Origin of the sequence: Plantactinospora sp. WMMB782, from assembly GCF_049179135.1 — a bacterium.
GTDB lineage: Bacteria > Actinomycetota > Actinomycetes > Mycobacteriales > Micromonosporaceae > Plantactinospora.
Genome location: NZ_JBMHMC010000007.1, coordinates 8127412 through 8184703, shown reverse-complemented (window position 1 = coordinate 8184703; position 57292 = coordinate 8127412). Strand labels below are relative to the sequence as shown.

Genomic DNA, 57292 nt, shown 5'->3' with positions numbered 1-57292 from the left:
GCGTCGCACATAAGCGTCTTCGTCGGTGGCCCGCCCAGCCCGACCGTCGCGATCCTGTTCTGTGCCGTACATCTGGTCCTTGCCGGGGTGATCCTGCTGCTACCGGTCCGGCGTTGGCTGGGGCGCCTTCACGACCGGCCGTCGAGGTCGACGAGCAGCTGACGGACGGTGTTCATCGCCTGCCGGATCACCTGGTCCATGTCGAGGTAGGCGTACCGGGCCAACCGGCCGAGCGTGTACCGGGGCGGACCGGGCAGCATCCGCAGCTCCTGTTCGTAGCGGTGCTGCAACTTCCGGTTCGCCCCGGCCACGTCGTCGATCGGGTAGTGCCGGGCCTGCGCCCCCGCGTACTCGTAGCTGACCACGGTGCCGGGCATCGACTGGCCGCTCATCCACTTCGTCTCGATCATCCGGGTGTGCGGTTCCGCCGCGGCCGGGGTGTTCAGCACCCCGCACGGCAACACACTGTCGACATCCGGAAGATATCGACTGCGCAGTGACACCCCGCGCCACGGCAGCCGCCCGAGGGTCTCCTCGAAGAACTCGTCCAGGGCACAGGTCAGCACGATGCCGGCGCTGCCCTGGCACAGGGCGTCCCAGTCCGCGACGGTGACCCGCTGGCCGAGCGTGACCGGCACCCGTCGCAGCAGCGCGTCGATCAACCGTCGGTAGCCGCCGTCGGGCCAGCCCTGGTACGGGTCCCGGAAGAGCGGACGGTACCCGTCGGCACGTAGCTCGATCCGCTTCGGCGCCCATGCCGCGGTGAGGTTCCGGGGATCCGTGCCCCACTGCTTGCGGGTGTAACCCTCGATGAACTCGTGGTAGAGGGTCACCCCCATCAGGTCGACGCACCAGGTCTCGAAGTTGTCCGGTCGGGGTCGCTCCGGTCGCATCGCCAGTTCCCGCTCGATCGCCGGCCACTCGGCCAGGTCGGCCAGCTCCGCCAGCTGCGGAGGCCAGCTCATGGTCCGGCCGAAGACCCTGGTCCGGACGACGTGCCGGTACGGCAGCATCCGGACCAGCCGGGTGACCAGCTGCCACACCTCGCTGTCGGGGGTGTGGAAGATGTGCGCGCCGGTCGGTTCGTAGAGAATGCCGTTGATGTCCGCGGTCCTGAGCTGACCACCGCAGGTGGACTCGGCATCGATTATCTCGACCGTGTGACCGGCCTCGGCCAACAGATGAGCGGCGGTCGCTCCCGCCAGCCCGGACCCGACAACTCGAATGATCCCCGTCATCGTCGGAGCATACGGCCGGATATTCGGTCGCAGTTCCGAGCTACCCTGGCCAGAATCCGGCTGTGACCGCGCACCTTCCGGACGTTTCCGTGTCGCCTGCCACCGCTGACCCCGGCCGGCCCGCCCGCCGACAGCGGTGGCCGTCCCGGCCGGCGTCGCGGACACCGGCACCGACGTGACCGACGCCCTCGTCGCCGGCCTGCTCGCCGGATACGGCGTCGCCATTCCGGTCGGCGCCATCGCCATTCTGGTGATCGGACTTACCGCCCGCACCTCCATCCGGGTCGGTGCCGCCGCCGCACTCGGGGTGGCCACCGCCGACGGGCTCTACGCGGCGATCGCGGTGCTCGGTGGTGCCGCGCTGGCCGGCCTGGTCGAGCCGGTCGCCGAGCCGCTGCGCTGGCTCGCCGTCGGGGTACTGCTGCTGCTGGCGGTCACCGGCGCCTGGGGTGCGATCCGGCACCGCGCCGACCCCGGCCGGGCCGCCCGTACCGACCGGAGCCTGGGTACGCCGCCGCGGGCGTACGCCGGACTGCTGGCGTTGACCCTGCTGAATCCGATGACGGTGCTCTACTTCGCCGCCCTGGTGCTCGGCCGCCGGGCTGGCGCCGAGTGGTCGGCCGGCGCGGAGGCGGTCTTCGTGTTCGCCGCCTTCGCCGCCTCGGCGAGCTGGCAGTTGCTTGTCGCCTCCGGCGGTTCACTGATCGGGCGGGCGCTGGCCGGACCCCGGGGCCGGCTCGGCACCGCCCTGGTTTCCAGCACCCTCATCGCGGTACTCGCGGTGAACGTGCTGCTGAGCTGACCCGGGCACCCGCCATCCCGTGCCAGCCCGTCCCAGCCCGTCCCAGCCCGTGCCAGCCCGTCCCAGCCCGTGCCAGCCCGTGCCAGCCCGGCCATGGTCTGGGCCTGGGCGCCGGTCGGCCGGACCCGGTGGTCGGGTATCGGCGGCGGACGTCGTACCGTTCGGGGGTGAACAGCCGACCCGCTGCCGGCGGCGGCCGGTGGGTGGACGTGCCACCGGCCCGGCTCGCCCGCTGGCTGGACGGTTTCGCGCAGCGGCACGGCGGGCCGCCGGAGGTCGCCGCCGGGCCGGACGGGCTGCGGCTGACCGCCCCCGACGGCACGCTCGCGGTGCTGCATCCGCCGCCCGGCGTGCCCGGCCCGGCCGACGACCTGCCCGCCTTCCTGTCGGCGGTCGCGGTGCCCCGGCGGCTGGGCCTGCTGCTGGCCCGCAAGGGTGCGGTGGCGGTCGGCGTCGCCGACGGCGACCGGCTGGTCGTCTCCAAGGTGGACAGCCGGTACGTGCAGGGCCGCACCGCAGCCGGTGGCTGGTCACAGCAGCGCTTCGCCCGGCGGCGGGACAACCAGGCGAAGGCCGCCGCCGCCGACGGGGCGGAGCTGGCGGTCCGGCTGCTGCTGCCCGAGGCCGGCCGGCTCGCCGCCGTGGTGACCGGCGGCGACCGGCGGGCGGTGGAGAGCATCCTGGCCGACCGGCGGCTCGCCGCGCTGGCGGTGCTGCGGGCCGAACGCCTGCTCGACGTTCCGGAGCCCCGGCACACCGTACTCGTCGACGCCATCCCCGCCGCCCGGGCGGTCCGCGTCCTGCTCCGCGACCCGTAGCCGGCACCCGACCCGACGGCGACAGGCGACCGGGTGGCCTGCGCCCGCCGGTCGCCTAGCCGACAGTTCCCGGCCGCCGTGCCGGGTCGGTCCGGGTCAGCGGGCGGTGCCGAAGGTGTCGCAGGAGCTCGGGTCGCCGCTGGAGTAGCCGGCGCCGAACCACTTCTGCCGGTCGGCCGAGCTGCCGTGGGTGAACTGCGACTCGTCGATCCGGCCACCGGACCTGCGCTGGATCGCGTCGTCGCCGATCGCCGCCGCGGTGTCCAGCCCCTCCTGGATGTCCTGCTCGGTCAGGCTGGTGAAGATCTTCACCCCGCGCTCGTCGGCGGTACCGGTGGCGTTGCGGGCCCAGGCACCGGCGTAGCAGTCCGCCTGGAGTTCCAGCAGCACCGAGAGGCGGTTGGCCTCACCGGGGTCGGCCTGCCGCTGGTCGCGTACCCGCTGTTCGGTGCCGAGCAGGTCCTGCACGTGGTGGCCGTACTCGTGCGCCAGCACGTACGGCTGGGCGAACTCGCCGGGGGCGCCGAGCTGCTCGGCGAGTACCCGGTAGAAGCTCAGGTCGATGTAGACCTTGTCGTCGAGCGGGCAGTAGAACGGTCCGACGCCGGAGTCCGCCTGACCGCAGCCGCTGCTCACCGCCTGCTCGAAGAAGACGGTGTCGGATTCCTGGTACGGCTTGTCGAAGTGTCGGGGCATCGCCTGCTGCCAGTACGCCTGGATGGAGTTTATGTAGAGCGTGTTGCGGCAGTCGAGCTGCTGGAGCGCGTCCTGGGCGTCGCAGCGCTGCTCCAGTGCGGTGTTGTCGCCCTGCTCCTCGCCGCCGGAGCCGGTCAGCTGGCTGACGCCGAAGCCGCCGCCGACCAGGGTGACGAGCACGGCGATGATCAGGCCGACGATCCCGCCCCGGCCGCCGCCGATCGGGATGGGAATACCGGCCCGCCCGCCACCGGACCCGCGCCGGTCCTCCACCTGACTGGTGTCGATCCGTGCGTCCTCGTTGAGTTCCATTCCGTTCCCCGATCGCCCTGATCGCCGATGCCTGGTCCGTCATCGGGTGGCGCGCCCGGTTGTGGCGCGGGACACCTGGCCCGATGTCGCGGTTGGTCGATACCCCGTGATCTTGATCGGTAATCCGGCACCGGCCCGGCCCGGTCGCCCGGTACACTCGACGCGTGCTGCTCTGCGAAGGCTGAACGCCCCGAGCCGACGGATCCGAGGTCCGCCGGCTCGTTCGTGTGCCCTGAGTCAGCCTTCGATCCCGAGAGCGAGTTCTCCGACATGATCACTGCGAGCGGCCTGGAACTGCGTGCCGGCGCCCGGATCCTGCTGTCCGACACCACGCTGCGGGTGCAGCCCGGCGACCGGATCGGTCTGGTCGGCCGCAACGGCGCCGGCAAGACCACCACCCTGAAGGTGCTGGCCGGCGAGGGACAGCCCTACGCCGGCCAGGTCGACCGGCGCAGCCAGGTCGGCTACCTGCCACAGGACCCGCGCACCGGCGACCTGGGGGTCACCGCCCGGGACCGGGTGCTCTCGGCCCGGGGCCTCGACGTGCTGATGGCCCGGATGAAGGAGATCGAGGAGCAGCTCGCCGACGGGACCGACGACGGGCGCCTGGTCCGCCGGTACGGTGCGCTGGAGGACCAGTTCGCCTCGCTCGGCGGGTACGCCGCCGAGGCGGAGGCGGCCCGGATCTGTGCCAACCTCGGCCTGCCGGACCGGATCCTCGCGCAGACCATCGGCACCCTCTCCGGCGGCCAGCGCCGCCGGGTCGAACTGGCCCGGATCCTCTTCCGGGACGCGGCCGAGAACGGCGGCGGGATCCTGCTGCTCGACGAGCCGACCAACCACCTGGACGCCGACTCGATCACCTGGCTGCGTGGCTTCCTCGCCGCGCACAAGGGCGGACTGATCGTGATCAGCCACGACGCCTCGCTGCTGGAGGCGGTGGTGAACAAGGTCTGGTTCCTGGACGCCACCCGCTCGGTGGTGGACGTCTACAACGTCGGCTGGCAGAAATACCTGGAGCAGCGGGAGACCGACGAGCGGCGCCGCCGCCGGGAGCGGGCCAACGCCGAGAAGAAGGCCGGCGCGCTGATGGCCCAGGCAGACAAGATGCGGGCCAAGGCGACCAAGACGGTTGCCGCGCAGAACATGGCCCGGCGGGCCGAGAGGCTGCTCTCCGGGCTGGAGGAGGCCCGGGTCGCCGACAAGGTGGCGAAGGTCCGCTTCCCCAGTCCGGCGCCGTGCGGCAAGACGCCGCTGACCGCCGCCGGCCTGTCGAAGTCGTACGGCTCGTTGGAGATCTTCACCGACGTGAACGTCGCCGTCGACCGGGGTTCCCGGGTGGCGATCCTCGGGCTGAACGGTGCCGGCAAGACCACCCTGCTGCGGATCCTCGGCGGCCTGCTGGAGCCGGACACCGGCGAGGTGCGGCCGGGGCACGGACTGCGGCTGGGCTACTACGCGCAGGAGCACGAGACCCTCGACGTGGAGCGCAGCGTACTGGACCACATGCGCAGCGCCGCCAGTGAGCAGTCCGACACCGACCTGCGCAAGATTCTCGGGGCGTTCCTCTTCTCCGGCGACGACGTGGCCAAGCCGGCCGGGGTGCTCTCCGGTGGTGAGAAGACCCGGCTGGCGCTGGCCACCCTGGTCTGCTCGGGCGCGAACGTCCTGCTGCTGGACGAGCCGACGAACAACCTCGACCCAATCAGCCGGGAACAGGTGCTCGACGCCATCGCCCGCTATCCCGGTGCGATCGTGCTGGTCACCCACGATCCGGGTGCGGTGCTGGCGCTCAAGCCGGACCGGGCGATCCTGCTGCCCGACGGCGACGAGGACGCCTGGAGCGACGACCTCCTCGAACTGGTCGAGCTGGCCTGACCGGGCGGGGCGAGCCGGCTCGGCGAGCAGGTCGGGCCGACCCGGCTGGTTGGTCGAGCCGGCTCGGTGAGCCGGTCGGGCCGGTCCCCGGTGCCGGCGGCGGCACGATTCCGCGTACTGACCGACGACGATCTGCCGCGAGACCGACGAGGATCCGCCGGGATCGGCGCATCCCGACCCTCGTCGAGGTGCCGATCGGGACGGCAGGTACGACAATGTCTCGTGGATGGCCACCGGTGCTCGCGGGCGGTACTGCGCGGACCGGAACACCATTCTGCGGAATCCGGCGACGCGGAATCCTGGCCGGGAACGAAACCCCCTACCGGGTGAGCCGAAACTTGACGTCGTCGGAACGAAACCCGCCGGATGATGAAGCAAAACTCGGGCGGGGTGGAAGGAAACTCGACCGGAAGCCGGGAAAACCGCGTAGCCCCGAGCTGTCGGGCGGACGGCTGCGGCTCGAAATACCCGCTGAGCTGCGGTGCGAGCCGGGAGGGCGGGAGTGCATCGCTTCGATGGCGCAATCACTCAATCGGGAAACTGACACTGCTGTGCGTGTCGGTTGGCGAAGAGTTGATATCTAGCGCATGATCGTTCGAGGCGGTCTAATAGGTGGGACCGTATCGAACCGCACAGTCTGGGACGTGAGGAATCAACATGGCAGCCACCGGCACAGCCACCAGCACTGAGAAGGGTCGCCGGATCGTCGGAGCCGAGCGCCAGACGCTCGCCAAGGACCTGGTCAAGCGGTATACCTCCGGCGAAAGCATCCGCGCCCTGGCGGCCTCGACCGGCCGTTCCTACGGGTTCATCCACCGGGTGCTCACCGAGTCTGGTGTACAGCTTCGTCAGCGTGGCGGTGCGCGTCGTCGGAAGAAGGCGTGACCCGCACAGCAGCCTGGTCCGGACCCAAACGCCTGCGGACCTCTGTATGACCGTCGGCGTACGGCTCAACTGCGACGGGCCGGTAGCGACAGTGACGTTGTGCCGGCCCGACGTACTCAACGCACAGACACCGCAGATGTGGCGGGCGATGCACGACTTCGCCCGGGACCTCCCGGGCGATGTCCGCGTCGTGGTGGTACGGGGCGAGGGTCGAGCCTTTTCGGCAGGGCTCGACCTCTCGGTGGCGACCGGTCGGCCCGGCCCGGGGAAGTCCCCGGAGGACCCGGGGGAGTCCACGGGGAACTCGCTCGCCGAGCTGGCCGCCCTGCCGCCCGAGGAGTGTGCCGAGCGCATCGCCGGTTTCCAGGCCGGTTTCACCTGGCTCCACCGCCCCGACCTGATCTCGATCGCGGCGGTGCAGGGGCACGCCATCGGCGCCGGCTTCCAGCTCGCGCTCGCCTGTGACCTGCGGGTGCTGAGCACCGACGCCACCTTCGCGATGGCCGAGGTCACCCTCGGCCTGGTCCCCGACCTGGCCGGCACCAAGCGGCTGGTGGAGCTGGTCGGCTACGCCCGGGCCCTGGAGATCTGCGTGACCGGCCGGCGGATCGACGCGGCCGAGGCCGAGCGGCTCGGCCTGGCCACCGTGGTGGTGCCGCCGGAGCAGCTCGACGGCGCCGTCGGAGACCTGACGGCGGCGATCCTGAGCGGCAACCGGGACGCGGTGGTGGAGATCAAGGCGCTGCTGGCCGGCGCGGCCGGACGCTCCCCGGCGGAGCAGCAGCGGGCCGAGCGCGAGGCGCAGACCCGCCGAATGCGTGATCTTGTCGGAGCCGGCGAATAGGCTGGACGCCGACGGCGTTCGCGCGCAGCCGGAGGGGAGCGCGCTACGGCCGACGGCGAGGCTGCTCAGGACCACGACGGTGCGAAGGATCATTCGGGAAGAATCGGGCTGCCATTCCGGTTGTCGTAGTCGTCGAGGACGACTGGGAGGTCGCGTGTGGTGAACCCGATGGGTGGCGGTGCCAGCATGGGCGGTTGGAACATGCTGCGTTCGTTGCGCAACCGGGACGAGGTGACCGCGCACCGGGTGACCCGGCGCAGCGTCCGCCGGGTGGTCGAGTTCGCCCGGCCCTACCGGCGCGACATCGCGGTGTTCCTGGTCACGGTCGTGCTCGCCGCGATCATCGGGGTGGCCACCCCGGTCCTCGCCGGAGACGTGATCAACGCCATCTCCCGGGGCGGCTCGGACGCGGCCGGTCTGGTGATCCGGCTGGCCCTGGTGATCGCCGGCCTGGCGGTGGCCGACGCACTGCTCTCGCTGGCTCAACGCTGGTACTCGGCCCGGATCGGCGAGGGGATCATCCTCAACCTGCGGACCCGGGTCTACGACCACGTCCAGCGGATGCCGCTGCAGTTCTTCACCCGGACCCAGACCGGGGCGCTGGTCAGCCGGATCAACAACGACGTGACCGGCGCGCAGCGGGCCTTCACCAGCACCCTCTCCGGGGTGGTCAGCAACATCATCCAGCTGGTGCTCACCGCCGCCGTCATGTTCACGCTCTCCTGGCAGATCACCGCACTCTCCCTGGTACTGCTGCCGATCTTCATCATCCCGGCCCGCCGGGTCGGCCGCCGGCTGGCCGAGATCACCAGGGAGTCCTACGACCTCGACGCCAAGATGAACGCCACCATGACCGAGCGGTTCGGAGTGGCCGGCGCACTGCTGGTCAAGCTCTTCGGCCGGCCCGAGGTGGAGGCGCGGCGCTTCGGCGACCGGGCCGAGCGGGTCCGCGACATCGGCATCCAGTCCGCGATGTACTCCCGCACCTTCTTCGTGGCGATGCTGCTGGTCGCCTCGCTGGCCCAGGCGCTCACCTACGGCCTCGGCGGCTGGCTCGCGGTGCAGGGCAACGTCAGCGCCGGCACGGTGGTCACGCTCGCCCTGCTGCTCACCCGCCTCTACGGCCCGCTCACCGCGCTCTCCAACGTCCGGGTGGACGTGATGAGCGCGCTGGTCTCCTTCGACCGGGTCTTCGAGGTGCTCGACCTGACCCCGTCGATCGCCGAGAAGCCGGACGCGGCGCCGATCCCGCGCGGCGCCGGCCGGCTGGAGTTCGACGACGTGCGGTTCCGCTACCCGAGCGCCGCCGAGGTGTCGCTGGCCTCGCTGGAGGAGGTCGCCACCCTGGAGCGTACGGTCAACGAGCCGGTGCTGCGCGGCGTCTCGTTCACCGTCGAACCAGGTCAGATGGTGGCGCTGGTCGGCCCCTCCGGAGCCGGCAAGTCCACCACCTCGATGCTTGTCTCCCGGATCTACGACGTCACCGACGGGGCGGTCCGGGTCGGCGGCGTCGACGTCCGGGACGCCACCCTCGACTCGCTGCGCGACGCTATCGGCGTGGTCACCCAGGACTCGCACCTGTTCCACGAGACGATCGCCGAGAACCTGCGCTACGCCAAGCCGGACGCGACCGACGACGAACTCTGGGAAGCTCTGCGCGGCGCCCAGGTGGCGGAGCTGGTCCGCTCGCTGCCGGACGGGCTGGAGACCATGGTCGGCGAGCGCGGCTACCGGTTCTCCGGCGGCGAGAAGCAGCGCATCGCCATCGCCCGGCTGCTGCTCAAGGCCCCGTCGATCGTGATCCTCGACGAGGCGACCGCACACCTCGACTCCGAGTCGGAGGCGGCGGTGCAGCGGGCGCTCTCGGTGGCGCTGACCGGGCGTACGGCGCTGGTTATCGCGCACCGGCTCTCGACCGTACGCGAGGCCGACCAGATCCTGGTGCTGGACGGCGGCCGGATCGTGGAGCGGGGCCGGCACGACGAGCTGGTCGCCGTCGGCGGTCTCTACGCCGAGCTGTACCGGACGCAGTTCGCCGTCGTCGACTCCCCGAAGCCGTACGTCGACGCGGTCGGCCCCGAGCCGGTGATCACGATGCCGCGTCCCGACTACGACCCGGTCTGACCGACTCCTCCAGGGTCGCCGCCCGCAGCGCCGCGAACTCGGCGGCCAGCCCGGCAGCGGTGAAGTGCGCGTTCAGCCCGCTCGGATTCGGCAGCACCCACAACCGGGCCCCGCCGAGCGTCTCCGGTTGCCGGCCGATCCGCGCAGTACGCCGTTCGAACGCCGTCCGGTACGCGGTCACCCCGAGTACCGCCACCCAGCGCGGCCGGTAGCGGCGCACCTTGCCGACCAGCAGCCGGCCGCCCGCCACGAGTTCGTCCCGGCTCAACTCGTCGGCCCGCGCACTGGCCCGGGCCGCCAGGTTTGTGATGCCGAGCCGGTGACCGAGCAGTTCGGCCTGGTCGGCCGGATCGACCAGGTGCGGTGTGAAGCCGCCGTGGTGCAGGGCCGGCCAGAACCGGTTACCGGGCCGGGCGAAGTGCCAGCCGGTGGCGGCCGAGTAGAGGCCGGGGTTGATCCCGCAGAAGAGTACGTCCAGGTCCGGGGCGATCAGGTCGGGGAGCTGCCGGTCGGTCGCCGCCGCCACCTCGGCCGGGGTGGGACGGGGTGGCCTTGCGATGACGATCACCTCCGAGGACATCGGCTGGCAACTCTATCCGGCCGGCAGCGGCCCGGAACGGACCGGCCCGGAACGGCGCTCCGGCCGCGGCGGGCGAGGGCAGGGGTGCGTGCTGAGAGCAGGGCGGGTCAGAGACCGCGCAGCGCGCCGCCGTCGACCGGGATGCTGACCCCGGTCAGATAGCTGGCGGCGGGGGAGAGCACGAACGCGGCCACCCGGCCGAACTCGTCCGGGTCACCGATCCGGCGCAGCGGAATCGCCGCCTCGGCGTCGGCGCGGGCGCGTTCCGGATCTCCGCTGGCGGCGAAGAGTTCCCGGTTGCGGTCGGTGAGGATCCGGCCCGGCAACAGGCTGACCACCCGTACGCCGCGCGGGCCGTACTCGTCGGACATGTCCTTGGCCACCCCGGCCAGTCCCGGCCGCAACCCGTTGGAGATGCCGAGTCCCGGGATCGGTGACCGGGCCGAGTTGGAGAGCACCAGGGCCAGCGCGCCGCCGGTGGGCAGGGCCGCCGCGATCGTCCGGGCCGTCCGGACCGTGCCGAGGAAGATGGTCTCGAAGGAGTCCCGCCACTGCGCGTCGGTGGCCTGGGCGGCGCTTCCGTGCGGCGGCCCGCCGACCGAGACGAGCCCACCGTCGAGCCGGCCGAACCGCTCCAGGGCGGTCCCCACCAGCCGGGCCGGGGTGTCCGGACTGGCCAGGTCGGCGGGAAGTCCCAGCACCCGGTCGGCCGGGCCGAGCTGTTCCGCCGCCGTGGCCACCTGCTCCGGATCCCGGGCCGAGACCACCACCCGGGCGCCGTCGGCCACCAGGGCGCGTGCGGTGGCGAGGCCGAGTCCCTTCGATGCGCCGGTCAACACGTACACCCGGTCGGCGAGTCCGAGATCCATGGAACGGATCCTATGACCCGGACGGCGACCAGTCGATCTTCGGGTCGCGGCGGCCGGGTACCCGCCACACCCGTACCCGGCCGGCGACCTGCACCACCAGCACGTTTCCGGCCCGGCGCAGCGCCGGCAGCCGGCGGCGCCGGGGCGGGGTGCGGCCGTCGTACCGCCAGCCGGCCTCCCGGACCGCGAGTTCCTCGGCGGCCGGCGCCGGCAGCGCCCGCTCGGCGGCCAACTGCCGGGCCAGGTCCCAGCCGTCCCGGACCGAGCCCGAGGTCGGCCGCTGCGCCGCCCAGGCCGCGAAGACGGCCCGCCAGTTCCGGCCGTGCCCGGCGGCGAGCAGCGGCCACTGCCGGGCCACCTCAGCCGAGCGCTTGTGCAGCAGCGCCGACCGGGCCACCCCGACCCGCCGGGCGTCGAAGCCCGGCGGCAGCGGTGCCCCGGCGACCAGTGCGGCGACCAGTGCGGCCTGCCGGTCGGCAAGCGTTCCGGCCGACTGCCGCGGCAGGCCCGGCGGACGACTGCTCCGGTCGGTCACCTCAGGTCACCGCCGGACAGCCGGCGGCGGCGGCGATCGCGTCGAGTTCCGCGCGCAGCGCCGCGGCCGGCGGGTAGTGCCCGTCCCGTTCCAACAGCAGTGCCGGCGGCCGGTGCCGGGCGCAGAGTTCGGCGACCAGCTCCAGCACCTCCGGCGGGACCGGATCGGTGTGCGTGTCGTGGTAGATCCCGTCGCTCGCCGCCCCGCCCGCGACGTGTACGTAGCCGATCCGGTCCAGCGGCAGCCGGTCGAGCAGGTCGAGCGGGTCGGCGCCCCGGTTGCGGGCGTTGGCGTAGACGTTGGCGATGTCGAGCAGCAGCAGCGCGCCGCTGCGGTCCAGGATCTCGGTGAGGAAATCCGCCTCGTCCAGCTCGTCGTCCGGCCAGTCGAAGATGGCGGCGATCGGCTCCAGGGCCAGCGGGACGGGCAGTTCGGCCCGTACCCGGGCCACGTTGGCGACCACCGCGTCGACCGCCTCCCGGGTACGCGGCAACGGCAGCAGGTGCCCCGCCTCGACCCCGCCGGCCCGGACGAAGGCGATGTGTTCACTGGCCAGCGGCGCGTCGAGCAGCTCGGCGGCGCGGGCGAACTGGCGTACCCGGGCCGGCTCGACCGGGTCGGCGCCACCGAGGGAGAGCCGTACTCCGTGCGGCACCACCGTCACACCACGGCTGCGCAGCTCGGCCAGCCCCGGTGGCGGCCCGGCGGCGGGGATCGACTCGGCGATCACCTCGACGAAGCGCAGTCCGGGAAGTTCCGCGACGAAGCCCGCGATCTCGGGCCGCCAGCCGATCCCGACGCCGTAGTCGCCGTCCGGTGCCGGAACGCCGTCCCAGCCGTCCGGCGGCGGGCCGCTGCTTCCCGACGCCGGGCCGCCAATCCCGGAAGCCGGGATGCCAATCCCCGACGTCGGGATGCCACCGCGGTCTTCTGGCGTCGGGATGCCACCGCGGTCTTCTGGCGGCGGGCCGCCGACCGCGCTCCTCCGGGCCGGGCGGCTTTCTCCGGTCGTCATCGGCGGTCTCCTCCGCTCGTGGTCATCCGCCGCAGCCACAGCCGCCGCAGCCGCCCCCGCAGCCACCCCCACCGTCACCGCCGCCGGAGCTGTCGCCGGATCCGCCGCCGGTGCCGGCGGTCGTCCAGCCGCTGCTGCCCGCCGTCGACGCGGTCATCGCGCGCTGTACCTCGGCCTCGACCGCGAACCCCGGGTCGAACGCGACGAGTGCGGCCGTGCCGAAGAGCGCGACGCCGAGCGCGGCACCGGCCGGGCCGTAGGTGGCGTAGGCCGGCGAGTGCCGGGGCGCGAGGTACTGGTGCTGCCGCCGCAGGTCGCGCAACAGGGCCTTCGCCGCCCGGGTCTGGCGGGGGACCGCGCAGAGCAGCACCACGCCGGTCGGAGCCAGCAGCACCAGGCTCAGCACGAGATAGCCGACCGGCCGGTCGGCGGCCAGCCCGGAGACCAGCCGGGCCAGACCGACCGCCACCAGCCCGAGCAGCAGCACCGGCCCGACCCGGCCGGCCGGTCGGGCCGAGTCGGGCAGCGCGAGCCCGCTGCGCACCAGGTCGGCCCGGAGGTCGGCGAGGGCGGTACGGACCTGCGGGTCGTTGCCGAGCGCCCGTCCGGGTATCCCCTGGCCGGCCGCCCGGTGCACGGCGGCGTCCAGCCGGGTGGCCCGGAACGGCAACGGCCCGGTCTGGGCCAGCCGGTGCCGCTCCGCCGTGCCGACCGCACCGGCGGCACGCAGCCCGCCGAGCGTGGCGTGCAGGGCGAGCTGGTCGCCGCCGGCGAGCCAGGCGAGTTCGACGGGGTGGTGCCGCTCGGCGCCGGCCGGTCGGCGGCCGGCGAACCCGACCACCCGGTGCGCCAGGGTGCCGAGCAGGATCAGTCCGGCGATCGTGAGATAGAGGGTCAGGAAGACCGGCCCGGGGACACCCCAGGTCTCGGCCCGTACCGCTAGCAGCTCGTCCATCGGGGTGACTCCAGGCGTACGGAGGTCGGACTGCCACCATTGTGGATCCGCTACGCCAGTCGCTCCGGTCGCGGTTGCGTAAACCTTCCGACAGGGCGGCCCGGCCCGCATCGGGCGAACGGGCTCACCGGCCCGGCCGGCGGACCGCCTCCTCCACCAGGTCCAGCACCGGGCCCAGGTCGCCGGCCGGCCGGGCCATCGCCAGTTGCAGTACCAGCCCGTCGTAGGCCAGTTCCAGGAAGCGGGCCAGCGTCTCGATCGGTACGTCGTCGCGGAGCACTCCGGCGTCCCGCTGCCGGGCCAGCCGCTCCCGGGTGGCCTCGGCGAGACTCGCCGAGCGTTCGGCCCAGCGCTTCGCGAACTCGGGATCGGTGCGCAGCCGCCGGGACACCTCCAGTTGACTGCCCAGCCAGCCGGTGGTGTCCGGCGAGGTGGCGCCGGCCAGCAGGTCGCGCATGACCTGCACCAGGCCGTTGCGGGCCACCGTGCTGACCATGGCGGCCGCGTCGTCCTCGGCGACGGCGAGGAAGAGGGAGTCCTTGTCCCGGAAGTGGTGGAAGATCGCTCCTCGGGAGAGCCCGGTCGCCTCTTCGAGCCGGCGTACCGTGGCGCCCTCGTAGCCGTGCCGGGCGAAGCAGGCCCGCGCCGCACCGAGGATCTCCTGGCGGCGGGCGTCGAGCTGGTTCTGGCTTACCCTGGGCACCATCCGATGGTGCCAGGCGACGACCCGGCATGCAATCCGTACGTACGTCTTGGGTTGCCCCCCGACCCACGCCGCCCCGGCGGTCTCAGCCGGACCGGCAGTCTCAGCCGGACCGGCGGCCGACCATCAGCGCCTGGGCGCCCCGGCCCAGCGGCCCGGCGGCGTCGGAGAGCACCGTCTCGGCCAGCCCCGACCCCTGCCCGTCCAGGGTGGTGGCGGCCGAGACGTGCAGCCAGTCGTCGCTCGGCTGCCGGTGCAGGTGCACGGTCAGCTCGGTGTTGATGAACCACCACCGTTCCATCTCCAGCAGCCGGCTCAGCCCGTTGCCGGAGTCGGCGAGCAGGGCGACCCGTTGCAGCGGGCTCGGCTCCTCGCCGGCCACCAGCGGGATCCGCTGCCGCGCCCAGGCCGACGCCGGGCCGGGGCGCTCGAAGTGTCCCGCCACGAACCGCCAGTCGATCGCCCGCAGGTAGCCGATCTGCCAGCGGGGCTCGGTGAACCGGGACGGCTCGGCCGGTCGGGGCGGCGGCGGCACGGCGGCGCCGGTCACCTCGACGGGCAGCTCGACCGGGGTGCGCCGGATCCGCCACACCCGGGCCCGCAACGCCACCCGCCCGGCGGCGTGCAGTTCGGCCTCGACCAGTTCGACCGAGCGTCCCGACCGGGCCACGGCGGCCCGTACGGTGACCTCGTCGACCGGCACCGCGCCGAGGAACTCGACGGTGATCCGGCTGACCTGGGCCGGCCCGTCCAGCGAACTCGGTGTCCGTTCCACGGCCCGGGTCAGCAGCGCGCACGGCGGTCCGCCGTGTTGCAGCCCGCTGCTCCACGGTCCCTCGGTCGCCGGGGTGCAGAGGTACCGGTCGGGGTCGTCGGTAGGCAGGTAGAAGGCGTCGGGCACGGGCCGATTCTCCTCCCCGGCGGCAGGTTCGCAAGATCGGACCGGGTGTCCCGGTCGACTACCATCGCGCCCGTGACGCAGACCACCCCCGCCGCCCTGGCGGCCACGCCGGACGCCGCCCTGGCGGCCCTGCCGGACGTGGGCCTGCGGGTCGCCGCGGTCCAGGCCGAGTCCGAACCCGGGAACGTGGCCGGCAACGCGGTCTCCGCCGCCCGGCTGGTCGCGCGGGCCGCCGACTGCGGTGCCCGGGTCGTCGTGCTTCCCGAGCTGTTCCTGCCGGCGTACCACCCGCCGACGCTGGCCGGCGACCCGGCCGGCACCGACGTGCTGGCCGGGCACGACGGCGAGGTGGCCGATCCCCGGCTCGATCCGCTGCGCGAGGTGGCCCGGGACCGCCGGGTGGTGGTCGTGGTCGGCGCGGCGGTCCGGCACCCGGACGGCCGGCGGACCTGCTCGGCGCTGGTGGTGGACGGCGCGGGCCGGGCCGACGCCGGCTATGCCAAGCAGCACCTCTGGGGCCCGGACGAGAACGCCCTGTTCACCCCCGGCAGTCGCGGCGCCACCCTGCTTGTCGACGGCTGGCGGCTCGGCCTCGGGGTCTGCTACGACGGCTGCTTTCCCGAGCACGGCAGGGCGGCGGCGGACGACGGTGCACACGGCTACCTCTGCCCGAGCGGCTACCTGGTCGGCTCCGAACACCGCCGTGACCTCTACTACCGGGCCCGCGCGCTGGACAACACCATGTACGTGGTCTTCGCCAACGCGGTCGGCGGCCCGGCGCCGTGGCGGTTCAACGGCGGTGCGGCGATCCACGACCCGGAGGGCCGGACGCTGGACCGGGGCCCGGACACCGGCGTCGCCGTCGTCGTCGCCCGGTTCGACCCGGCCGAATTGCACCGGGTACGCGACGCGCACCGGATGCTCGCCGAGCGGCTGCCCGGCCAGGGTGGGAAACGGCACCTGTTGACCGGCTGACCGCCTGTCGTCAGCTCGGACAACCCGGGCTGTTTACATGCTGGGACTGTTGTCCGACCGGGTCCGTCCCGTACTGTGCGCAAGTGCCGCTGTTGCTCCTCGATCTGGACAACACTCTGCTGGACCGGGCGGGTCCGTTCCGGACCTGGGCGCAGGGGTTCCTGGCCGAGATCGGAGCGCCCGAGAGCGACATCGACTGGCTTCTTTCGGTCGACGCCGACGGCCTGACGAACCGCTGGGACGTGGCCGACGCGATCCGGGACCGCTACCGCCTCCGGATCCCCTCGATCGACCTGGTCGAGGCGCTGCACGAGGGAGTGGTGGAGTACACCCGGCTCGATCCGCTCGTCGCCTGCGCCCTGCGGATCGCCGACGAGGCCGGCTGGGTGCCGGTGGCGGTCACCAACGGCACCGAGCGGCTCCAGGACATGAAGATCCGGCGTACCGGCCTGGACCGTTACCTCGCCGACTGGGTGATCTCCGAGGAGGTCGGGGTCAGCAAACCGAACCCCAGGATCTTCACCCTGGCCGCCGAACGGGCCCGGATGCGGCTGCGCGGTGCCTGGATGGTGGGGGACAGCCCGGAGGCGGACATCGGCGGCGCCACCGCTGTCGGGTTGCCCAGCGTCTGGCTGCACCGGGGCCGCCGCTGGATGGAGCGCCGGTACGCCCCGACCAAGACCGTGGACGGGCTGATCGCCGCCGTCGCCACGGTACTCGCGGCCTGAGTCCGGCCCGCCCCGACGGACCCGTGCCGCCGCGGAGCACCGGCGGATCGCCGTCGTCGCCGGCTCGCGGTGCTCGGAGCGGTAATTCGGTTGACCGGCGGGTTGGGGCGGGCGAGCATTGCGCGTCGGAGGGCCCTGCCTGGCCCTCGCTTGTCGTATCGCATTCCGGGCATCAGTCCGGCCGAGCGGAAGGAGGAGTGACTGTGGCTGTCGTTGTGCTGCGCTCCCGCCTGTCTTCTTCCGACTCGACCGAAGGATTCCTCCAGTGCCACGCGATCACGACGATTATTCCGGTTCGGCCCGCCCTCGTGGCGGTCGCACCACCCGCCGGTTCGACGACGACGAGCCGCGCTTCCTGAAACGGCACCGGCACGCCACCGCGGCCGCGTTCGACACCAACGCCGACACCGACGTTCCCGACGTCGGGGACCGCTGGTCGAGCTGGGACCAGGCGGTGCACGGGCCGGAGCCGTACCCTGACTGGCTGGTCACCGAGCTGGCCGCCACCGACACCGAACTGGGTGTGCTGAAGACCGGCAAGGAGGCGGACGTGCACCTGGTCCGCCGGGCCGTGCCGGCGACCGACCGCAGTTGCCTGCTCGCCGCCAAGCGCTACCGCGAGCCCGAACACCGGCTCTTCCACCGGGACGCCGGCTATCTGGAAGGGCGGCGGGTACGCCGGTCCCGGGAGAACCGGGCGATGGCCGGCCGTACCGCGTTCGGCCGGCAGATGATCGCCGGCCAGTGGGCGGCCGCCGAGTTCGCCGCGCTGAGCCGGCTCTGGGAGCTGGGGCGGGACCTGGGCAGCGTCGCCGTGCCGTACCCGGTGCAGTTGAACGGGACGGAGCTGATGCTCGAGTTCGTCGGCGATCCGGTGCAGGGGGAGGCGGCGCCCCGGCTGGCCCAGCTCCGGCCCGACCCGGTGCCGCTGCGCCGGCTCTGGGACCAGCTCGTCGACGCGCTCGTCGTACTGGCCCGGGCCGGGTTGGCGCACGGTGACCTGTCGCCGTACAACCTGCTCGTGCACGGGGAGCGGCTGGTGCTGATCGACCTGCCGCAGGTGGTGGACGTGGTGGCCAACCCGAGCGGACGCGAGTTCCTGGCCCGGGACGTACGGGTGGTGGCCGCGTGGTTCGCCGCGCGCGGACTTCCGGGCGAGCTGGTCGACCCGGACGTGCTGACCGGTCAACTGCTCCGGGAGGCAGGAGTCGGCTGACGGTTCACTGGAGGTACTTCTCGACCTCGTTCACGCTGCGGGCACCGGTGGTGTCCGGGTCGTTGCCGGCCTGCCGGGCGGCCCGGCGCCGCCGGAGCAGGTCCCAGCACTGGTCGAGCGACTCCTCCAGCTCCCGCAGCCGGGTCCGGTCCTCGTCGGTCGAGTTCTCCACCTGCTGGGCGTGGTTGCGGAGCCGGTGCTCCTCGTCGACCAGCTCGGTGATCCGGCTCAGAATCGTCCTGTCGTCCATGCCCAGGATCCTGGCACAGCGTCGAACCTGCCGCCCGCCATCCGGGCCGACCAGGACCGACGGCCGACCGCGCGTTCGGTGCGTCGGGCTCCCGGCTTCCGCACCGCGTGCCGCACCGCGCGTCGTCGGGCGGTTACGGTTGCTGCCATTTGGTCATTCGGCTCCGGGCGGGGTGTCCGTTTGATATGAACTACCAAACTCGGTGCCGGGATGTCCCTAGATCGGACACTCTCGATGCCGGGGAAGTAGTCCTGTCCTCAGAGGACCAGACCCGGAACGGAAAGAGCCCGCACATGGACCAAGCTACGTTGCCGACATCGCTCCGCGAGGCTGTCACGGTCACCACGGCCGGGGCCACCGGAGTGGCCCGGCTGGTGATCCAGGGTCTGCTCGAGCTGATCGACGATCCCGCCGCGGCGGCCGACGCGACGGACTTCCTGACCGCCCGGCTGCCCGGCTACGCACCGATGTGGCACATCGCCAACGCGGTACGCTCCGCCGAGCCGGCCGAGGAGCTGCGCCGGATCCGGGCCGAGCTGGACCACGCGGTGGAGAACACCGTGAAGGCGGCGGTGACCTGGGTCGGCGAGCAGGGCGTCCCGGTCACCTACGCGCCCAGCAGTTCGATCGTCAAGCAGATCCTGGCCCAGCTTCCGGATTCGCTGCGCAGCGGCGAGCCGGCGGTGGCGCTGGCCGGAGCCGACGCGATCGGTCCGGACACCGTGCTCAACATCCGGGGTACCCGGGAACTGGCCGAACAGCTGCCCACCCTGATCGTCACCAGCGCGCTGAAGTTGGTCCCCGGGCCCGTCTTCGCCCGCCTCGGTGCGCCGGTCTTCGAGCACATCCCGCTGGACAACTTCGTCGGCGTGGTGCTCGACGGCGAGCTGCTCAGCCCGGGAGAGGTCGGCCGGCGAGCCGCGGAACTGCGTGAGTGACCCGCGATGGCCACCCCCGGCGCCCAGGAGATTCCCGCCTTCCTGTCGACGCTTCCCCGGAAGCGGTCCCTCTACGCGGTCGACACGTACTTCCGGGAGAGCTTCGAGGACCTGCTCTCCGTCGGTGCCGGCCGGGTCGAGGAGTTCTGCCACGACCACGCGCTGCTGCTGCTGAAACCGGACGCCGTGGTCAGCCGCCGGCTCGCTCCGGTGCTGCGCTGGGTGCTGGCGTACGGCTTCAGCATCGTCTGGGCGGCGACGGTGACGATCGACCGGCACGGCGTACGGGCGCTGTGGCAGTACGGGCTGAACGCCGCCAGCCGGGACCGGCGGGACGCCGCCGACCTCTACGTCACGGCCTGCGAGTGCCTGCTCCTGCTGCTCGCGCTGCCCGGCCGCCCCGAGCCGGCGTCGCTGTTGCTCAGCACCGCCAAGGGGCCGGCCGACCCGGTCCGCTGCCGTCCCGGGCAGCTCCGCTACGACGTCGGCAGCTTCAACTACCAGCTCAACCTGGTGCACGCCGCCGACGAGCCGGCCGACCTGCTCCGGGAGTTGGCGGTGCTCTGCAACCACGAGACCCGGACCGGCCTCTACCGGCGCACCCTCGGCGGGTCGACCGGCCCGGCCCCGGACGGCCGGTCGGAGGCGTTCGCCCTGGTCGACCGGCTGGAGGCGGCCACCCCGGAGGTGGACCTCGAACTCGACCGGACGCTCGGCGAGCTGGCCGAGGCGGCCGAGGAGCGCTGCCGGCGTGCTCCGGGTACGTCGGCCGGCGAGCTGCTGTCGCTGATCGGCCGGATCCGGGCCCGCTGTTCCCGGGACTGGCGGACGGTGGTGCGGCTGGCCGACGCCAGCGGGGTACCGGTCAGCCGGTGGCAGCGGATCGTCCTCGCCACCCACCTGCTCGACCCGTACGTGCCCGGGGCGACCAGCCTGCTGCCGGACACCTCCACGGCGCCCTGACCACGGCCCGGCTGACCACGGCCCGGCTGACCACGGCTGCCCGACCACGGCTCGGGCTGCCGGGCGGTCACAGCATCCGGGTCACCCGTTCCTCCCGGGTGCGCCGCTCGACGCGGTCCGGGTCGAGGTTGGCGCAGAGCACCACCGAGGCGCCGGCGGCCAGCGGCGCCAGCAGCCACTTCACCGGGTGCTCGTGCTCGGCGGCGTCCACGAGTACCCGGTCGCCGGGGCGCAGGCCGTACAGATCCGTCGCCATCAACCGGGCCAGCCGGCCCCACTCGGCATAGCTGGTGCCGTCGACACTGGCCGCGTCGTCGGGGTGCAGCGGCACGTACGGCCGCAGGTCGGCGTCGTGGCCGCGTACCTCGGTGAGGTAGTCGCGGTAGCCGGCCGGCGGCGCGGCCAGCGGTGCGGCGTCCGGGGCGAGGCCCAGCACGAACCGGTGCTCCGCCTCGGGCACGTGGTCGAGCCAGTCGCCGATCCGGGGCAGTGCGGCGTACGTGACGTCGAACGGCTCCTCGACTCCCGGGCCGAGCGCGGGCAGCCCGGCGGTGGCGAGGCCGTGGAAGCTCACCGACACCCCGGCCGACCAGGTGCCGAGCAGTACGGCGGCGGTCTGCCAGTGTGGCGGCAGCAGCACCGCGGCCCGCGCGCCGATGCCGAGTCCGCAGCCGTGCAGCAGCAGGTTCGCCGTCCGGGCCACCCAGCCGGCCAGCGCCTCGGCGGAGAGTTCGGTGCGTTCCCCGGTGGCGTCGTCGTAGTAGGTGAGTAGCGGCCGGACCGGCTCCGCCGCCAGCGTGGAGGCGAAGAGCGCCGGCACGCCGCCGGCCCGGGTCGAACTCTGCCGCATTTCCGGCCCCCCTCGTCTCGTACCCGTTCGGGTGCCTGCCCGGCCAGCGGGCCGGAAGGTCCCAGTTGCCAGTGATACCACACTGTCATCCTGATGCCTGGTGGTATCACGCTCGTCGGGCATATACCGCCCGACCCCGGCAACCGGGTCCGGTCCCGGCAAGCGGGCACAGCCCGGCGACCGGGCAGCGGATCGCCACGCGGCGGGCCGGCCACCCCCGACTGGGGACGACCGGCCCGGCGGTGTGCTGTTCGGCCGACGATCAGGCGGTCAGCCGATCAGGCGGTCAGCATCTTGCGCAGCACGTAGCGCAGGATGCCGCCGTGCCGGTAGTAATCCGCCTCGCCCGGGGTGTCGATCCGGACCACCGCGTCGAACTCGACCCCGGTGTCCGTGCTGACCCGGACGGTGCGCGGGATCTGGCCGTCGTTCAGCGCGGTCACCCCGCTGATCGAGAACGTCTCGGTGCCGGTCAGCCCCAACGACTCCGCGTCGGTGTCGGCCGGGTACTGCAACGGCAGCACACCCATCCCGATCAGGTTCGACCGGTGGATCCGCTCGTACGACTGGGCGATCACCGCCCGTACCCCGAGCAGCATCGTGCCCTTCGCCGCCCAGTCCCGGGACGAGCCGGAGCCGTACTCGGTGCCGGCCAGGATCACCAGCGGGACACCCGCCTCCTGGTACGCCACCGAGGCGTCGTAGATCGAGGTCTGCTCGCCGGTCAGGTGGTTGACCGTGAAGCCGCCCTCCACCCCCGGCACGAGCTGGTTGCGCAGCCGGATGTTGGCGAAGGTGCCCCGGATCATCACCTCGTGGTTGCCGCGCCGCGACCCGTACGAGTTGAACTCGTGCCGGGCCACCCCGTGCTCGGCCAGGTACTTCCCGGCGGGGGAGTCGGCCTTGATCGAGCCGGCCGGCGAGATGTGGTCGGTGGTGACCGAGTTGCCGAGCTTGGCCAGCACCCGGGCGCCGGCGATGTCCCGCACCGGCGTCGGCTCCGGCTCCATCCCCTCGAAGTACGGCGGCTTGCGCACGTACGTCGACTCGCCGTCCCAGGCGAAGGTGTCGCCCTCCGGGGTCGGCAGCGAACGCCACTGCTCGTCCCCGGCGAAGACGTCGGCGTAGTCCTTGGTGAACATCTCGCTGCGCAGCGCGCTCGCGATCACGTCGTCGATCTCGGCCGAGCTGGGCCAGATGTCCCGCAGGTAGACCGGCTGACCGTCGGCGCCGGTGTCGATCGGCTCGTTGGCCAGGTCGATGTCCATCGTGCCGGCCAGCGCGTACGCCACCACCAGCGGCGGGGACGCCAGGTAGTTCATCTTGACGTCCGGGTTGATCCGGCCCTCGAAGTTCCGGTTGCCGCTCAGCACCGAGACCACCGACAGGTCGTGCGAGTTGACCGCCGCCGAGACCTCCTCGGGCAGCGGGCCGGAGTTGCCGATGCAGGTGGTGCATCCGTAGCCGACCAGGTGGAAGCCGAGCTTCTCCAGGTAGGGGGTGAGGCCGGCCCGCTCGTAGTAGTCCATCACCACCTTGGAGCCAGGGGCCAGGGTGGTCTTCACCCACGGCTTGCGGGACAGCCCCCGGTCGACGGCGTTGCGGGCCAGCAGGGCGGCGCCGATCATCACCTGCGGGTTGGAGGTGTTCGTGCAGGAGGTGATCGCGGCGATCACCACGGCGCCGTGGTCCAGCTCGTACTCCGCGCCGTCGTCGCCGGTGACGCGTACCGGACTGCTGGCCCGGCCCTTCGCCCCGGTGGCGGCCGAGACCAGGTCGCGCGGCGCGTCGGCCGGGTCGTTGACGTCGTTGGCCGGCGGGTCGCTGGCCGGGAAGGACTCCTCGCTCGCCTCGTCGGCCGGGCCGCGCGTGCCGTTGCCGCCGTCACCGACGTAGTCGACAAGGGCGGACCGGAACAGCGTCTTGGCGTTGCCCAGCGGCACCCGGTCCTGCGGGCGCTTCGGGCCGGCCAGCGACGGCTCGATGGTGGAGAGGTCGAGTTCGAGCCGCTCGCTGTAGTCGGGCTCGGCGGCCGGGTCGTGCCACAGCCCCTGCTCCCTGGCGTACGCCTCGACAAGTGCGACCTGCTGCTCCGAGCGCCCGGTCAGCTTCAGGTAGCGGACCGTCTCCTCGTCGATCGGGAAGATCGCCACCGTGGAGCCGTACTCCGGGGACATGTTGCCGATGGTGGCCCGGTTGGCCAGCGGCACCGCGCTCACGCCCGGGCCGTAGAACTCGACGAACTTGCCGACCACGCCGTGCTTGCGGAGCATCTCGGTGATGGTCAGCACCAGGTCGGTGGCGGTGGTGCCGGCCGGCGCCTCGCCGTGCAGCTTGAAGCCGACGACCCGGGGGATGAGCATGCTCACCGGCTGGCCGAGCATCGCGGCCTCGGCCTCGATGCCGCCGACGCCCCAGCCGAGCACGCCGAGGCCGTTGACCATCGTGGTGTGCGAGTCGGTACCGACGACGGTGTCCGGGTACGCCTGGCCGCCGCGCTCCATGATCGTCCGGGCCAGGTACTCGATGTTGACCTGGTGCACGATGCCGGTGCCGGGCGGCACGACCTTGAACTCGTTGAAGGCGCTCTGGCCCCAGCGGAGGAACTGGTAGCGCTCCCTGTTGCGGCCGTACTCCAGCTCGACGTTGCGGACGAAGGCGTCCTGCCGGCCGAAGAGGTCGGCGATCACCGAGTGGTCGATCACCAGCTCGGCCGGAGCCAGCGGGTTGACCTTCGTCGGGTCGCCGCCCAGCTCGCGGACCGCCTCCCGCATGGTGGCCAGGTCGACCACGCAGGGCACCCCGGTGAAGTCCTGCATCAGCACCCGGGCCGGAGTGAACTGGATCTCCACGCTCGGCTCGGCGTCCGGGTCCCAGTCGCCGAGCTGCCGGATGTGCTCGGCGGTGATGTTCGCGCCGTCCTCGGTGCGGAGCAGGTTCTCCAGCAGGATCTTCAGGCTGTACGGCAGGCGCTCGTGCCCGGGTACCGTATTGATCTTGAAAATCTCGTAGCTCGCGTCTGCGACGCGTAGCTGGCTCTTCGCACCGAAGGTGTCGAGGCTCGCCACGTCGTACTCCTTCACGCTGTCTTCGTCCCGGCCCGTACCGCAGTCTTTCCTACCCATTACCTGGGCGCCCGGCTCAGGTAACCCTTACCGGCGTCTGTTCGAGTCAACAAAACCGTACGTCCGTCTTGTTATAAACGCAAGCCCGTCCGGATGCCGGAGCGCCGGTCAGCCGGTCGGAACCCGACGGCGCGCGATTACCGCGAGCCGGCGGATCTGCCCGGGTCGTCGGTCGGGCCGCCGTCGGTCGGGCCGCCGTCGCTGGAAGTCACGCCGTCGACCGCGGCCGCGTGCCGTTCCCGCAGCCGGTCCCGGATCTGTTCCGGGGTGTACGCCCGGCGTCGCCGCTCGGCCCGGGCCAGCACCACCCCGGTGGCGGCCACCCCGACGACGCTCGCCACGCCGATTACCTTCCACCAACGCATCCGCCTAGGGTAGTCGCCAGGCCGGGAACGGCCCGGCGGACCGAGGTGGGGGCGATGGCCGAGGAGCGCACCGAACTCAGCCTCGACGAGGCGGTCGAGCTGACCCGTACCGGTGACGTCTGGGTCTTCCGGGGGCGCAGCGTGCCGGATCGGGCGATCCAGTTCACCACGAACAGCCCGGTGAACCATGTCGGAATGTCCGTGGTCGTCGAGGACCTGCCGCCGTTAATGTGGCACGCCGAACTCGGCCGGTCGCTGCCCGACATGTGGTCCGGCGGTCACCACCGGGGTGTGCAGCTGCACGACCTGCGGGACGCGGTCCGGGTCTGGGGAACCCGGTACGGTCAGCGCGGCTGGCTGCGGCAACTCGAACCGACGGCCGACGACGAGATGGAGAACGCGGTGCTGCGTACCATCGCCCGCCTGGACGGAACGCCGTTCCCGTCCACCGCCCAGCTCGCCTGGCGGTGGCTGCGCGGCCGGGCACCCGCCGTACGCCGCCGGCCGAGCGACAGCACACTGGAGACGGCGTACTGCGCCGAGGTCGTCGCGGCGACGTACCAGGCAATGGGGCTGCTCCCGGCCGGTCGCCGGCCCAACTGGTACGACCCGGGCCGGTTCTGGAGCGGTGACGACCTGGAACTCTCCGCCGGACGGCGGCTCGGCGACGAGATCTCGGTGCGGATCCCGGCTCGGTGAGCACCTCCGACCCGACCCGACCGCGTTGGCTGGCGGCGGCACCCTGGATCGTCGTACTGGCCGGGGTGCTGGTGATGACGATGCTGTTCGCCTTCGCCACCGGCTATCTCACCGGTGACCGGCGCACCTCCGGGGCACCCGATCCGGACTGGCCGTTCGCGCCCGGCTCGACCCCGTCCGCGCTCGCCTCCGGGACCGACCCGGCGAACCCGGCCGCGTCGCCGACCCCCGGCTCCCGTACCCCGCCACCCAGCTCGGGGCCCGGCGGCGACAAGCCGGAGGCGTCCCGTGCCGCGCCGCCCCGCAGCGCGCCGCCGCGGGCCCGGCCGACCACCGCCACGCCGAAGCCGGCCGAGCCCGCGCTGACCGGCCGCTACCGGGTGCACGCCGACTTCCGGGACTCGTTCATCGCCGAGGTGCTGATCCGGAACCCCGCCGGCTCCGCCCGGTCCTGGACCGTGGAACTGCGCTTCCCGCGCGAGGTCGACGACCTGCGGGCGGTATGGGTCGACAATGCACCCCGGCCCTCGGTGGACCGCGACGACGGGAGGTGGATCTTCCGCAGCGGCGCGCCGCTGGCCGGCGGGCGCTCCGACCCGTTGCGCTTCCAGTTCGAACGGTGGGGCGACGGCGAGCGGCCGATCAGCTGCACCGTCAACGGTCGGGCCTGCGAGATCTGGTAGCCGGCCCGACCAGGCCCGGATCAGGTGGCCGCCCGGAGCAGCCCGACGGTTTCCGGGTGGCCGCCCCGGAGCGCCCAGTCCAGGGCGCTGGCCCCGGTGCCGGCGTCCTCCCGGCGCTCCGGGTCGGCGCCGTACGCCAGCAGGGCGCGTACCACCTCGGTGTGCCCCCAGGCCGCCGCGCCGGTCAGCGGGGTGCCCTCGTCGCCGTGCCCGCTCTCGGTGTCCGGTGCCGCCCCGGCGGCGAGCAGCAGCCGGACGACCGGAGCCAGTCCCTGCACGGCCGCCCGGTACAGCGGGGTGCTGCCGTCCGGGGTGGCCGCGTCCGGATCGGCACCGGCGGCCAGCAGCCCGACCACCGCCGGCAGGTCGTCCCGGAGGATCGCGTCGGCGAGCCGCCTGCCGAGCTTCTTGCGCCGCCGCCTGCCGATCGCCTTCTGCCGGCGTGACCCGAGCTTCCTGCGCCGCCGCGCTTCGGGCGTCGGGTGCCGCCGCGCTTCGGGTGCCGTGCGCCGTCCCGTTCCGGGTCGCTTCGGCCGTCGTTTCCGCACCCGGCCAGGGTAGGAGTCCTGGCCGTTGCCCGCCGCCGGGTTTTCGTGCGGAAGCGCCGTCAGCGGGCGAGGAAGGAGCTGGTGGCGGCGCGGATCGCCGTGACGAAGGCGGCGGTCGCCGGATGGTCGGCGGCGCCGCGCCGGTAGGCGATCCGGGTCCGGCGCCGGGTCGGCAGCGGGACCAGCCGGACCGCGGCCGGCGGCTGGGCGGCGGCGAGCTGGGGGATCAGCGAGACGCCCTGCCCGGCGGCGACCAGCGCCAGTACGGTGGCGAAGTCGTCGGCGTGGTGCCGGGGGCGCGGGGTGAAGCCGGCGGCCCGGCAGACGTGCAGGGTCGCCGTGTGGCAGAGCGTGCCGGGGCTGGCCAGGATCCAGGCGGCGTCCCGGCTGTCCCGCAGCGGGTCGGCGACCTCGCCGAGGTCGCCGGGCAGGGCGAGGAAGACCGTCTCGTCGAGCAGCGGCACCGTGTCCAGCCCCGGGTCGGGGTCGACGGGTACCACGTCGTAGTCGTGCAGCAGGCCCACGTCGAGACTGCGGTCGCGCAGCCCGGCCGGTACCGCGACCGGGTCGAGTTCGGTGACCCGCAGTTCGAGCCCGGGATGCTGGTGGCCGAGCGCGACCAGGGTGGCCGGGAGCAGGGTACGGACGGCGGTCGGGTAGGCGCCGATCCGCAGCGGGCCGGTCGGTCCGGTGGCGATGGCGGCGAGTGCGGCGGTGGTCTGCTCCAGCGCGCCCAGCACCGTCTCGGCGTGCCGGACCAGTACCCGGCCGGCGCCGGTGAGGGTGACCCGCCGCCCGGTGCGTTCCAGCAGCGCCACCCCGGCCTCCCGTTCGAGTACGGCCAGTTGCTGCGAGACCGCCGACGGGGTGTACGTGTGCGCCTGCGCCACCGCCGCGATCGTGCCGAGCCGGGCGAGGTCACGGAGCAGCCGGAGCCGGCGTACGTCGAGCATCAGTAGAGCTTACGCATCTGTGTAGGAAGCTGAACTGGACCTTACGGGTCTGCCTGCCGGACGCTGTGCGCATGATGCTGACCGGTGTGTACGTACCGCTGATCACCCCGTTCGACGACACCGGCGCGGTGGCGCTCGACGCGCTGGAGGAACTGACGCACCAGGTGTTGCGGGCCGGCGTCGCCGGTGTGGTGGCGCTGGGCACCACGGCAGAGCCGGCGTCGCTGGACGCCCGGGAGCGGCGGGCGGTGCTCGACGTCGTCGCGGGGGTGTGCCGGGAGCGGGACGCCGCGCTCGTCGTCGGCGCCGACACGGTGCAGGCGGTGGCGGCGCTGCCGAGCCACCCCGGGGTGGTGGCGGCGCTGAGCCTGGTCCCGCCGTTCCTGCGCCCCGGCGAAGCCGGCGTACTCGCGCACTTCGCGGCACTCACCGCCGCCAGTCCGGTGCCGGTGCTGGTCTACCACGTGCCGTACCGGACCGGTCAGCAGCTCTCGACCGGTGCCATCCGGCGGCTGGCGGAGCTGCCCGGGATTGCCGGGATCAAGTACACGGTCGGCGGGATCGACGGCGGCACCGTCGAGTTGCTGGCCGATCCGCCGCCAGGCTTCGCGGTGCTCGGCGGGGACGACACGCTTATCTCGCCGCTGCTGGCGCTCGGCGCGCACGGTGGCATCGTGGCCTCGGCACACGTCGGCACGGCCGCGTTCGTGGAACTGGCGCGGGTGTGGCGGGCCGGCGACGCGGTCCGGGCCCGGTCGCTCGGGCACCAGCTCGGCGCACTCTCCAGCGCGCTCTTCGCCGAGCCGAATCCCACGGTGATCAAGGCGGTGCTGCACGCCCAGCGGCGCATCCCGACCCCGGCGGTACGGCTGCCGCTGGTTCCGCCGGACCCGGAGACGGTACGGACGGCGATCCGGCTTGCGCAAGATGATGAATGCTGGACGCTTTCGTTGCAAGGTCTTGCATAGAGTTTCCGCAAAGGACTAGCGTGCGGGCGAACTTCAGCGACCACAGGAAGGCCGTCGATGAAGCCGCCGCCCTCGCCGCACACCGTCCCGCCGCCCACCGTCCTGTCGCGCACGCGGACCGTCCCGGCCCGCACCGCTCTGACGCGTACCCTCGGGTCGGTCCTGGCCGCCGTGCTGGCGTTGCCGCTGGCCGGCGCCGGTGCGGTCGCCGGGCCGGCGCTCGACCCCGCCGGCCGGTCGGCCGCGGTCGCCGACCCGGGCCACCGGAACCCGGACGGCGGCCCGGCGTTGGCCGCACAGTGGACGACGGAACCGTCCGCCGACGCGCTTCTCGACGCGGCCGCCGCCGACCGGGGCCGGGCCGAACAGTTCTACTTCGTCCTCCCGGACCGGTTCGCCAACGGCGATCCCCGCAACGACCGTGGCGGACTGGCCGGCGACCGGCTGCGGCACGGGCACGATCCGACGGACAAGGGCTTCTACCACGGCGGTGACCTGCGCGGCCTGCTGGACCGGCTGGACTACGTGCAGGGGCTCGGCAGCACCGCGATCTGGCTCGCCCCGGTCTTCGCCAACCGGCCGGTGCAGGGCAGCGGGGCGGACGCCTCGGCCGGCTACCACGGCTACTGGATCACCGACTTCACCCGGGTGGACCCGCACTTCGGCACCAACGAGGAGCTGCGGAGGCTGGTCCGCGAGGCACACCGCCGGGGCATCAAGATCTATCTGGACGTCGTCGTCAACCACACCGCCGACGTGATCCGCTACCCCGACAACCAGACCGGCTACCAGGACAAGGCGAGCCGGCCCTACCGGGACGCGCGGGGGCGGCCGTTCGAGGACCGCAACCACGCCGACGGCAGCCGCGCCTTCCCGGCGGTGGACGCCGGCTCGTTCCCGTACCCCCCGACCTTCGCCAGCGAGGAGGACCGGACGGTCAAGGTGCCGGCCTGGCTGAACGACCCGACGATGTACCACAACCGGGGCGACTCCACATTCGTCGGCGAGAACAGCGAGTACGGCGACTTCGCCGGGCTGGACGACCTGTGGACCGAGCGCCCCGAGGTGGTCCGGGGGATGACGGAGGTCTTCGCCGACTGGGTCACCGAGCTGGATGTCGACGGCTTCCGGCTGGACACCGCCAAGCACGTCAACCTGGAGTTCTGGCCGCAGTTCCGGGCCGGGGTGGAGCAGGCCGCCCGCCGGGCCGGCAAGCCGGACTTCTTCATGTTCGGCGAGGTGTACGACACCGACCCGGAGGTCACCTCGACCTACGTCCGCCGGGGCGGGCTGCCGGCCACCCTCGACTTCACCTTCCAGAACGCCGCCCGCAGTTACGTGGCCGGCGGCGGCGGCTCGGCGAAGGCGCTTGCCGACGGGTTCGCCGCCGACGACCTCTACACCGCCCGGGACACCGACGCCGGCCGGCTGCCGACCTTCCTGGGCAACCACGACATGGGCCGGATCGGCTCGTTCGTCGCGAGCGGCGGCACCGACCCGGCCAGCCACCTGCGCCGGGACCAGCTCGCGCACGAGCTGATGTTCCTCACCCGGGGACAGCCGGTCGTCTACTCCGGCGACGAGCAGGGCTTCACCGGGCCGGGTGGCGACAAGGACGCCCGGCAGGACATGTTCGCCTCGCGTACCGCCGACTACCTCGACGACGACCTGCTCGGCACCGACCGCAGCCACGCCGTCGACCAGTACGACCCGACGCACCCGCTCTATCGGACGATCGCCGGGCTCGGGGCGCTGCGCAAGGCGCACCCGGCACTGCGGGACGGCATCCAGGTCACCCGGTACGCCGCCGACGGCCCCGGCGTCTTCGCCTTCTCCCGGATCGCCCCCGCCGACCGGGTCGAGTACGTCGCCGCGGTCAACAACGCCCCGACCGCACAGACCGTTCCCGTCGACACCTGGTCGGCGCCGGGCACCCCGTTCAGCGGCATCTACGGCTCGGACGCGACCAGCCAGGCCGGCCCGGACGGCAGGCTGACCGTCACCGTGCCGCCGCTTTCCGCCGTCGTGCTCCGGGCCGCCACCCCGATCGCCCGGCCCGCCGCCGCGCCGACGGTCCGGATCACCGACCCGGCCCCGGACGCGGCGGTGCCGACCCGGGCCGGGGTGGTCGCCCAGGTCACCGGAGACCCGCTGGCCACCGTCACCGTGGCGACCCGGGTCGACGGTGGACCGTGGACGCTGCTCGGCCAGGCCCGCAACCAGGGCGGGCCGGTACCCTACCGGGTGTACCACGACCTGGCCGGGTTGCCGGGCGGCGCCCGGATCGAGTACAAGGCGGTGGTGCGGGACTCCTCGGGGCGCACCGGCACCGCCCGGTCGACGGCGACGGTCGGCACCCCGCCCCGGGACGACGCCCGGGACTGGCTGGTCGTGCACTACCAGCGGCCGGCCGGTGGATATCCGGACTGGCAACTGCACGCCTGGGGTGACATCGATCCGGCGTACCAGACGCCGTGGCCGACCGGGCAGCCGTTCGCCGGGGAGGACTCCTACGGCCGGTTCGCCTGGGTGAAGCTGAAGCCGGGCGCCGGCACGGTCGGCTTCCTGGTGGTGAACGGCCAGGGCGACAAGGACGTGCCGGTCGACCGTACCGTCGACGTGACCCGGACCGGCGAGATCTGGCTCAAGCAGGGCGACCCGACCGTCTATCCGAGCCGCCGGGCGGCCACCGGGCAACCGGACCCGCCGGTCGACGAGAGCGTGGCCGTGCTGCACTACCGCCGGGCCGACGGCGACTACTCCGGCTGGGGGCTGCACGTCTGGGACGGCGCGGCCGACCCGACCGACTGGGCCGACCCGCTGCCGCCGGCCGGCCGGGACGAGTTCGGGATCACCTTCCGGGTGCCGCTGGCCGCCGCGGCGACCGGGCTGAGCTACATCATCCACAACGGGGACACCAAGGACCTGCCGGACGACCAGCGGCTCGACTTCGGCACCGCCGGCCGGCAGGCGTGGCTGCTCGCCGGCACACCGGGCCGACTGCTGCCGGCCACCGGCAGCGCCGCACCCGACCTCGACATCACGAAACAGCGGGCACACTGGGTCGACCGGTCCACGGTGCTGCGGCCACCGGGGCAGCCCACCGACGGCCGGCGGTACGCCCTGGTCAGCGCCCCGACCGGCGGGCTGGCGGTGGTGGACGGCGAACTCGTCGGGACGTACGCCGAACTGCCGCTGCGGGCGGTGCCGGGCGGGCCGACCGAGGCACAGCGCGCGAAGTTCCCGCACCTGTGGCAGTACCAGGCGTTCAGGCTGGACCGGCGCGACCGGACGAAGGTGCCGGCGGCGCTGCGCGGGCAGCTCGTGCTCACCGAGCGGGACGCCGCCGGGGCCCTGCTCGGTGCCACCGGAGTGCAACTGCCCGGGGTGCTCGACGACCTCTACGCGCCGGCCGCTGCCGCCGCCCGGCTCGGCCCGACGGTCGAGCGGGGACGGCCGACCCTGTCGGTCTGGGCGCCGACCGCCCGGAGCGTGGCGCTGGAACTGCACGACACCCCGGCCGGGGCACCCCGGGTGGTGCCGATGCGCCGCGACGACCGGACCGGGATCTGGTCGGTGCGCGGCGAACGGACCTGGCTCGGCCGGTACTACCGCTACCGGGTGCAGGCGTGGCAGCCGGCGACACAGCAGCTCGGCACCGCCTCGGTCGCCGACCCGTATTCGCTGGCGCTGGCCCCGGACTCCACGCACAGCCGGATCGTCGACCTGGCCGACCCGGCACTGGCCCCGGCCGGCTGGGCGGCACTGCGCAAGCCGGCGGCGGTGCCGGCGACGCGTACCCAGATCCAGGAGGTGTCGGTCCGGGACTTCTCGATCGCCGACGCGTCGGTGTCGGCGCAGCGCCGGGGCACGTACCTGGCCTTCACCGACCCGGCGAGCACCGGGATGCGGCACCTGCGGTCGCTCGCCGACGCCGGGGTCAGCCACCTGCACCTGCTGCCGGCCAACGACTTCGCCACCATCCCGGAACGCCGGGCCGACCAGGCCGTGCCGGCCTGCGACCTGGCGGCGCTACCGGCGGGCTCGGAGCGCCAGCAGGAGTGCGTCGACGCGGTCCGGGACACCGACGGCTACAACTGGGGGTACGACCCGCTGCACTACACCGTCCCGGAGGGCGGGTACGCGGTCGACCCGGACCGGCGCAGCACCGAGTTCCGGCAGCTGGTCGCCGGAGTGAACGCGGCCGGGCTGCGGGTGGTGCTTGACGTCGTCTACAACCACACCTCGGCCGCCGGCGCCGACCCGAGGTCCGTGCTGGACCAGGTCGTCCCCGGCTACTACCACCGGCTGCTCGACGACGGCACGGTCGCCAACTCCACCTGCTGCGCCAACACCGCCCCGGAACACGCCATGATGGGCCAACTGGTGGTCGACTCGATCGTCACCTGGGCGACGGCGTACAAGGTGGACGGGTTCCGGTTCGACCTGATGGGCCACCACCCGAAGGCGAACATCCTGGCGGTCCGGGCCGCGCTGGACCGGTTGACCCTGGCCCGGGACGGCGTGGACGGGCGGTCGATCCTGCTCTACGGCGAGGGCTGGGACTTCGGCGAGGTGGCCGGCGACGTCCGGTTCGTCCAGGCGACCCAGGCCAACATGGCCGGTACCGGGATCGGCACCTTCAACGACCGGCTGCGGGACGCGGTACGCGGCGGCGGGCCGTTCGACGCCAACCCGCGCCGGCAGGGCTTCGGGTCCGGGCTGTTCACCGACCCGAACGGCGACCCGGTGAACGGCACCCCCGCCGAGCAGCGGGCCCGGCTGCTGCACCAGCAGGACCAGCTCAAGGTCGGGCTGACCGGCAACCTGGCCGGCTACCGGTTCGTCGCGTCGTCCGGCGAGACGGTGACCGGGGCGCAGGTCGACTACAACGGCGCACCGGCCGGCTACACCGCCGCACCCGGCGAGGCGGTCAGCTACGTCGACGCGCACGACAACGAGATCCTGTACGACGCGCTCGCGTACAAGCTGCCGCAGGCGACATCGACGACGGACCGGGCCCGGATGCAGGTGCTGTCGCTGGCCACGGCGGTGCTGAGCCAGGGGACCGGGTTCGTCACGGCGGGCAGTGAACGGCTGCGGTCGAAGTCGCTGGACCGGAACTCCTACAACAGCGGCGACTGGTTCAACCAGATCCGCTGGGACTGCACCGAGGGGAACGGGTTCGGGGTGGGGCTTCCGCCGGCCGCCGACAACGCCGACAAGTGGCCGTACGCCCGGCCGCTGCTCGCCGACCCGGCGCTGGTGCCGGACTGCGCGGCGATCGGGCTGGCCGAGGAACGCTACCGGGAGCTGCTCCGGGTGCGCGCGTCGTCGCCGGTCTTCGGGCTGGCCGACGCGGCCCAGGTGCAGCGCCGGGTGTCGTTCCCGCTGTCGGGGACGGCGGAGACGCCAGGGGTGCTGACGATGCGGCTGGACGGGACCGGGCTGGACCCGCGCTGGCGGTCGGTGACCGTGGTATTCAACGCGACCCCGGCGGCGGCGACCCAGCCGGTTGCCGGGCGGCGCGGCGCTGCCGTGTCGTTGCATCCGGTGCTGCGGAACTCGGCCGACCCGGTACTCCGGACGGCGTCGTTCGACAGCGCCACCGGCACCTTCACCGTTCCGGCGCGCAGCGTCGCCGTGTACGTCGAACCGTACTGAACGGGCCGGACGGGTGGTGGGCCGGGCGCCCGCCAGCCCGGTTCGGGTCACCAGTCACCGGGACACCGCCCGGCGCCGCCACCGACCACCTGACGACGCCACCAGTCGGTTAAGCACGGCGGAGTGGGGTATCCGAGCGTTGACACCGCCATGGAAACGGACATCCCGGGATGTCCGAGCGTGCGTTGTCGGAATGTCCGGGTGTGCGTTCTCGGACATCGACCAAGCCGGGGGTGCGCCTGCGATGAGTGTCCGCCGGATCGACGACTACGGCTATCTCGCCGACGGCCGGACCGGGGCGCTGGTCGGCCGGGACGGTTCGGTGGACTGGTGGTGCCCGACCCGGTTCGACGCGCCCTCCGTCTTCGCCCGGGTACTCGACGACGACGGCGGGCACTGGTCGATCCGCCCGGCCGGCGACTACCGGGTCGAGCGGGACTACCTGCCGGACACGCTTGTGCTGCGTACCGTCTTCCACACCGGGGACGGGTCGGTGGCGGTCACCGACGCGCTGGCCCTGGGGTGTGGCCGGGGGCACGACATCGGGCTGGAACCGCCCGCTCTGCTGCTGCGCCTGGTCGAGGGGCTTGCCGGGCAAGTGCCGATGGAGATGGCCTACGCACCGCACTTCGAGTACGGGCGGGTGCGGGCGTACCTCGAAACGCGCGGCCAGCAGGTGGTCGGCAGCGCGGCCGGCGGAACTCTCGGGATGACCGCCACCGTGCCGGTGGACTGCCGCAAGACCTCGGCCTCGGCCGCCTTCGCCGTGGCGGCTGGCCAGCGGGAGACCTTCGCGCTGGCGCACTGGTCGACCTACCACGAGGGACAACCGATCCCTCCGGACGTGCCGGCGGCACTCGCCGACACGGTCGAGGGCTGGCGGTCCTGGATGTCGGAGCACGACTACGTGGGGCAGCACTCCGATCCGGTCCGGCGCAGCACGCTGGTACTGAAGGGGTTGACCTACCAGCCCAGCGGTGGTGTCGTGGCGGCGGCCACCACGTCGGTGCCGGTGCGCCCGGAGGGTCACGACAACTACGACTACCGCTATGTCTGGCTGCGCGACTTCAGCCTCACCCTGCGGATGCTCTCCGTCGCCGCCTGCCCGACCGAGGCGGACAGGTTGTTCGGCTGGCTGGCCGAGTCGGTCGGGGATGTCGACCTGACCGCGATACCGATCCTGCTCGGCGTGGAGGGTGAACGCGACCTGGCCGAGCGGGAACTCGGCACGCTGGGCGGGCCGGGCGGTCCGGTGCTGCTCGGCAACGACGCCTGGCGGCAGCGGCAGCAGGACGTACTCGGGCAGGTGCTCGACGCCGCCTGGCTGCTGCGCAGGCGCCTCGACCCGATGCCCGTGTCCGTACGCCGGCTGCTGCGCTCGCTCACCGAGCGGGCGGTCGAGACGTGGCGGCTGCCGGACTCGGGCGTGTGGGAACTCCGGGACCGGGAGCGGCACTACCTCACGGGCAAGATGGGGTGTTGGATCGCACTGGACCGGGCCGTGCGGTTCGGCGCGGTGCTCGGCGGCCCGGACGAGCTGGCCCGGTGGGCGGCGGTCCGCGACGAGATCCGGCGGGTGACCCTCGAAGACGGCTGGAACCCCCGGGTGGGTGCCTACACCGAGGCCCTCGGGTCGGATCGGCTGGACGCCTCGGTCCTGGCCTTTCCGCTGGTGGGAATCGTTTCCGCGACCGACCCGCGGATGCGCGCGACGATCGAGCGGATCGAACGGGAGTTGACCACCGACGGTCTCGTCCGGCGCTGGCCCGGCGACGCCGCCGGCTTCGTCATCTGCTCGTTCTGGCTGGTGGGTTGTCTGGCCCTGCTCGGCGAGCAGGACCGGGCCGAGGACCTCTTCACCCGGATGATGGCCCGGACCAACGACCTCGGTCTCTTCGCCGAGCAGATCGACCTGCGTACGGGTGAACAACTCGGCAACTTCCCACAGGCGTTCTCGCACATCGGGGTGATCTCGGCGGCCTGGCGGCTCACCTCGGCCACCACCGGTCGCCCCACACCGGAGACCACCGTGATCTGACGTCGCCGGTCATCGCGGTCCGGTGCCGCCGGCCGGCAGTGTGCCGATGTGGTCGAGCACCGAGCGCAGGATCGCGAACGACTCGTCGTCGTCCTCGGTGCCGGTGTGCGGGGCGCGGAACCGGCTGGTCTCCTCGGCGACGTCGGCAAGGTGCCACCAGCTGCGGTACAGCTCCAGCATCTCGCCCTGCGGCGGCACCCCGGTCGCCTCGGCATAGGCGTCGAGCACCGAGCCGTCGCCGGGCTCCACAAGCCACAGGTCACGTTCGGGCGGCGCGATCCGTACGGTGTCCCAGTCGATCAGCCGCCAGCCGTCGGCGCCGAGCATGGTGTTGCCGGGATGCGGCTCGCCGTGGGTGAGGACCATCCGGTCCGGCCGGGCCCGCGCCGCGTCGGCGAGTTCGGCGTGCCGGGCGAGCAGCCGGCGGACCGGTGCCGCGTACTCGACGAGCAGCCGGGCGGCGAGCCGCGCGTACGGGCCGGTGTCGGGGGCGCGGGCGCCGGCCAGCCCCAGCTCCAACTCGTCCCGGTGCGGGACGGCGAAGTCGTCGACCAGGGCGACCTCGCTGGTTGCCGCCGGCGCCGCGTGCACCGCGACGACCAGATCGAGTACGCCCCGGCGGTGCGCGGCCGAGGCCCACTCGCCCCACTGGAAGCTCTCCCCGGTCAGGTACGGGTAGACCGCCACCCCGAAGCGGTCGCCGACGCCCACCAGCGACTCGCCGTCCCGGGTGGGCACCGGTGCCACCACGAACGCACAGCCGTGTTCGCGCAGTCGCCGGGCGGTGTCCAGCGCGGCCCGCAGCCGCTGGTACGCCGCGTCGAGCGGGTCGGCCAGGCCGAGCCGCTTGGTGCCGAGGTCGTCGACCGAGACGAACCACCGGCCGCCCCCGGCGTCGGTGACCTCCCAGTGGTGGCTGCCCCGCCCCACCGCCCGGTATCCGAGCGAGTCGGCCGACAGTCCCCAGTGCCGGGCCAGCGCTGATCGGAGTGTTTCCTCGGGGAGGTCGTCGGGCGGCGTCAGCACCCATTCACCCTGGAACCGGCGGGCAGCACCGGCAACCGGTTTTCGCCCCGGTCACCCGGCAGGACCGCCCCGGTCACCCGGCAGGACCGCCCCGGTCACCCGGCAGGACCGGACGAGTCCGCTGATCCCGCGTCCGGCCGGCGTACCGGAAGGGCGAGCGTGGCACGCCGGCAGGGCTTCGGTCAGCCGACCGGGGTGAGCAGGAATCCGCGCTGCTCCCGGTCACCGCCGAGGTGGCACGGGACCGGACAGGCGGTCCCGACGATCAGGCCGTCGTCGTTGATGTCCTGTGCCGACCGGAGCGTCACGGAGCTGGGCAGGCCCGGTACCTGCTCGTTGAGGTCGACGATCGTGCCGTCGGTCCAGAGGACGGCGTGGTTGTTCGGCGGGTCCACCGCCGACCACGCACTGCCGACCACCTGCCCCGCCTCGTTGACGCCGTTCGCCGCCGACGACTGCTGGCCGGCCAACCCGCCCAGGTCACGCAGGTCTCCGTCCCGCCACAGGAATGCGCGCGTCCGTCCCTGCCCGTCCTGTGACTGCCCGACCACCTGTCCCTGGTCGTTGATGTCGTTCGCCGTCGTCGACTCGGTGGCGCCGCCAAGGGTGCCCAGGTCGCGCAGTACCCCGTCCTGCCACACGAATCCGTGCAGGGGTCCGTCGGGGGTCGCGGCGGCACCCACCACCTGTCCGTGGTTGTTGATCGCGTTCGCGACGCTCAGCGTCCCCCAGGGGCCGGCGCTGCCGCCCAGCGAACCGATCTCGATCATCTCGCCGTCGCGCCAGACGACCCCCCGGTGCGGGGCGCCCTGCTTCTGGTACCGCCAGCCGACGACCACACCGGCGTCGTTGACCCCGGTGGCGACACTGCCGCTGCCCGCCCCGAATCCGGTGCCGAGGTCGGACATGACACCGTCGCGGTACACGAACGCGTGCATCGGGTCGGTGGCGTCGACGTGCGTGGCGCCGACCACGACGCCGGCGTCGGTCAGGTCGTGTGCCTGACTCGACGAGTACGCGGTGCCGGTGAGCGTGCCGAGGTCCTGCGGCACCCCACCGGTCCAGACGGTGGCGTGCAGGCTGTAGCCGGGCCGCGAGGTCGTCGACAGCCCGGCCACCACTCCGGCGGCGTTCACCGTCGCCGCCTCGCTGAAGCTGCGGCCGTCCGGCAGTCTGCCGAGCGGCCCCAGGTCGACATAGGTGTACGTCGGTAGTTCGGTCGCGCCGACCCCGGCCGCAGCCTCCGCAGCGGCCGGAGTCGGTGTCAGCACCGTGGCCAGGCCCACGGTGGCGACGAGGAGACGACGTGTGGTTACCCGTTCTGGCATTCGTGACCCCCATGTCGACATCACCTTCATCGGCGCATCGATCATGACAGTTCCCGACTCCGGGAATCCTTACCGAGTGCTTACCGCCGGCCGGCGCACGCCGCACCTCCGCTCAGCTGGTCAACCGGTCAGCCGGTCAGCCGGTCACCTCGATCTTCAACAGGTCGACCTGGCCCTGCGGGTTCAGCTCGACGTTGCCGACCCGGGTCGAGTGGCCGAAGTTGTTCTGCCCGAACCGCAGTGGGATCACCGGCATCTCCCGGGCGAGGATCTGCTCCGCCTCCTGGTACTTCTTGATCGCCTCCTCCTGGTTCGGCGCCCGTTCGCCCTCCGAAACCAGCCGGTCGAAGTCGGCGTTGCTGAACCCGTAGTAGTTCGACGACCCGTCGGTGGTGTAGATCGGACCCAGGTAGTTCTGCATCGACGGATAGTCCATCGACCAGCCCATCCGGAACATCCCGACCGGGGTCTTCGCCTCCACCTTGTTCAGCAGGTCGGCGAAGCGCGCCTCCGGCGTACTGGTGCAGTCCACGCCGAGGTTGTTGGAGAGCTGGTTGCAGGTCGCCTCCACCCAGTCCTTGTGGCCGCCGTCGCCGTTGTAGGAGATCTGCAACTTCGCCGGCCCGCCGGCCGCCTGGTACGCCGCCTTCGCCTTCGCCGGGTCGAACTGGCACGCCTCGCCGCAGGTGTCCGGCCGGGCGCCGGCGAGCAGCGGGGAGACGAACGACCTGGCCGAGGTCTGCGAGTCCTTGAAGACGGTCTTCACGATCTCGTCCCGGTCGATCGCCATCGAGATCGCCTTGCGTACCTCCGCCTTCGCGAACTCGGGCTGGAAGGTGGGGAAGGCGAGGAACTGGAACGACGACAGTGGACTCTTCTTGAACCGGTCGCCCAGGTCGCCGGGCGCGGTGCCCAGCGCCTCGGTCGGCACCTGCCGGGTCACGTCGTTGTTGCCGGCGAGCAGATCCGCGTAGTCGGCGCTGAGCGCCTGGTAGATCTGGAAGGCCACGCCGCCGACCTTCGGCTTCGGACCGGGGTGCGCGTCGTACCGCTCGACCTCGATCCGGCTGTCGTGCTGCCAGCTGCCCTTCATCCTGAACGGGCCGTTGCCGATCGGCGCCTCCTCGAAGCCCTCCTTCAGCACCCCGTCGGAGGCCCACGCGGCGTTCGGCAACGGCGCGAAGACGTGGTAGCCGAGTACGGACTCGAACTCCGCGAACGGCCCGGAGAGGGTGATGGTGAAGGTGAGGTCGTCCACCTTCCGCAGGCCGGTCAGCTTCTTCGCCTTCGGCTCCGGCGCCTTCTGCGGGCCCTCGCCGTCCGGGTCGGTCGACTGGACGTCGTCGAAACCCTGGACCTGGCCGAAGAAGTACGCCCCGCCGTTGCCGTTCGGCCCGTACGCGGCGTGGTTCCAGGCGTTGATGTAGCTGTCGGCGGTGACCGGCTCACCGTTGTGGAAGGTGTACCCGCTCTTCAGCTTGACCGTCCACAGTGTGTTGTCTGTCGACTCGATCGACTCGGCGGCCACCTCGACCGGCTTCCTGTCCTCGTCGAACTCCACCAGCGGGGTGTAGAGGGCGGCCAGCACCTGCGCCCCGGCGCTCTCGGTGGCGTTCGACGGGATCAGGTGCTGCGGCTCGGCGATCCCGATCCGCACCACCGCGTCCGCGTCGGGGGTGCTCGCCTCCCCGCCGCCGCCACTGCATCCCGTCGCGGCGAGTACGGCGGCCATCGCCGCCGCGCTCCAGCTGATCCGTCTGGACACCGGCATGAAGCCTCCTTCGCATCGGCGCCGCACCGCGAGCCCCCGGGCGGCGTACGCCGGGCATGACGGTGGTCCGTCCGTCCGTCCGGCCGGGCCAGGCCCTCACCGGCCGGCTCCTGCCTCCCAGTTACGAGCCGATCAGCCCGTCCGGGCAATGCTTTTGACTGGGTCCAAACCGTCCGGGAAGTCGACAACTGGGCGGCGGGGCGACCGCGTCTGGTGAGCAGACAGCAGTCGGGCCGGACCGCCGGCCGGGGCCTGGAGGTGGTGATGATCCGGATCTGGTTGGGCCCCGAGGACATCGCCCGGACCCGGATCGCCCCGGCACCGCTGCCGCTGTACGAGGTGGTCGTCAGCCTGGCCGGCTCCCCGGCCGGCGACGCGCCGGACCCGGCTGACGGCCCGGACCTCGCCGGCTGGCTGCGCGAACTGGCCGAGTCGGCCGGCGCCGGCCCGGCCGGCCGCACCGGCTTGGCCACGCCACCTCCGGACGGCCGGCCCGGCCGGAGCGGCCCGGCCACGCCACCAGGGGACGGCCCGGCCGGCCGAACCGCCCCGGTCGACCCGGCCGGCGTGGCTGGACCGGCTGGTTCGGCCGAGCTGCTCGCCCCGCTCTCCGAGGACCGGACCCTGGAAGGGGCCCTCGCCTGGCTGCTCACCACCTCGGCGGGCCGGGGCCGGAGCCTGGCGGCGGCGGTGCGGGGCTACTACGAGCGGCGGGTCGGCACCGAACTGACCGCCTGGGAGTCGGTGGTCCGGCTGGACGTCAACGAGCGCAGCCGGGCCCTGGCCACCGGCGGGGTGCAGGCACTGCTGGCGATGTTCGACCCGTGGGCGGTGTGGCGCAACCCGGTGCTCTCGGTGACCTCCGCGGCCGACCTGGATCTGCGGCCCAACGGCACCGGCCTGTTGCTGGTGCCGTCGGTCTTCGCCCGGCGGCCCTGGGTCGGCACCCGGCCGGACTCGGTCGTGCTGGGCTATCCGGTGCGCCGGCCACGCGCCCCGGGCGGCCGTGCGCCGGGCCACCGGCCGGTGCCGGCGTACGCGCTCGCGGCCACCGCCGCCACCGGCGATCCGCTGACCGCGCTACTCGGGCGCTCCCGGGCCGCGGTCCTCCGGGCCGCCCTGGTCGGGGCGAACACCACCGACCTGGCCCGGCGGGCCGGCATCAGCACCCCGTCCGCGTCCCAGCACGCCAGCGTGCTCCGCGACGCCGGGCTGCTGCGCACCACCCGGCACGGCAAGGCCGCCCACCACACCCTCACCCCGCTGGCCCGCGCGCTGCTCAGCAGCTACGACGCGGTCATCCGGCGCTGAGAGCGCTCCGGCCGGTCACTGCCGCCGCGCCCCGGACGGCCAGAGTACGGTGACCGGCAGTTGGCGTTCGTGGGCGGCCCGGACCACGTCCGCGGTGTCACCCACGTCCGCCGACGGGTGGCCGTCCCAGATCGCGAAGAGCCGCTCGCACCGGCGGAGCATCTCCAGGCTCGCCGCCAGGTACGCCTCCCGGCCCGAACACGGGAACGGCATGTACGACACCGAGGTGGCCCCGCGCAGCAACTCGTCGAAGTCGCGCAGGTTGTGCTCCCGTACCGCCCGTTGCCGGTAGTCCAGGGAGGGGATCACCGCCTCGTAGCTCCCGCCGCAGGCGAGTACCGCCCGGGCGAAGAGCTGGTCGGCACCGTCGGCGAGGCAGGTGATCCCGTGCAGCTCCGGCCCGGCGTACGGGCGCAGCTCCTCGGTGAGCCGGGCGTAGACCAGTTCCGCCGTGCCGTCGGCGAGCATCACGTGCCCAGTGACACCGATCCGGGTCATCGAGCACCGTCCGTTCGTGGTTACGCGTGCCCGACGCGGACGATCCGGAAGCCCGCGTCGGCCAGGATGACCGGGAGTTCCCGGACCGCCTCGTGGTTACGCTCCCGGAGATCTTCCCGTAGATCCTCCCAGGGGCTCAACGCCGGATGGAGGCGCCGCTCGTCGTCCCGGTCCGGCGCGTACCGCCACCCGCTCGCCACCTGCTCCGCCAGCCAACGCTGGTGTTCCAGGACGGCGAGTCGTTCGATCTCCGGCTCCTCCAGGGCGTGCTCGTCAGCCGGACCGACCCGGGGCGACAGGGCACAGCCGAGCTCGCGCAGCTTCCGGCCGATGTCCTTGGCCTGGGCACGGTTCGCCCGGCGCAGCGACTCCGGCAACTCCTCCCAGGGCACCAGCGCGGGATTGCCGCCGGGCCGCTCGCCGTGCCGGCGCCGGGCCACCACGTAACTCTCGTGGATCACCCGGGCCAGCCGCTCCACCAGGTCGTCCCCGATCAGCGCCGGATCGCAGGCGGCGTGCACCACGCCGTAGAGCCGGAGCGCACCGGAGAGGTCGTCGAGGACGCCGAGGCCGTGCCCGCTGCCGAACGCCTCCCGCAGGTTCGCCAGCCGGTCCAGCCGGACCACCATCGAGCCGGGGCCGCCGTGCCAGAGCTGCTCGGCGGTGAGCGCCGTCTTCAGCGCCCGCTCCTCGTCGTCGTAGCAGATGAAGACCCGGTCCGGCGGGAGCGGGAAGCCGGCCCGGGGCAACTGGTCGAGCAGCTCGCCGAGGCCGCCGTCGAGCGGGACGATCCGGCAGACCCGGGCGAGGAACGGGTAGCGGTGGGTGAGCTGGGCCGCCGCCTCGGTGGCCGCCTCGTCGACGAGTACCAGCGGCACCCGGCGGGCGCCGTGCGGGTCGCGTACCCGCCAGCGGCGGGCCAGTTCGACGAGTACCGCCCGGCCGAAGGCGGTGGCGCCGAGCACCACCACCCGGGGCGGCCGGCCGTCGACGGCGGTCAGCGGGTCCTCGGCGAAGAGTTTCCGGGCGGCCAGGTCGTCGATGTTGAAGAAGTCCAGCCGGGCGCCGGGGTGCCGGGCCAACCCGAGGTGCCGGGCCTGTAGGGCGAGGCAGAGTTCCGGGTCGGCGATCTGGGCGTAGACGGCCAGCGGGGAACGGCCGTGCCGGGCCGCGGCCAGCCCGATCGCCGCGTTGGTGGCGCTGTCGTCGGTACACGCGTAGACCGCCCTGGCCCGCCCGATGCCGGCGCCGCGCAGCACGGCCGGATCCCGGGCCGCCCGCGCCACCTGCCCGGGACCGGCCGGGGTGGTGTCGTCGGAGCGGACCGCCACCACCCGGTGCCCGGCGGCCCGGAGCCGGCGGGCCAGGGTGTCCGCTACCAGGCCGTCGCCGCAGACGATGACGTGTCCGCGGGCGTTGCGGTCACGCAGCCGGCGCAGCTCGGTGGCGAAGAGCAGCCGGCACGCCTCCACCACGGCGTACGCGGTGACGGCCGGCGCCGCGAACCGGGCGAAGTCCAGCAGCGGCGGGAACGGCCCGCCCTCGTCCAGCGGGGGTGACCCGAGCACGAAGAGCTGCAGGTCGTAGTAGAAGAGGTCGAACGGGTCGGTACCGTAGCCGCCGACCCGGTCGATGTGCTGGTAGAGCCCGATGTAGCCGCAGACGAAGGCGACCGCGCCGGCGAGCGCGAAGATCGGCCGGAGCACACTCCTGGTCGGTACGCGGGACGGCTCGCCGAGGCTGTGTCCGGGCACACCACACCTCTCCTGCTTCTCCGGTGTGACGACGCAGCGCCATCGTACCGTCGCGGTCCGCCGACAGCGAACGTGAAAACGATCGAGGTGAGCGTGAGACGATCGAGAGAGGTCGACGTACCGGGCCGGGTCAGCCCGGCAGCCGGAACCCGGCCTCCCGCTGCTCGGCCAGCCACGCCTCCACCTCGTCGGCCGCTCGGGGCAGCCCGGCCGAGAGGTTCACCGCGCCGTCGGCCGTCACGAGTACGTCGTCCTCGATCCGGATGCCGATCCCGCGCAGCTCCGCCGGCACCAGGTCGTCCTCGGGCTGGAAGTAGAGCCCCGGCTCGACGGTCAGCACGTAGCCTTCGCCGAGAATGCCCTCCCGGTAGCTCTCCTTGCGGGCGTTGGCACAGTCGTGCACGTCGAGCCCGAGCATGTGCCCGAAGCCGTGCAGCGTCCACCGGCGGTAGACCGTCGAGGTCTCGTCCATCGCCTCGTCCACGCTCACCGGCAGCAGCCCCAGCTCGGCGAGCCCCTCGGCGAGCACCCGCATGCAGGTCCGGTGCACGTCCTTGAAGGTCACGCCGGGCCGGACGAAGTCGATGCCGGCCTGCTGGGCGGCGTACACGATGTCGTAGACCTGGCGTTGCAGCGGCGAGAAGGTGCCGGAGACCGGCAGCACCCGGGTGATGTCGGCGGTGTAGAGGTTGCGCCCCTCCACCCCCATGTCCATCAGCAGCAGCTCACCCGGGCGGGTGATGCCGGTGTTGTGGATCCAGTGCAGGATCGTGGCGTGCTCGCCGGCCCCGACGATCGAGTTGTAGCCGACGTCGTAGCCGTCGTGCCGGGCCCGCAACCCGAAGATCCCCTCCAGCAGCCGCTCGCTGACCGCCCGGTCGGCCGGCAGCACCCGGGCGACGTCCTCGAAGCCGCGTACCGTGGCGTCGACCGCCTCCTGGAGCTGGGCGATCTCCCACTCGTCCTTGACCAGCTTCTGCTCGCTGAGCAGCGCGGCGAGTTCGCGGTCCCGGCCGAGCCGCTCGGCGCCCTCCGCCTTCCCGCCCTCCGCCTTCCCGCCCTGCCCGCTCCCGCCCTGCGGCGGGTCGTACGGCCGCACCGCGCCGTCCACCGACGGGTCCAGCCCGCGCAGCACCCGGGTCCGCCCCGGGGCGCAGTCGGCCAGCGCGGCCGGCAGCTCGGACAGCGGCGCGGTCTCGATGCCCAGCTCGGTCGCCTTCTCGGCCAGCGTGTGTCGGCGGCCGACCCACAGCTCGCCGTTACGGCTGCGGAAGAACTCGTCGCCGTCCCGGGACGAGCGGGGACGCATGTAGAGCACCGCGTCGTGGCCGGAGCCGTTCGGCCGCATCACCAGCACGCTGTCCGGTTCGTGGTCGCCGGTCAGGTAGACGAAGTCGCTGCCGGGCCGGAACCGGTGCGCGGTGTCGTTGGCGCGCACCTTCTCCGGACCGGTCGGGATCACCAGGGTCTCGCCGGGCAGCGCGGCCGAGAGCGCCGAGCGCCGCTTGGCGTGGTTGGGCACCTCGGGGCGGGGGCCGACCGGCAGGGTGCTGTCCCGCCAGCCCTGCCGCATGAACTCGAGGAACTTCTCCGGAAAGTCCGGGTCGTGCGACTCCGTCCGGGCCGTCTCCACCTCTGCCGGCTCCGCCGTGATGTCGGTGCGCTCGTCTGACATCGCCGTTCCTTCCTCGTCCGGCCCCGTTCCCGCCGGGGCCGGAGTCGGCGGGCGGGCGGGGGAGCGGTCGGCACCCCGCCGGCCGGCGACCCGGTCCCTCGTCCGGCTGACCTGGTCTGTGCTTCTGGCGTGCTCCGACCGTACCGTGCCCGGACGGGTAGGTCTCGGTGGCGGTGCCGGCACAGCGGACCGGTACGCGTGGAAAGATGACCGCCATGTGCGGACTCCTGGCCTTCTTCAGCGCGCACGGCAACGCCGGCGCACACCGAGACGCCCTGGCCGGTGCGTTGGAATGCCTGCACCACCGGGGACCGGACGAGACCGGGGTAGAGGTGATCACCACCCCGGACGGGTACGCCGACGCCGTCTTCGCGCACAAGCGGCTCTCGATCATCGACGTGGCCTCCAGCCACGAGCCGCTGCCGTACGCGGGCGGCCGTTACCTGCTGACCTTCAACGGCGAGATTTACAACTACATCGAGCTGCGCGAGGAGCTGGCCCGGGACTACGGCGCCCAGTTCGCCACCGCCGGTGACGGCGAGGTGATCGTCGCCGGCTTCCACTACTGGGGCGAGCAGGTGCTCACCCGGCTGCGCGGGATGTTCGCCTTCGTGATCTGGGACCGGCAGCAGCGCCGCGCCTTCGGCGCCCGGGACTACTTCGGGATCAAGCCGCTGCACTACCTGCAGACCCGGGACGGGGTCTACCTCGCCTCGGAGAAGAAGGCGCTGCTCCCGTTCGCGCCCTCGGCGCACGCCGGGGACGCCGGGGTGGACACCGCCAACCTGTCGCACTACCTGACGTTGCAGTACGTCCCCGAGCCCGGCACCCTGCACCAGGGGATCAACCGGATCGGCTCGGGGGAGTACCTGACCTGGACGCCGGGCCGGCAGATCGAGGTGCGCCGCTGGTACCGGCCGGTGTTCCGGCCGGCCCCGGTGCAGGAGCCGCAGAAGCTCTACGACCGGATCCGGGAGACGCTGCGGGAGAGCGTCCGGATGCACATGCGGGCCGACGTGCCGGTCGGCTGCTTCCTCTCCAGCGGCATCGACTCGACCGCCGTGGTGGCGCTGGCCCGGGAGTTCAACCCGAACATCCTCACCTTCACCGTCGGCTACGACGTCCCCGGCTACTCGGAAATCGAGGTGGCCCAGGACTCGGCCCGGCACCTCGGGGTGACCACCATCCCGACCAAGATCGGTCCGCAGGACATGATGGAAGCGCTGCCGAAGATCGTCTGGCATCTGGACGACCCGGTCGCCGACCCCGCCCTGGTGCCGCTCTACTTCGTGGCGAAGAAGGCCGCCGAGCACGTCACGGTGGTGCTCTCCGGCGAGGGCGCCGACGAGTTCTTCGGCGGGTACACGATCTATCGGGAGCCGCTCTCGCTCGGCACGGTCAACGGGCTGCCGGGCGGGGTGCAGAAGGGGCTGCGCGCGGTCTCCAAGGCGATCCCACAGGGGGTCAAGGGCAAGAGCTTCCTGGAACGCGGCACCACCCCGATCGAGGAGCGCTACTACGGCAACGCCCGGATGTTCACCGAGGAGGAGAAGCAGAAGCTGCTCCGCCGGTACGACCCCGGGGTGCGCTACACCGACGTCACCGCGCCGATCTACGCCGAGTGCACCGAGCTGGACGACGTGACCAAGATGCAGTACGTCGACCTCTACACCTGGCTGCGCGGCGACATCCTGGTCAAGGCGGACCGGATCTCGATGGCGCACTCGCTCGAGGTGCGGGTGCCGTTCCTGGACCGGGAGGTCTTCGAGGTGGCCGCCGGCATTCCGGTGGACCTGAAACTGCCGCCCCGCTCCGACGCCACGAAATACGCGATGCGGCAGGCGTTGCAGGGCGTGGTGCCGCCGGCCATCGTCAACCGGCGCAAGCTCGGCTTCCCCACCCCGACCCGGGTCTGGCTGGCCGGCGAGATGTACGACTGGGCCAAGCACATCTTCTCGATCTCCGGCGCCGGTGAGCTGCTCGACCTGTCGTACGCGCTGCGCCTGCTGGAGGAGCACCGCCGGGGCGAGGCCGACCACTCCCGCAAGATCTGGACCGTACTCATCTTCTGTGTCTGGCACGCGATCTTCGTGGCCGGCACCCTCGACCCCGGCATCCAGCGGAACCAGTCGGCGCTGCTGACCAAGCCGGTGGTCGGCTCGATGGTGCGCTGACCCGCCTCGATAATCCGCCGACCTGCGGCGGAATCCCGACGGCGGAGAAGTCCCCGAGGCGGTGAACGGGCCCGGCGCCATCGGCGCCGGGCCCGTTCACCTGTCCGCTGTGCCGGTTACGGGCTGGTGCAGGTGAGCGTCGGGGCGGAGCTGTTGTTGCCGCTGCCCACGAAGCCGAAGCTGGCACTCGCCCCCGGAGCGAGGCTGCCGTTGTGCGCCACGTTGCGGACGCTCACCGAACTGCCACTCTGGGTGTGCGTGCCGTTCCACAGGCTGCCGATGCTCTCGCCGTTCGCCCAGGTCCAGGAGGCGGTCCAGCCGCTGATCGCGGCGGTGCCGCTGTTCCGGACGGTCACCTCGGCCTGGAAGCCGCCGCTCCAGTTACCGGTGGAGCGGAAGGTCGCGGTGCAGGCGCCGGTACCCGGGTTGTTGGTCGGCGGGTTGGTCGGGTTGCCGGTCGGCGGGTTGGTCGGGTTGCCGGTGGGCGGGTTGGTCGGGTTGCCGCCACCCGGGCCGACCCCGGTGACCTCGCCGTTGCCGCCGTCGAAGACCACGTCCGAGCAGCCGAAGAAGTTCTCCTGGCTGTCCGAGCGGACCCAGCGGGAGTAGATGATGTGCCGGCCGCTCTTACCGCTCGGCAGCCGCCCGCTGAAGTAGTAGTGGCCCTCGTTGGAGCCGACCGCGCCGCTCTGCGGCGGGTTGGTGACGGTCAGGAACGGGGTGGCCTCCAGGTCGCTCCAGGCCAGCGCCCTGGTCGGGCTGAAGCCGTCCCGGGTCACGTAGAAGTAGAACGTGCCCGGGTGGTGGGCCCAGTTGCTGTACTTGAAGTTGAAGTTGCCACCGGCGGTCAGGTGGGTCAGCGGCCAGTCGTTGCGGGCCAGGTTGTAGCCGCTGAAGCTGCTGTTGCCACCGCTGCACAGCTGCCCGTCCGGGACGAAGCCGGTGGTCCGACCGCCCGCGTCCGAGCGCAGCACGCTGAACCAGTTGTAGAGCGAGTTCGCCCCGCTCTGCGCCACCGCGGCCGCGCAGGCCGGGTTGTTCGGCCTGATGTCACCCTGCTGGCTGAGACCGTCCTTCCAGCAGAGGAAGGTACGGCTGCCCGGCGCCATGGCGGCACCGTGCGCGGCGACCGGGGTGGGGTTGACCACCGTGATGACACCGGCGGTGAGCGCGGCCACGGCGCCGAGCACCGCGATCCTGCGAAGACGTTTCACCGAGTTCTCCTTCTGGGGGGCACTGCCGCAGCCGTTGACCGACGCTGCGGACGATCTGCGGGGGACCCGTGGGACGACGGGCGCCCGCTTCCGACACTGGTTGCGATGTCGCCGGTCCGCCCCGCCAGAGGTGGTGGGCTGGGATCTGCGCGGATGGCAGACGGACGACACGGCGCACAGTCCGATCACGGATGTGTGCCCTTCGCGTGGCCCCTTGCCGGCACCCGGCACAGCGCGTCAGCCCCCGCACTGGCTCGGTACCGGCAATCGCATCACGGAACCCAGCCATCTGGCAATAGGAATCTCTCGATGAAATGTTTCCGGTCGAGATCGGCCCGACGGTCGGGGCGGATCGTGGATGTGCCAGGGTCAGGGGGAGGACACACCGGGACTCGGCCGGTGCGGCGGGCGGGAGGCTCGGATGGGATACGCGGTGGTGCTGGGCGAGGCCCTGGTCGACCTGCTCGACGGCGAGTACGACGGGCAGCCCGTCTACCGGCAGGCGATCGGCGGGGCGCCGTTGAACGTGGCCGTCGGGGCGGCCCGGCTCGGCGCCGAGGTGGAGTTCGTCGGCTCGCTCGGCGACGACGTACTCGCCGGGCGGATCACCGAGTTCCTCACCGTGGCCGGGGTCGGCCGGCGGGGCGTCCGGGTCCACCCGGTGCCGACCGCGCTGGCCGTGGCCACCTTCGCCGGGGCGGAACCGGACTTCCGGTTCTACGGCGAGCCGCTCTCCTACGGGCTGCTCGGGCCGGACGATCTCGACGTACCCCTGCTCGAGGGCGCCTCGGTGCTCTACGCCGGCTCCATCGTGCTGCTCTGCCCGCCGGTGCTGGCCGCCGCCCGGCGGGCCTGGACCGCCGCCACCGGCCTGCGGGTCTTCGACCCGAACGTGCGGCCCCGGCTGCTGCCGGACCGGGCCGCGGTGGCCGGGCTGCGGGACGTGGTCGCCGAGTTCGTCGCCTCCGCCGACCTGGTCAAGCTGAGCGTCGCCGACGCCGAGGTGCTCTACGGCGACACCGACCCGGAGGCCGCCGCCGGGCGGCTGCACGATCTCGGCGCCGGCACCGTGGTGGTCACCCTCGGTTCGCGCGGCGCGCTGGTCTCGACCGCTGCCGGCGGAACTCCGGTACGCCTGCCGGCGCCCGCGGTCGACGCCGTCGACGCCACCGGTGCCGGCGACTCGGTGATGGCGGCCCTGGTCGCCGACCTGCTCGCCGACGGGCTCCCGGCGGACCCGGCCGGCTGGTCCGACCGGGTCGGCTACGCGCTCCGGGTCGCCGGGCTGGTCTGCGAGTCGCCCGGCGGCGCGGTCTCGATGCCGACCCGCGCCCAGGTCGCCCGCCGCTTCCCCGGCTGAACCGTCGGTCGTGCTGCGGGGCGGTGTGTACGGGTTGCACCTTCCGTAGCGGCATGTGGTCCAGTGGACCCACGTACCGGTCCCCTGAGGGAAGGTCCCCGCTCATGCATCCGTCTCTACGGCCACCCCGCCAGGTCAAGATCGGTGACGCGGCGGCCTTCGCCGGCAGCACGCCACGGGCGATCCGCCACTACCACGAGATCGGCCTGCTCCCCGAGCCTGAGCGGGGCGCCGACAACCGCCGCCGCTACGGGTACGAGGACATGATCCGCCTGCTCTGGATCCGCAGGATGGCCGACGCCGGGATCGCCCTGGACGACATCCGTGACGCCTTCACCACCGGCACGGCCTCCGCCGGTGCGGACAGCGGGGACGGTATCGCGGGCATCCTGGAGCGGTTGGAGGAAAGCCTCGCCGAGCAGGAGGCTGAACTGCGGCGGCAACGGAGCGCCGTGCAGCGGATGCGCGCCGAAGGCAGCCGGATGGGCCTGCTCTCCGACTTCGTCACCGAACGCCTCAAGAACCTGCCCGAAGGCTCCCTGCGTCAGGCGGACCTGGACACCCTGCTGGTCACCGAGCGGATCTTCGGTCCGCTCGGCGCGGCCGTCCAGGCCACCCGCTTCGTCGCGCTGGCCACGCATCCCACCCTGCGAGAGGATTCCGACCGGGTCGACGCCGCCGAGGAGGCACTCGACGACAGCGTCGCCGTCGACGATCCACGGGTTGCCCAGGTGGCGGCCGAGCGGCACGCCTTCGAGAGCGCCCTGCTGGCCGTCATCGAGGAGTCCGGCCTGGACAGGGACGACGACGCCCTCTTCGACGCCTGGGACACCCTGCACCCGGCTGGCGCCGACAACGACGAGGACGAGGCCGACCTCGGCTCCGGCAGGCGGGAGATGAGCGTGCTCGAAGCCGTCGGCAAGATGCCCTACGACTTCTCCCCGGCCCGCCTGCGGTGTATCGAACTGTCCGTAGAGCTGTTCACCCAGGGCCCAACCGCTAGCCGAGACACCGACTAGGCGTCGCCACGCAGCTCGGCGTAGCCGCGCCGGACGGCGGCGAGGCCGGCCTCCGGGCCGAACGGCGTGCGCTGGGCGACCCGCTCGGCCGGGGCCCGGTCGGCGTCCCCGTTGCGGATCAGCCAGCTCATCGTGGCCAGGTCGTCGTGCTGGACCCGGACGAACTCGGTGTCGACCACCGTGCCGTGCCCGGGGACGACAACGGTGCCGGGGGAGAGACAGCCGAGCAGCGCGGCGACCGTCTCCACCCACTCCAGCGGGAACGCGTCCTCGAAGGCCGGCGGGCCGCTCTGCTCGATCAGGTCACCGGCGACCAGCACGTCCGCGTCCGGCACCTGCACCACCAGGTCACCGTCGGTGTGCCCCCGGCCCAGGTGACGCAGCAGCACCGTCCGGCCGCCGACGTCCAGGGTGGCCTCGTGGCGTACCGGGTGGGTGGGGGCGAGGATCGTGGTCCGGGCCAGCTCGGCGGCGAGCCCGGGATCGGCGGGCAGCACCTCCTCGTACGCCTGCCGGCGCACCAGGGCGGGCTGTTCGCGGAGCAGCCGGGCGGCCTCGTCGTGTGCGTAGATCGACACCGGGCCGGCGGCGGCCAGGGTGGCGTTGCCGAAGCAGTGGTCGAAGTGGTGGTGCGTGTTCACCACGGCCAGCGGGTCGGCGGTGAGCGCCCGGACGGCGGCGAGCAGTTCGGTGGCCTGTCCGGCGGTGGAGAGGGTGTCCACCACCAGCGCGCCGCCGTCGCCGACCACCAGGGTCACGTTGACGTCGAGCAGCGGCTGGCGCAGCACGTACACCCGGTCGGCGACCTCGGTGAAGGCGAGGCCCACGGTCGCGGTCACGCCGGTTCCTGCGCCCGCGCCACGAACCGCTGCCGGTCCACGAGCACCCGCTCCACCCGGCCCTCGGCCACCGTCGTCGCGCCCTCGGTGACGGCCACCTCGAAGAGCAGCCGCCGCCCGTCCACCTTGGCCAGCCGGGCCTGCGCCACGGCGGTCCGGCCGACCGGGGTCGGCACCCGGTGGTCGAGTTCCACCCGCATCCCGACCGTGGTCATCCCGGCCGGCAGCCGGCTCGCGGTGGCCGCGACGGTGGCCGCCTCGGCCAGCGCCAGCACCCGGGGCGTACCCAGCACCGGAACGTCGCCGGAGCCGACCGCCTGCGCGGTGTCGAGGTCGGTGACGGTCAGCTCGACCCGGGCGCTCAGGCCCGGCGGAAACACACTCTGCGGCTGCGCGGAGGCCGCGCTGACCTGCGGTTGCGTCGACGCGTCCGACGCTGACTCCGGCGCCCGCCCGGCCGGGTGTTCCTGATCCATGTGGCAAAGCGTAGATGTTCCGCGGACCGCCGTTGCCGACACGGGGCGACACGCCGTACCGCTGTCGGATAGTCCGCAGCCGGCCCGGCTCTCCGGACGGTCGGGATCGTATGTGACCAGGTGGTTTTCGTACCGTGACGAGCCCGCTACCCTCGGCCCCGGTCGGCATCGATCGAAGGGCGCAGGTGCCACCGCGTACGGAGGGGAGGACACGTCACGGGCTGGCAGACGGGAGAGACGAAGTGGGACGGTCGGCGGCACTTGCCAGCTATGCCGAGGAGTTGCGCCGGGCGCGGGCCGGCGGTGCGCTGCTCACCCCGGAGGAGGTGGCCGAGCAGGTGCTGGCCCGGCTGGACCGGCAGCAGGTGCTCTCCCGGGAGCCGGCGCCGCATCTCTTCGCGGTGATCGACGAGGGGGTGCTGCACGGGGCGGTCGGCGGGCCGGCGGTGATGCGCGTACGCCTGGCGGGTCTTCGTCGGCGCGGTCCCGCCGCCCCGCCGACCGGAGTGACCCGACCGGTGTCCGGGGTCGAACCGTCCCGGACACCGACCGCCGCTGCCGCGGCCGCTGATCGCCTCGCCCGGTCGGTCGGTCGTCCCCAGACCTGGACACCAGAGGCGCTACGACCGACCGGTTACGCCTCTGGCGTCCAGGTGAGTGCGGCGGGGCCGGCCGCCGTTGTGGTGGGCGCACGAGCGGGGCAGCTCGACAGTCTCCGCGCCGGACACTCGTCGGACGGCGTCGGCGGGCGTCGACCGGCGTCGACCGGCGTCGACCGGCGTCTACCGGCGTCGACCGGCGTCGACCGGCGTCGACCGGCCCGCATAGCGGCGGCGGCAGTGCCCGGTCGCCTTGCCCGGTCAGGGGCGACGGAGTTGCTCGGCGGTGATCCGCTGGGTCAGCCAGGCCGGTACGGCGATAAGCACCAACCCGACCACCAGCGCGCCGCCGGCCAACCAGAGTGTCGGGGCGATCCGGTCGAACACCTGATCCCGGTCGATGCCGAACAGGCCGGGGAGGACGGTCGCGTTGGTGACCGTCGCCAGGCTGGCCAGGCCGAGCCCGACCATCAGCGGCAGAGTGCCGAACCCGACCTCCCCGGCGGTGATGGTGCCCGGCCCGGTGCCGACCACGGCAAGCGTGGCGTTGTCCCGGCGCCGTTCGACCGTGCGGTCGATCGCGGCGACGGCGAACGCCCCGATGCCGAGTACGAAGGTCAGCGTCACCCCGGTGACCAGCAGCGTCAGCAGCAGCTCCGTGTCGAAGCCGCGCCGGGTGCCGAGGTCTCCCGCAAGGTATCGGGTCGGTACCCGGGCGGCCAGCACCTGGCTGGCCCGGTCGGCGGCGGCCCGGTCGGTCGTCACCAGGTGCACATGGGTGACGGGTGGGACGTCCAGTGTGGCCGCAACCGCTGCCTGCCGGGTGACCAGGACCGTTCCGCCCATACCTTGGTCGAACCGCATCCGCAGGTTCAGGAGCTGTTCGGGTGCCGACATGCGGGTGCCGTCGCCGGCTACCACCTCGGTGCCCGGCTCCGGCAGCGGCGGACCGAAGTGGAACCGGTGCACCAGCCGGTAGGTCCGGCCGTCCACGCAGGATTCGCCGTCGTCGAGCGCGAACATGCCGGTGAGGTCGGCGCAGTCTCCGACGAGCAGGCCGTGCCGCTCGCCGGAGATTGTCACCGGGATGCTGACCAGGTCGACGACCTGCACGCCGGGGACCTGCCGCAGTTCGGCGACGGGGACCGGCCCAAGGCCGGACACCTGGTACATCCGTCTTCCGGACGGATCGTTTGTCACGCCGAAGGCATCGTCGTTGGCGAACAGACCGACGCTGAGCGATCCCATCCCGGCCACGTAGATCATCACGATGAAGGCGGCGACCAGCCGGGGTGCCACCCCCGGAGTGTGCCGCAGCCGGGCCGTGGCCAGTTCCAGCCAGACCGGGGTACCCGGAATCCGCGCCAGCAGCGCGACGACCGCATACCCGAGAGTGGGCAGAGCGAGCGGCAGCGCGAACCCGGTGAGCAGCATCGAGGCGAGGAAGAGCAGCGCGTCGCCCTGGCTGGGTTCGTGCCGGCCGGACCAGCCGGCCAGTACCGCCCCGGCGAGCCCGGCCAGCAGCGGGAGTACCCGCCAGACGCCCGGGCGGCGCTGTGGCGCGCCCCGGCGCACAGTCAGCGGGTCGACCCGGGCCGGCCGGGTGGCCAGGACACCGATGACGACCGCGTACGCCACGGTCAGCGCGACCATGCCGACCACCACCGGCACCGGTACGGCGAGGTCGGCGGCGTACCAGCGCATCCGGCCGATCCGCCAGCCCTCCGAGGCCGGGGCGAGGAGTGCGAAGCCGGCCAGCCCGAGCAGCGCGCCGCCGAGAGTGATCACTCCGGTCTCCACCGCGTTGACCAGGGTCGCCTGCCGGGCCGAGACGCCGAGCAGCCGTAGCGCGGCGATCCGGCGATCCCGGGTGGAGGCGGAGAGCCGGGCGCAGGTGGCCAGGAAGACGCCGAACGGCACCAGCACGAAGAGCCCGAAGGTGCCGGCCAGGATTCGGGCCGGGCTGAAGGGGTTCGGATCGCGCCCCTCCCCGAGGGCGTACCGCACCGGGTGACCGAAGCCGGCGACCGGCCAGTGTATCTCGAGCATCTGCTCCTCCGGTGGCACTGCTGCCGACGAGGCGCCGACGTAGGCCAGCAGTTCGTCCGGGGCGAGCAGTCCGGCCGGGCCGACGCTGCCGATCACCCGCTGCGGGAAGCGGGCCGCCGCCCTCGAATCGGTGGCGATCAGATCGCGCAGGGCCGGCGAGACCACCATTTCCCCGGGCGCGGGCAGCGCGGCCACTCCGGGCGGGCGCGGGCTGTCCGGGGTGGCACCGATCACGGCGGTACGCCGGAGCACGCGTCCGCCGATCGCGTCCTCGATGTTGTGGACCCGCAGTGTCGACGGGCTGGCGGGGTTCTCCGTCCGGACCGGGGTGCGCGCCTCGGCCCGCCCGTGTTGCGCCCCGGCTACCGAGACCGTGGCGAGCGACCCCAGCACCAGCAGTACGCCGAGCGCCGCGCCGGACGACATCAGCGCGGTACGCAGCAGCCCGCCCCGCCCGGAGCCGACCGACAGCCGCAACCCGAGCCAGATCCACCGCCTCATGCGGTCACCCGCCCGTCGCGGAGGAAGACGGTCCGGTCCGCGTACGCCGCCACTCGGGCCTCGTGGGTGACCATCACCACGGCGCTGCCCTCCTGGCGGGCCAGCCCGGTGAGCGCGTCCAGCACCACCTCGCCGGCCGCACTGTCCAGCGCGCCGGTCGGCTCGTCGGCGAAGATCACCGAAGGTCGGTGGGCCAGTGCCCGGGCGACGGCGGCCCGTTGTGCCTCGCCGCCGGAGACCTGCCCTGGCCAGCGGTCGGCCAGCTCGGCCACGCCGAGGTGGCCGAGCAGTTCCGCGCTCCGGCGCCGGGCCTCGGCCCGGGGCGTGCCGAGCAGCCGTAGCGGCAGCTCGACGTTTGCCCGCAGGGAGAGTTCCGGCACCAGGTCGCCGAACTGGAGCACGAAGCCGAACGAGCGGAGCCGGAGCCGGCTGCGCCGGCTGTCGGGAAGGTTGTCGATGCGCTGCCCGTCGAGGCGTACCTCGCCGTGCTCGGGGCGGAGGATGCCGGCGAGTACGTGCAGCAGGGTCGACTTGCCGGAACCGGACGGTCCCATGATCGCGGCTATCTCGCCGGGCGCGATGGTCACGTCGGCGCCGTCGAGCGCGACGGTCCGGCCGAACCGGACGGCGAGGTCACTGCCCCGGAGGGTCGTCCCGCTGCTGCCCGGGAGGGTGGTCCCGCTGCTGTCCGGGAGGGTCATCGGTCGGTCTCCTTCTCCGCGTCGTCGACGCGGGCTACCAGCGCGGCCAGCCGGGCGAGCCGGGTGACGGCACCGTCGATCCACTTGAGATCGGCGTCGAGGTGGTACATCTCGAAGTCGGCGTCGAGCTGGGTCAGCAGGTCGCCGGCCTGCCGCCGGGCGCGCAACTCGCGCATCCGGGCCAGGTGCGCCTGGCGTTGCCGGTCGAGCATCGGCTCGGCCGGCCGACCGCTGGAGAGTGCGATGAGCACCTTGGCGAAGAGCACCCGGCGGCTGGCGGTCACCTCGGGCACCTCCGGCTCGTCGAGCCAGCGGTCGAGTTCGCCGACGCCCGCCTCGGTGATGGCGTACACCCGGCGATCCGGGCCCACTCCGCTGGCCACTCCGGCGAGGTCGATCAGCCCGTCCCGGTCCAACCGGCCGAGGGTGGCGTAGACCTGGGCGGACTTCAGCGGGCGGCTGGTGCCGAACCACTCGTCGTAGCGGCGGCGCAGCACGTAGCCGTGCTGGGACCGGGGTTCGAGCAGGCCGAGCAGGATCCGGGATACCGACATGGCCCGGGACACTAGCAACCGAGTTACCAAGCTAGCAAGCGAGTTGCTAGTGCGATGCGCGCCGCACCGTGCGGTGGTGCGGTGTCCCTCCCGGAGTCCGGCGTACCCGCGCCGTTAACCTGGACGGTGATGCTCGTTACCGCTCCCGACACCCCACCCACGCCCCCGTCGGCTCCGGCCGTGCCCGACGGCCGGCGCCGCCGGATCGTCGCCATGTCGATCTGGACGGTGGCCTTCGTCGCCGGCTGGCTGCTGATCGGCCTGCCCACCGACCCGCTGTACGCCTTCGCCTGGCTCTGGGCCGCCACCATCGCCTGGCGCAGCG

The 57292-nt window shown here is 72.9% G+C and carries 49 protein-coding genes and 1 pseudogene (2 of these 50 running past the window's edge); 23 read left to right on the top strand and 27 right to left on the bottom strand.

The window, feature by feature from the left end; all coding sequences use genetic code 11:
* Positions 1-162, top strand: partial view of a hypothetical protein gene (locus ACN28A_RS38475; RefSeq protein ID WP_421404003.1) — the 3' end only. The gene continues 594 nt to the left of window position 1, outside the view; only the last 162 of its 756 coding nucleotides appear in the window; its start codon lies off the left edge, out of view; its stop codon occupies positions 160-162.
* Here the strand turns inward: ACN28A_RS38475 and ACN28A_RS38470 are convergent.
* Positions 129-1238, bottom strand: a complete 1110-nt coding sequence (locus ACN28A_RS38470) for a UDP-galactopyranose mutase (protein ID WP_421404001.1) — start codon at positions 1236-1238, stop codon at positions 129-131. The two genes, ACN28A_RS38475 and ACN28A_RS38470, sit on opposite strands and share 34 nt — an antisense overlap.
* A gap of 175 nt (positions 1239-1413) precedes the next feature.
* On the opposite strand from ACN28A_RS38470, the gene ACN28A_RS38465 reads away from it, so the two are divergent.
* Both ACN28A_RS38465 and ACN28A_RS38460 read left to right on the top strand, forming a co-directional pair.
* On the top strand, positions 1414-2040 hold the full coding sequence (locus tag ACN28A_RS38465) for a LysE family transporter (RefSeq protein WP_421403999.1): 627 nt from the start codon (positions 1414-1416) through the stop codon (positions 2038-2040).
* A gap of 167 nt (positions 2041-2207) precedes the next feature.
* Complete coding sequence (locus ACN28A_RS38460; RefSeq protein WP_421403997.1) at positions 2208-2858, top strand: acVLRF1 family peptidyl-tRNA hydrolase; 651 nt, start codon at positions 2208-2210, stop codon at positions 2856-2858.
* A gap of 96 nt (positions 2859-2954) precedes the next feature.
* Here ACN28A_RS38460 and ACN28A_RS38455 read toward each other — a convergent pair whose 3' ends face one another.
* Positions 2955-3866, bottom strand: a complete 912-nt coding sequence (locus tag ACN28A_RS38455) for a neutral zinc metallopeptidase (RefSeq protein WP_421403995.1) — start codon at positions 3864-3866, stop codon at positions 2955-2957.
* Positions 3867-4136: 270 nt separating this feature from the next.
* Between ACN28A_RS38455 and ACN28A_RS38450 the strand changes: the two genes are divergently transcribed.
* From ACN28A_RS38450 to ACN28A_RS38435, 4 genes are all read left to right on the top strand, one after another.
* Positions 4137-5744 (top strand): ABC-F family ATP-binding cassette domain-containing protein, encoded by a 1608-nt coding sequence (locus ACN28A_RS38450; RefSeq protein ID WP_421403994.1) that lies wholly within the window; start codon positions 4137-4139, stop codon positions 5742-5744.
* A gap of 657 nt (positions 5745-6401) precedes the next feature.
* On the top strand, positions 6402-6629 hold the full coding sequence (locus ACN28A_RS38445; RefSeq protein ID WP_007462679.1) for a helix-turn-helix domain-containing protein: 228 nt from the start codon (positions 6402-6404) through the stop codon (positions 6627-6629).
* Between the two features lie 46 nt (positions 6630-6675).
* Positions 6676-7473 (top strand): enoyl-CoA hydratase/isomerase family protein, encoded by a 798-nt coding sequence (locus ACN28A_RS38440; protein ID WP_421403989.1) that lies wholly within the window; start codon positions 6676-6678, stop codon positions 7471-7473.
* A gap of 168 nt (positions 7474-7641) precedes the next feature.
* Entirely contained in the window at positions 7642-9597 is a 1956-nt protein-coding gene (locus ACN28A_RS38435) for an ABC transporter ATP-binding protein (RefSeq protein WP_421404883.1), read from the top strand.
* Here ACN28A_RS38435 and mug read toward each other — a convergent pair.
* The 7 genes from mug to ACN28A_RS38400 all read right to left on the bottom strand — a co-directional run bounded on the left by mug (position 9563) and on the right by ACN28A_RS38400 (position 15155).
* Complete coding sequence (gene mug / locus ACN28A_RS38430) at positions 9563-10177, bottom strand: G/U mismatch-specific DNA glycosylase (protein WP_421403987.1); 615 nt, start codon at positions 10175-10177, stop codon at positions 9563-9565. The genes ACN28A_RS38435 and mug overlap by 35 nt on opposite strands.
* A 107-nt stretch (positions 10178-10284) precedes the next feature.
* Positions 10285-11046: an SDR family oxidoreductase gene (locus tag ACN28A_RS38425; protein WP_421403985.1), complete on the bottom strand. Its 762-nt coding sequence runs from the start codon at positions 11044-11046 to the stop codon at positions 10285-10287.
* Between the two features lie 10 nt (positions 11047-11056).
* A complete protein-coding gene (locus ACN28A_RS38420; protein ID WP_421403983.1) occupies positions 11057-11581 on the bottom strand; it encodes a hypothetical protein in 525 nt (174 codons plus the stop codon).
* Between the two features lies 1 nt (position 11582).
* Positions 11583-12596, bottom strand: coding sequence for a DUF692 domain-containing protein (locus ACN28A_RS38415; protein ID WP_421403982.1), 1014 nt, complete (start codon positions 12594-12596; stop codon positions 11583-11585).
* A 22-nt stretch (positions 12597-12618) separates the two neighbouring features.
* The gene (locus ACN28A_RS38410) at positions 12619-13551 is read right to left on the bottom strand and encodes a TIGR04222 domain-containing membrane protein (RefSeq protein WP_421403980.1); all 933 of its coding nucleotides are present in this window, start codon (positions 13549-13551) and stop codon (positions 12619-12621) included.
* Positions 13552-13675: 124 nt separating this feature from the next.
* Positions 13676-14254, bottom strand: coding sequence for a TetR/AcrR family transcriptional regulator (locus ACN28A_RS38405; RefSeq protein WP_421403978.1), 579 nt, complete (start codon positions 14252-14254; stop codon positions 13676-13678).
* A 103-nt stretch (positions 14255-14357) separates the two neighbouring features.
* Positions 14358-15155 carry a thioesterase family protein gene (locus ACN28A_RS38400; protein WP_421403976.1) on the bottom strand — a complete coding sequence of 266 codons (798 nt, stop codon included), beginning with the start codon at positions 15153-15155 and terminating at the stop codon, positions 14358-14360.
* A 72-nt stretch (positions 15156-15227) separates the two neighbouring features.
* On the opposite strand from ACN28A_RS38400, the gene ACN28A_RS38395 reads away from it, so the two are divergent.
* From ACN28A_RS38395 to ACN28A_RS38385, 3 genes are all read left to right on the top strand, one after another.
* Positions 15228-16130, top strand: a complete 903-nt coding sequence (locus ACN28A_RS38395; RefSeq protein WP_421403975.1) for a carbon-nitrogen hydrolase family protein — start codon at positions 15228-15230, stop codon at positions 16128-16130.
* 83 nt (positions 16131-16213) lie between these two features.
* On the top strand, positions 16214-16858 hold the full coding sequence (locus ACN28A_RS38390; protein WP_421403973.1) for an HAD family hydrolase: 645 nt from the start codon (positions 16214-16216) through the stop codon (positions 16856-16858).
* A gap of 265 nt (positions 16859-17123) precedes the next feature.
* Positions 17124-18074, top strand: coding sequence for a serine protein kinase RIO (locus tag ACN28A_RS38385; RefSeq protein WP_421403972.1), 951 nt, complete (start codon positions 17124-17126; stop codon positions 18072-18074).
* Between the two features lie 4 nt (positions 18075-18078).
* Here the strand turns inward: ACN28A_RS38385 and ACN28A_RS38380 are convergent, their stop codons facing one another.
* Complete coding sequence (locus ACN28A_RS38380) at positions 18079-18324, bottom strand: DUF2630 family protein (protein ID WP_278062972.1); 246 nt, start codon at positions 18322-18324, stop codon at positions 18079-18081.
* Positions 18325-18617: 293 nt separating this feature from the next.
* Between ACN28A_RS38380 and ACN28A_RS38375 the strand changes: the two genes are divergently transcribed.
* Both ACN28A_RS38375 and ACN28A_RS38370 read left to right on the top strand, forming a co-directional pair.
* Entirely contained in the window at positions 18618-19262 is a 645-nt protein-coding gene (locus ACN28A_RS38375; RefSeq protein WP_421403970.1) for a hypothetical protein, read from the top strand.
* Between the two features lie 6 nt (positions 19263-19268).
* A complete protein-coding gene (locus ACN28A_RS38370; protein WP_421403968.1) occupies positions 19269-20225 on the top strand; it encodes a nucleoside-diphosphate kinase in 957 nt (318 codons plus the stop codon).
* Between the two features lie 67 nt (positions 20226-20292).
* Here the strand turns inward: ACN28A_RS38370 and ACN28A_RS38365 are convergent, their stop codons facing one another.
* From ACN28A_RS38365 to ACN28A_RS38355, 3 genes are all read right to left on the bottom strand, one after another.
* The gene (locus ACN28A_RS38365) at positions 20293-21075 is read right to left on the bottom strand and encodes a TIGR03089 family protein (protein WP_421403966.1); all 783 of its coding nucleotides are present in this window, start codon (positions 21073-21075) and stop codon (positions 20293-20295) included.
* 278 nt (positions 21076-21353) lie between these two features.
* Positions 21354-24158: an aconitate hydratase gene (locus tag ACN28A_RS38360; RefSeq protein WP_421403964.1), complete on the bottom strand. Its 2805-nt coding sequence runs from the start codon at positions 24156-24158 to the stop codon at positions 21354-21356.
* Between the two features lie 179 nt (positions 24159-24337).
* Positions 24338-24565, bottom strand: a complete 228-nt coding sequence (locus ACN28A_RS38355) for a hypothetical protein (protein WP_421403962.1) — start codon at positions 24563-24565, stop codon at positions 24338-24340.
* Positions 24566-24619: 54 nt separating this feature from the next.
* Here ACN28A_RS38355 and ACN28A_RS38350 point away from each other — a divergent pair, with 54 nt between their 5' ends.
* Complete coding sequence (locus tag ACN28A_RS38350) at positions 24620-25264, top strand: hypothetical protein (RefSeq protein WP_421403961.1); 645 nt, start codon at positions 24620-24622, stop codon at positions 25262-25264.
* Positions 25261-25947 carry a hypothetical protein gene (locus ACN28A_RS38345; RefSeq protein ID WP_421403960.1) on the top strand — a complete coding sequence of 229 codons (687 nt, stop codon included), beginning with the start codon at positions 25261-25263 and terminating at the stop codon, positions 25945-25947. Before ACN28A_RS38350 ends, ACN28A_RS38345 begins: the two co-directional genes overlap by 4 nt.
* A gap of 20 nt (positions 25948-25967) precedes the next feature.
* Here the strand turns inward: ACN28A_RS38345 and ACN28A_RS38340 are convergent, their stop codons facing one another.
* On the bottom strand, positions 25968-26495 hold the full coding sequence (locus ACN28A_RS38340; RefSeq protein ID WP_421403958.1) for an ankyrin repeat domain-containing protein: 528 nt from the start codon (positions 26493-26495) through the stop codon (positions 25968-25970).
* Positions 26496-26554: 59 nt separating this feature from the next.
* Complete coding sequence (locus tag ACN28A_RS38335; protein WP_421403957.1) at positions 26555-27448, bottom strand: LysR family transcriptional regulator; 894 nt, start codon at positions 27446-27448, stop codon at positions 26555-26557.
* 71 nt (positions 27449-27519) lie between these two features.
* Here ACN28A_RS38335 and ACN28A_RS38330 point away from each other — a divergent pair, with 71 nt between their 5' ends.
* From ACN28A_RS38330 to ACN28A_RS38320, 3 genes are all read left to right on the top strand, one after another.
* Positions 27520-28416 (top strand): dihydrodipicolinate synthase family protein, encoded by an 897-nt coding sequence (locus ACN28A_RS38330; RefSeq protein WP_421403955.1) that lies wholly within the window; start codon positions 27520-27522, stop codon positions 28414-28416.
* Positions 28417-28473: 57 nt separating this feature from the next.
* Positions 28474-34080, top strand: coding sequence for a pullulanase-type alpha-1,6-glucosidase (gene pulA, locus ACN28A_RS38325; RefSeq protein ID WP_421403954.1), 5607 nt, complete (start codon positions 28474-28476; stop codon positions 34078-34080).
* A gap of 244 nt (positions 34081-34324) precedes the next feature.
* Positions 34325-36118 carry a glycoside hydrolase family 15 protein gene (locus ACN28A_RS38320; protein ID WP_421403952.1) on the top strand — a complete coding sequence of 598 codons (1794 nt, stop codon included), beginning with the start codon at positions 34325-34327 and terminating at the stop codon, positions 36116-36118.
* A 9-nt stretch (positions 36119-36127) separates the two neighbouring features.
* On the opposite strand, the gene ACN28A_RS38315 is transcribed toward ACN28A_RS38320, so the two are convergent.
* The 3 genes from ACN28A_RS38315 to ACN28A_RS38305 all read right to left on the bottom strand — a co-directional run bounded on the left by ACN28A_RS38315 (position 36128) and on the right by ACN28A_RS38305 (position 40243).
* Positions 36128-37144, bottom strand: coding sequence for a phosphotransferase (locus ACN28A_RS38315; protein WP_421403950.1), 1017 nt, complete (start codon positions 37142-37144; stop codon positions 36128-36130).
* 182 nt (positions 37145-37326) lie between these two features.
* Positions 37327-38472, bottom strand: coding sequence for a hypothetical protein (locus tag ACN28A_RS38310; RefSeq protein WP_421403948.1), 1146 nt, complete (start codon positions 38470-38472; stop codon positions 37327-37329).
* A gap of 136 nt (positions 38473-38608) precedes the next feature.
* On the bottom strand, positions 38609-40243 hold the full coding sequence (locus ACN28A_RS38305; protein WP_421403946.1) for a peptide ABC transporter substrate-binding protein: 1635 nt from the start codon (positions 40241-40243) through the stop codon (positions 38609-38611).
* Between the two features lie 213 nt (positions 40244-40456).
* Here ACN28A_RS38305 and ACN28A_RS38300 point away from each other — a divergent pair, with 213 nt between their 5' ends.
* Complete coding sequence (locus tag ACN28A_RS38300; RefSeq protein ID WP_421403944.1) at positions 40457-41554, top strand: hypothetical protein; 1098 nt, start codon at positions 40457-40459, stop codon at positions 41552-41554.
* A 15-nt stretch (positions 41555-41569) separates the two neighbouring features.
* Here ACN28A_RS38300 and ACN28A_RS38295 read toward each other — a convergent pair whose 3' ends face one another.
* From ACN28A_RS38295 to ACN28A_RS38285, 3 genes are all read right to left on the bottom strand, one after another.
* Positions 41570-42052, bottom strand: a complete 483-nt coding sequence (locus ACN28A_RS38295; RefSeq protein WP_421403942.1) for a hypothetical protein — start codon at positions 42050-42052, stop codon at positions 41570-41572.
* A gap of 20 nt (positions 42053-42072) precedes the next feature.
* Entirely contained in the window at positions 42073-43806 is a 1734-nt protein-coding gene (locus ACN28A_RS38290) for a RyR domain-containing protein (RefSeq protein ID WP_421403940.1), read from the bottom strand.
* A 130-nt stretch (positions 43807-43936) separates the two neighbouring features.
* Positions 43937-45481, bottom strand: coding sequence for an aminopeptidase P family protein (locus ACN28A_RS38285; RefSeq protein ID WP_421403939.1), 1545 nt, complete (start codon positions 45479-45481; stop codon positions 43937-43939).
* Between the two features lie 215 nt (positions 45482-45696).
* On the opposite strand from ACN28A_RS38285, the gene asnB reads away from it, so the two are divergent.
* Positions 45697-47655 (top strand): asparagine synthase (glutamine-hydrolyzing), encoded by a 1959-nt coding sequence (asnB, locus tag ACN28A_RS38280; RefSeq protein ID WP_421404881.1) that lies wholly within the window; start codon positions 45697-45699, stop codon positions 47653-47655.
* Between the two features lie 116 nt (positions 47656-47771).
* On the opposite strand, the gene ACN28A_RS38275 is transcribed toward asnB, so the two are convergent.
* Positions 47772-48869, bottom strand: coding sequence for a lytic polysaccharide monooxygenase auxiliary activity family 9 protein (locus tag ACN28A_RS38275; RefSeq protein ID WP_421403937.1), 1098 nt, complete (start codon positions 48867-48869; stop codon positions 47772-47774).
* 421 nt (positions 48870-49290) lie between these two features.
* Here ACN28A_RS38275 and ACN28A_RS38270 point away from each other — a divergent pair, with 421 nt between their 5' ends.
* Positions 49291-50229 (top strand): carbohydrate kinase family protein, encoded by a 939-nt coding sequence (locus tag ACN28A_RS38270; RefSeq protein ID WP_421403935.1) that lies wholly within the window; start codon positions 49291-49293, stop codon positions 50227-50229.
* A gap of 104 nt (positions 50230-50333) precedes the next feature.
* The gene (locus ACN28A_RS38265) at positions 50334-51248 is read left to right on the top strand and encodes a MerR family transcriptional regulator (protein ID WP_421403933.1); all 915 of its coding nucleotides are present in this window, start codon (positions 50334-50336) and stop codon (positions 51246-51248) included.
* Here the strand turns inward: ACN28A_RS38265 and ACN28A_RS38260 are convergent.
* Together ACN28A_RS38260 and ACN28A_RS38255 are read right to left on the bottom strand one after the other, a co-directional pair.
* Positions 51245-52075, bottom strand: coding sequence for an MBL fold metallo-hydrolase (locus tag ACN28A_RS38260; RefSeq protein WP_421404879.1), 831 nt, complete (start codon positions 52073-52075; stop codon positions 51245-51247). The two genes, ACN28A_RS38265 and ACN28A_RS38260, sit on opposite strands and share 4 nt — an antisense overlap.
* 8 nt (positions 52076-52083) lie before the next feature.
* Positions 52084-52563, bottom strand: a complete 480-nt coding sequence (locus tag ACN28A_RS38255; RefSeq protein ID WP_421403931.1) for a thioesterase family protein — start codon at positions 52561-52563, stop codon at positions 52084-52086.
* A gap of 134 nt (positions 52564-52697) precedes the next feature.
* On the opposite strand from ACN28A_RS38255, the pseudogene ACN28A_RS38250 reads away from it, so the two are divergent.
* Positions 52698-53024: pseudogene (locus tag ACN28A_RS38250) on the top strand (Scr1 family TA system antitoxin-like transcriptional regulator); the annotation flags it as partial.
* Positions 53025-53423: 399 nt separating this feature from the next.
* Here the strand turns inward: ACN28A_RS38250 and ACN28A_RS38245 are convergent.
* The 3 genes from ACN28A_RS38245 to ACN28A_RS38235 are packed head-to-tail and all read right to left on the bottom strand — an operon-like array spanning position 53424 to position 56967.
* Positions 53424-55712 carry an FtsX-like permease family protein gene (locus ACN28A_RS38245; RefSeq protein ID WP_421403929.1) on the bottom strand — a complete coding sequence of 763 codons (2289 nt, stop codon included), beginning with the start codon at positions 55710-55712 and terminating at the stop codon, positions 53424-53426.
* Entirely contained in the window at positions 55709-56413 is a 705-nt protein-coding gene (locus ACN28A_RS38240; protein WP_421403927.1) for an ABC transporter ATP-binding protein, read from the bottom strand. Before ACN28A_RS38240 ends, ACN28A_RS38245 begins: the two co-directional genes overlap by 4 nt.
* A complete protein-coding gene (locus tag ACN28A_RS38235) occupies positions 56410-56967 on the bottom strand; it encodes a PadR family transcriptional regulator (protein WP_421403926.1) in 558 nt (185 codons plus the stop codon). The genes ACN28A_RS38240 and ACN28A_RS38235 overlap by 4 nt, the downstream gene beginning before the upstream one ends.
* A gap of 129 nt (positions 56968-57096) precedes the next feature.
* On the opposite strand from ACN28A_RS38235, the gene ACN28A_RS38230 reads away from it, so the two are divergent.
* Positions 57097-57292: the start of a phosphatase PAP2 family protein gene (locus ACN28A_RS38230; RefSeq protein ID WP_421403924.1), read on the top strand. Its footprint extends 944 nt past the window's final position; only the first 196 of its 1140 coding nucleotides appear in the window; its start codon is at positions 57097-57099; its stop codon lies off the right edge, out of view.

Coding starts and splice junctions, on each gene's coding strand:
- ACN28A_RS38470 (WP_421404001.1), bottom strand. CDS start 1,238: ATGACGGGGATCATTCGAGTTGTCGGGTCCGGGCTGGCGGGAGCGACC.
- ACN28A_RS38455 (WP_421403995.1), bottom strand. CDS start 3,866: ATGGAACTCAACGAGGACGCACGGATCGACACCAGTCAGGTGGAGGAC.
- ACN28A_RS38450 (WP_421403994.1), top strand. CDS start 4,137: ATGATCACTGCGAGCGGCCTGGAACTGCGTGCCGGCGCCCGGATCCTG.
- ACN28A_RS38445 (WP_007462679.1), top strand. CDS start 6,402: ATGGCAGCCACCGGCACAGCCACCAGCACTGAGAAGGGTCGCCGGATC.
- ACN28A_RS38440 (WP_421403989.1), top strand. CDS start 6,676: ATGACCGTCGGCGTACGGCTCAACTGCGACGGGCCGGTAGCGACAGTG.
- ACN28A_RS38435 (WP_421404883.1), top strand. CDS start 7,642: ATGGGTGGCGGTGCCAGCATGGGCGGTTGGAACATGCTGCGTTCGTTG.
- mug (WP_421403987.1), bottom strand. CDS start 10,177: ATGTCCTCGGAGGTGATCGTCATCGCAAGGCCACCCCGTCCCACCCCG.
- ACN28A_RS38425 (WP_421403985.1), bottom strand. CDS start 11,046: ATGGATCTCGGACTCGCCGACCGGGTGTACGTGTTGACCGGCGCATCG.
- ACN28A_RS38415 (WP_421403982.1), bottom strand. CDS start 12,596: ATGACGACCGGAGAAAGCCGCCCGGCCCGGAGGAGCGCGGTCGGCGGC.
- ACN28A_RS38410 (WP_421403980.1), bottom strand. CDS start 13,551: ATGGACGAGCTGCTAGCGGTACGGGCCGAGACCTGGGGTGTCCCCGGG.
- ACN28A_RS38380 (WP_278062972.1), bottom strand. CDS start 18,324: ATGGACGACAGGACGATTCTGAGCCGGATCACCGAGCTGGTCGACGAG.
- ACN28A_RS38375 (WP_421403970.1), top strand. CDS start 18,618: ATGGACCAAGCTACGTTGCCGACATCGCTCCGCGAGGCTGTCACGGTC.
- ACN28A_RS38370 (WP_421403968.1), top strand. CDS start 19,269: ATGGCCACCCCCGGCGCCCAGGAGATTCCCGCCTTCCTGTCGACGCTT.
- ACN28A_RS38365 (WP_421403966.1), bottom strand. CDS start 21,075: ATGCGGCAGAGTTCGACCCGGGCCGGCGGCGTGCCGGCGCTCTTCGCC.
- ACN28A_RS38355 (WP_421403962.1), bottom strand. CDS start 24,565: ATGCGTTGGTGGAAGGTAATCGGCGTGGCGAGCGTCGTCGGGGTGGCC.
- ACN28A_RS38350 (WP_421403961.1), top strand. CDS start 24,620: ATGGCCGAGGAGCGCACCGAACTCAGCCTCGACGAGGCGGTCGAGCTG.
- ACN28A_RS38335 (WP_421403957.1), bottom strand. CDS start 27,448: ATGCTCGACGTACGCCGGCTCCGGCTGCTCCGTGACCTCGCCCGGCTC.
- ACN28A_RS38330 (WP_421403955.1), top strand. CDS start 27,520: ATGATGCTGACCGGTGTGTACGTACCGCTGATCACCCCGTTCGACGAC.
- pulA (WP_421403954.1), top strand. CDS start 28,474: ATGAAGCCGCCGCCCTCGCCGCACACCGTCCCGCCGCCCACCGTCCTG.
- ACN28A_RS38320 (WP_421403952.1), top strand. CDS start 34,325: ATGAGTGTCCGCCGGATCGACGACTACGGCTATCTCGCCGACGGCCGG.
- ACN28A_RS38310 (WP_421403948.1), bottom strand. CDS start 38,472: ATGCCAGAACGGGTAACCACACGTCGTCTCCTCGTCGCCACCGTGGGC.
- ACN28A_RS38305 (WP_421403946.1), bottom strand. CDS start 40,243: ATGCCGGTGTCCAGACGGATCAGCTGGAGCGCGGCGGCGATGGCCGCC.
- ACN28A_RS38295 (WP_421403942.1), bottom strand. CDS start 42,052: ATGACCCGGATCGGTGTCACTGGGCACGTGATGCTCGCCGACGGCACG.
- ACN28A_RS38285 (WP_421403939.1), bottom strand. CDS start 45,481: ATGTCAGACGAGCGCACCGACATCACGGCGGAGCCGGCAGAGGTGGAG.
- asnB (WP_421404881.1), top strand. CDS start 45,697: ATGTGCGGACTCCTGGCCTTCTTCAGCGCGCACGGCAACGCCGGCGCA.
- ACN28A_RS38270 (WP_421403935.1), top strand. CDS start 49,291: ATGGGATACGCGGTGGTGCTGGGCGAGGCCCTGGTCGACCTGCTCGAC.
- ACN28A_RS38265 (WP_421403933.1), top strand. CDS start 50,334: ATGCATCCGTCTCTACGGCCACCCCGCCAGGTCAAGATCGGTGACGCG.
- ACN28A_RS38255 (WP_421403931.1), bottom strand. CDS start 52,563: ATGGATCAGGAACACCCGGCCGGGCGGGCGCCGGAGTCAGCGTCGGAC.
- ACN28A_RS38245 (WP_421403929.1), bottom strand. CDS start 55,712: ATGAGGCGGTGGATCTGGCTCGGGTTGCGGCTGTCGGTCGGCTCCGGG.
- ACN28A_RS38240 (WP_421403927.1), bottom strand. CDS start 56,413: ATGACCCTCCCGGACAGCAGCGGGACCACCCTCCCGGGCAGCAGCGGG.
- ACN28A_RS38235 (WP_421403926.1), bottom strand. CDS start 56,967: ATGTCGGTATCCCGGATCCTGCTCGGCCTGCTCGAACCCCGGTCCCAG.